Origin of the sequence: Pseudofrankia coriaricola (genome assembly GCF_032027725.1) — a bacterium.
Lineage (GTDB): Bacteria > Actinomycetota > Actinomycetes > Frankiales > Frankiaceae > Pseudofrankia.
On the sequence record NZ_JASNFO010000069.1, the window covers coordinates 1 to 57,281 of the forward strand.

The window sequence follows — 57,281 nt, forward strand, 5'->3', positions numbered from 1 at the left end:
GGTCTGGGGCCACTCCCCCGCGGGGCCCTTCACGTTCTTTTAACCGGCCGACGCGCCAAGGGGCGGTGGTGGGCTCAGGCCCACCACCGCCCCTTCGTCGTTATCGGACAGACCGCCAGCCAGGCTCGCTCAGCTCGACGCCCAGGGCCGGCTCGCCCGTCGGCGCTCTTCTTCGTCTCAGAAGCTTCTTCGTGTCAGAAGCCGGGAATGATCGCGGCATTGCAGTCCGCGGCGGCCTGGCGCAGCGGGATCGCCTTGGCATAGGCCTCGGACGTGTACCAGGCCTTGGCCTCCTCGACCGAGTCGAACTCGAGGATGACCGTCTGGTTGCCATGCCACTCGCCCTCAAGGACCTCGGAGACCGGGCCGAGGGCGAGTGGCCGCCCGGCGACGCCCGCGAACGAAGCCCCGGCGACCTTCGCGTACTCGGCCATCCCGTCCGGGTCCTTGATCGCCTCTGTCAACACGACATACGCCTTCGGCATGGCCCGCTCCTTCATGTCCGCACAAAACGTCCCGCGGCGATGCAACCACAGCCCTCCACCACGCGCAGCCGCCGTCATCGCCGGGCCGGTCCCCGGTCAGGACAGGTATGTCCCGCCGAATGCCTCGATGAAGTCGAAGGTCTGCTCGGGGGAGGTGGAGTGGCAGGAGATCACCAGCCAGGTGACCCCGATCTTCTCCAGCTCCGCCCACTGCTCGCGGTGCCGGTCGGCGTCCGCCGTCGGCGCGTCGGTGAACGTGGCGTCGTTGTAGGACGACGTGAAGTCCAGCGGACCGGGGCGCCCGGCGGCGGCGGCCGCGTCCTTGACTCCCTGGATCAGGGTGGCGAGCTGCTCCCGCGAGGTGATCGCCATCGTCTGGGCGGTGACGGCCACCTGGGGGCTGGCCATCATTGGCAGCCAGCCCTGCCCCTTCTCGGCGGCGCGGCGCCGGGCACGGCCCGAGTTGCCGCCGACCCAGATCGGGATCGGGTCCTGGACGGGCTTCGGCCGGGCGATGACGTTGCGGGCGTCGAAGTGCAGGCCCTTGTAGCTGAACGGCTCGCCGCGCCAGTGCAGCGGCAGCACGTCGAGCGTCTCGTCGAACAGCGCGGCCCGTTCCGCCAGGTCGACGCCGAGGGCGAAGAACTCGGACTTCTGGTAGCCCGTGCCCATGCCCAGGATCAACCTGCCGCCGGAGAGCTTGTCGACGGTCGCGGCGGCCTTCGCCAGCGTGAACGGGTTGTGGTACGGCGCGACGACCAGGTTCGTCATCAGCCGCAGCCGGGTGGTCGCCGCCGCCGCGAAGCCGAGCGCGACGAACGGGTCAAGGCTCTGGTGCCCGCCCGTCTCCAGCCACTTGGCGCCGGGTACCGGGTGCTCGGTGAGCGAGATCGCGTCGAAGCCGGCCTTCTCGGCGGCGACGGCGACCTCGTCCAGCGGCCCGGCGTCGAGCATGTCGCGGCTGGTCCCGTTGGTCTCCGGGTAATGCAGGATGAAGCGCATATAACCCTCCTACACCGTGCGGATCGGCAGACGCATCCAACCGCGTGTCGTGGACGTGTGGTCGAGGACCGCGTTCGGATAGTCCACCTCCCAGTCCGTCCACCGCTTGAGCACTTCCTCCAGCACAACCCTGCCCTCGGTGCGGGCAAGCGAGGAGCCCATGCAGAAGTGGATGCCCCGGCCGAACGCGAGATGGCGCTCGGCGTCCCGGTTGATGTCGAACCTGTCGGCGTCGGGGAAGCGCCGCTCGTCCCGGTTGGCCGAGCCGTTCAGCAACAGCACGATGCTGCCCGCCGCCACGTCCTGGCCGTGCAGCTCGACGTCCCGCGACAGGACCCTGGCCTGCACCGGCGACGGCGACTCGTAGCGCAGGATCTCCTCGATCGCCTGGTTGACCGTGGAGGTGCCGGCGGCGATCGCCCGGCGCTGGTCCGGGTGGTCGGCGAGCAGCTGGCCGGTCCAGCCGATCAGCCGGCGGGTCGTCTCATTGCCGGCGCCGGCCAGCAGAATGACGTAGAGAAGGATCTCGGTACGGTTCAGCCGGCGGGTCGTCCCGGTCTCGTCGCGGAACTCGACGTTCAGCAGCGTGGTCATGAGGTCGTCCGACGGGTGGTCGACCCGCCAGTCGACGTACTCGGCGAACTCCGCCATCGAGGCGGTCATGTCGGAGATCCTCGGGACCTCGCCCTGCCTGAGAGTGTGGCGCGCGTTGCTCCGGTCTCGGATCGCCTCCTGGTCGCTCTCGGGGATGCCGAGCAGCATGCCGATCACCCGCATCGGGATGTAGGCGCCCAGGTCGGCGACGAAGTCGAACCCCGGCTCGCCAACGAACTGGTCCAGCGTGCGAACGGTGAGCTCGCGCACCCGCGGCTCCAGGGCGGCCATCCGCTTTGGGGTAAACACCCGGGACAGCAGCGCGCGGTGCAGGTCGTGCAGCGGCGGGTCCTCGGCCAGGATCATGCCCGGCGGGATCGGCGCGTCAGATTTGATCATCTCCAGGACGGAGCCCTGGCCGGACAGATAGGTCCGGTGATCGACGAGCGCCTCGTCGACGTCGTCCCACCGGCTCAGGGCGTAGAAGCCGTGCTCGGCGTTGTGGTACAGCGGCGTCTCGTCGCGCATCCGCTTCCACACCGGGTACGGGTCGTTGTCGATCTCCACGTCGTAGGGGTCGTAGTAGACCCCCCGGTCCGCCACGGCGGCCGATAAGTCGAGCTCCGTCACGCCTGAACGCCTCCATCCGCCCCAGGGCACCGACCACCGGCCACAGCGGCAGCCAAGCCATATTCGCGGCAGCAGCATGTCACCGATATGAAGGCCGAGGCAACCATGGTGGACGCCTCCGCCGCGCGCCGAGTCATCGCCGACGGCCGCCCACGGCCGCTTCCGGCCGCGGGCGGGCGGGCGAAGGGCAGGCGAAGGGCAGGTCGCCTGTTGCGCGCATCTGCACCGGCCGATGAGTATCTACTCATTAATGATAAATCCGCGGCCAGCCCGGTGCCGGCCGCCGCGAGGCGGAAGGAACGCGGATGACCACCGAGACGATGGGCCAGGGCCCGCTTGCCGGCATACGAGTTGTCGAGGTCGCCTTCGGTACCAGCGTGGTCGGGGCCGGCCTGGCCGGCAGCCTGCCGGGTGCGATGCTGCGCGATTTCGGTGCCCAGGTGACCCGGGTCCGCTCGGCACGGCGACCGGCGCTCGACACCGGGGTGGAGTTCGCCCGCGTCTGGGACCGCGGGAAGGAGATCGTCGAGGCCGACGACGCCGCGGACCCCGACGGCGCGGCGGCGACGGCCGCGGCGCTCGCCAGGTCCGCCGACGTCCTGTTCCTCACCGGCCCGGAGGAGGCGATCGAGCGCCGCGGGCTGGGCTACCCGGACCTCGCCCGCGCCAACCCGGCCCTGGTGGTGGTCCGCACCCGGCCCAGCTACACCGCTCGCGGCGCGCTCGCCGACCTGGAGCTGCTGCTCGCCGCCCGCACCGGGCTGCTCACCCAGATCAGATGCCACCAGCCTGGCCGCCCGGCCTTCGCGGACCTCACGGTCGCGAGCGCGGGCGCGGGGCTCGCGGCGACGGTCGGCGCGCTCGCCGGGCTTTACGAGCGGGCCGCGACCGGGCGCGGCGGCTGGGCGGAGACCTCGCTCGCCGACGGCCTGCGCGCCCTGCTCCCCATGATCATCGGCCGCGTGGAGCACCCCTCCCCCACGACGACGCTGCTCTGGAAGGATCAAGGCCCCAAGGAGAGCCTCGCCTACCGGTGTGCCGACGGCGAGTACATCCAGCTCTGGTTCGGCGCCAAGGGCGCCTACGAGGAGTTCCTCGCGTACCTCGGCGAGCCTCCCAGTGAGCGCGGCTACAACGCCGACCTGATGAGCGGCGCGATGGTCGAGCGCGGCGCCCGCTGGGCCGCGGCGTTCGCGGGCCGACCCCGCGCCGCCTGGCTCGCCGACCTCGCCGGCCACAACTTCCGCTGCGAGCCGGTGCTGCGCCCCGGCGAGGCGCTCCTGGACGACCACGTACGCCGCACCGGGCTGTCCGTCGGCCATGGCGACCCCGACCACGGCCGGATCACCGTCCTAGGCCCGATAGCGCGCGTCACCCCCGCGGCCCCCGCCGCCTCGCCCGTCCCCGCGCCGACGAACGGCCCCACGGCGGGCACCGGGCGGCTGCTGTCGGGTGTGCGGGTGCTCGACCTGTCCGCCTACCTCGCCGGGCCGGTCGCGACGGCGGTGCTGGCGGAACTGGGCGCCGACGTCGTCAAGGTCGAGCCGGTGACCGGCGACATCCACCGGAACATGGAGCCCATGTTCGCCGCCGGCCAGCGCGGCAAGCGGGCCGTCGCGCTCGACCTCAAGGCGCCCGGCGCCGCGGGCGTCCTCGCCGCGCTCTTCCGCGACAGCGACGTCGTCCACCACAACGCGCGGGTGGGGCTCGCCGAACGGCTCGGCTACGACGAGGCCACCGTGCGCGCTGCCAACCCGAACGCCGTCTACTGCCACGCGAGCGGCTTCGGCGCGACCGGCCCGCGCGCGAAGCTGCCGGCCAACGACCACCTCATGCAGGCGCTCTCCGGTGTCGAGGGCTCCCAGGGCGGCGCCGGCCAGGCGCCGACGTTCCTCGTCTGGGGCGCGATCGACTCGGCGAGCGGCTGGGTCGCGGCCTGCGGGATCCTCGCGGGCCTGTACGCGCGCCGCCGCCACGGCGGCGGGCAGTCCGTCAGCACGTCACTGCTCGGGGCCGGCCTGATGCTGAAGTCCGGCGCGTTCGTCGTCAACGCCGGCGACCCAGCCGACGCGAGCGACCCGGCTGACGCGGGCGGCCCGACCCGCCTGGGCGGCCCGGGCTCGGACGGCGCGCCGGCCGGCGGGGCCACGGTGGTCGCCGGGCCGGCGCTCGACGCCGAGCAGACCGGCTACGGCGCGGCCTACCGGATCTACCAGGCTGGTGACGGCGCCTGGCTCGCCCTCGCGGTCCCGGACGCCGAGGCGTGGGGGCGCCTGCGCGACGCGGTCACGGCCGGTCTGCCGGCGGGGCGGGGGACGCTGCTCGCGAACCTGCCCGCGACGCCGCCACCGCTGCGGACCCTGCCGGGCGAGCGCCAGCCCGCCGAGGAGATCCTCGAGGCCGCCTTCCGCGAGGACGGCGCGGCGGCCTGGACAGCCCGGCTGCGCGCGGCCGGCGTGCCGGCGGAGCTGGTCGCCGAGGTGGACCGGTCGGGATTCGTCTCGAACATCGTCGACGACCCGGTGGACCGCGAGCTCGGCCGCACGGTCGCCTTCGACTGGGGAGCGCGTGGCCTGACCGAGCAGCCCGGGTTCGCGCTGCGGCTGGGCCCCGAGGGCCGCCCCGCCGTACGGGTCGCGATCCCCGGCCTCGGTGAGCACACCGCCGAGGTCCTCGACGCCGTCGGCTTCGACGCGGACGCCCGCGCGGCCCTCGCCGCCGGCGGCGCGATCCCCGCCGAGGCACCGCGCGCCGTCGGCACGCCTGGCTGACGCCTCCCGGCCACGAGCCCGCCCGTTCCCAGGCCGGGCTCGTGGCCGGTCGTCGGCTTCGTAGCCAGGCCTTCGTCTCATGGCCAGGCCTTCGCTTGATGGCCAGTGACGGCCAAGCCTTCGTCACACGCTCCAGGTCGCTGGTGAAGTCCGTACGTTCGTTCTCGTTCAATTTGAGATACTGACAGGATCATGGCGAGCGATCCGACCCGCTCAGCGGGCCGGCCCGTGGAGCGGGCACCCATCGTCGACGCAGGGGGTGTACCCGCGCCGGAGTCGATCGCCCGCCGCGTCCCGTTCGCCAACAACCCCACGGTCGGTCAGCGCGGGCGGCTCACCCAGCAGCGCATCGTGGCGGCGGCGCTGCAGGTGTTCGGCGAGGGCGGCTACCACACCGCCAGCGTCGCCGACCTCGCCAAGCGCGCCGGCTGCTCCCGGGTGGCGTTCTACCAGTACTTCTCCAGCAAGGAGGACGTGCTTCGGTATCTGGCCGGGCAGGTGGCCCGCCAGGTCGGCGCCTCGGTCGAGGCGATGGGGCCGCTGACCCCGGACGCGGCGGGCTGGACGACGATCCGCGAGTGGGTGGAACGGTACGCGGACATCTACGAGCACTTCGGCGCCGTGTTCCACGTCTTCGAGAGCGCGGCCAGGGAGACCTTGAGCCTCAAGGCGCTCAATGTGCAGGCCGCGACGACGAACATCGCGCTGATCCGGTCCAGACTCACCTCGACCACGCTGGCCCACCACGAGGCCGACGCGGTGATCGGCCTGCTCCTGGGTGCCACGGCCCGCACCTACTACTCGGCCGAGATCCTGCGCCACGCGGCCCCGCGTGCGTACCCCCGCGCGCGGGTCGAGGACGCGCTCGCGGACGTCATCCACCGGGCCTTCTTCGGCCTCGTTCCCGGCGTGAACGCGCACGGCCACGACGCCGGCGAGGTGCCGTTCATCGACTTCGACCGCCGGGCGGGCGCGGCGCCGGCCCGGCGCTCCGCGCTCACCGACGCCGCGCGGGCCACCTACGACGCGCTGCTCTCGGCCGGGTACGAGGTCTTCAACAAGCGTGGGTACCACGGCGCCCGCGTCGACGACGTGGCCGCGGCCGCCGGCCTGTCGCACGGCATCTTCTACCGCTACTTCGCCAACAAGGCCGACCTCGCGCGCACTCTCGTGCTGACCGCGATGACGCCGCTGTCCAGCACGCTCGCCGCGATCCCCACACCACCCGCGCCCGGGTCAGGAAAGGCCTGGTCGACGGCGGCCCTGCGGGACTGGCTGCGCACGTACAACGAGACGCAGGTCTCCGAGGCCGGGATCATCAGGATCTGGGTCGACGCGACACTGCACGAGGCGGTGCTCGGCACCGACGCGGCCGCGGCCCTCGACTGGGGCCGCCGCCAGCTCGCCCACTTCCTGGCGCCGCGTGGCTTCGGCGACGTCGACGCCGAGGCGATCGTGGCGATGGCGCTGCTGGACGTGTTCGGCGGCGGCCACCGCTCGGCGGAGACATTGGAGGCCGCCGTCCACGTGCTCGAGGGCGGCCTGCTCGGCCAGCAGCGCGCATCCACCTGACGGACGGCCAGACACACGGCCCCGCGGCCGAGTCACGGGCCGTCGTGGCCGGTCTCCCGCCCGCTCTGAAAAAAGCTCCGGACCGGTACCGCGTCATCGGCGCGGCACCGGTCCGGAGCGATGGACTCGAACGTCCGGGACTCGTGCGGCTCCCGTCGCGTCTCAGACGCCGACGGGGCTTTCGAGCTTTGCCGGGTAGCCCAGGAGCTTGGCCATGTTGCCGCCCATGAACTTGGCGACCCGCTCCTCGTCGTCGATGTAGGCCAGCAGGTCCTCGGCGTACTTGGCCGGCTCGGCCAGGCCCTCCGGGTGCGGGTAGTCCGACCCGAACAGGACGTGCTCCTCACCGAGCAGCTCGGCGAGCTCCGCGTAGTTCTCCTCCCAGAAGGGGGAGATGTAGATGCAGCGGCGGATGGCCTCGACCGGGTTCTCCGGGAAGTCCTGCGGCATCTTCTTGTAGAGGTCCTTCAGCGCCTTCATCAGCGGAGCCACCCAGGCGGCGCCGTTCTCGATGACGGCGACCTTCAGGTCCGGGAACCGGGTGAGCGCGCCGTGGCAGGCCAGGGCCGCCACGGAGTCCTCGATCGGGCGCCACGCGGAGAGCATGCGGAACGCCTGCGGCTGGAACGGCAGGAACTCGCTGTTGTTGCCGTACCAGTCGTTGGTGTAGCGCTCGTAACCCGAGTCGGACGAGTGCATGCCGACGACCAGGTTGTTGTCGACGATCTTCTGCCACACCGGGTCGAACTCGGGGAAACCGAAGGACCGCGAGCCACGGAAACCCGGCACCGGCGCGGGCCGGATGAGCACGACCTTGGCGCCGCGCTCGATCACCCAGTCCAGCTCCTCGAGGGCCTTGTCCACGATCGGCAGGGTGATGACCGGCGTGGTGAAGATCCGGTCCTCGTAGTTGAACTGCCACGTCTCGTAGATCCACTCGTTGAGCGAGTGGACCACCGCGTGAATCAGGTCCGGGTCGTCGCGCATGCGCTCCTCGACCAGGCTGGCGAGGGTCGGGAACAGCAGCGTGCGGTTGACGCCCTGCTCGTTCATGAGCTCCAGGCGCGCGGCCGGCTCGCGGAAGGCCGGGAGCGCCTTGATCGGTGCGCCGAAGATCTCCCGGCGGCTCTTACCGTCCGGATTTCCCTTCCGGTAGTACTCCTCCTGGGCACCGGGGCGCGCGACCACATCGAACGTCGGGTTCGGAATGTAGTTCGAGATCTGCCCCCGCACCACGATCTTCGTGCGGCCGTGCACGTCGACGTAGTCGATGGCGCCCTTGTACCTGTCGGGCAGGTACTTCGTGAGTGCATCGCGCGTCTCGTACAGGTGGTTGTCCGCGTCGAACACAGGGAACCTGGCACTGGTCATGTTCCGACCATAGGGCGTTTCTAACACTCGTGTCAACACCCGGGCAGGATGGCGAAGCCTCCTGCCCGGAGGCCGCGCTTCAGGTGTCGGCGCGCAGGCCGCGGAACAGCTCGTAGGACGGGTCGGCGGTGTCGCGGCTGCCACCACCGGGCAGCCGGGCCGTCGCCGGCCGGTCCTGCTCGTCGAAGTCCAGGACCCACACGCGATGGTCGACGGCCCACCGGCCGTCCCGGCGCGACCAGCGGTCCAGGTAGCGGCCGACGTAGAGCTCCTCGGTGAAGCCACCGGCCACGGCGGTGCGAAGGCGCACCGTGACGTACGACTCACTGGCCGCGCGGTCCCCCCGGACCTCGATCCCGATGGTCGCGATCTGGTGGGAGTGCGCCGAGCGCCGGAGATGGTTTCGCGACACCTGATCCACGAAGTCGCGGCCCGCGCCCTGGAAGACCGACGCGCCGTAGTCCGCCGTGCCGTCCTCGTGCCAGACGGCGTATCCGAGCTCGTCGTCGCGGCGGTCCATCGCGCGGCAGTAGTTGTGCAGCTGCTGGCGAATCGCCTCACGCGCCGCGAGCTCCGCCAGCGTCTGGGCCTCCGTGCCGCTCACCGTCGTCTGATCGCTCTCCGCTCGGTGTGGACCATATAGTGCACGGCCACGTGCATCATATGAACCGTCGACCTGGGCCGCCAGGGCTCGGACGCACTGCGCCGCGATCATGAGGGGCCCCGCGCAGGGACTACGGAGGCGATCTGGATGAGGCTGGGCGTCACCTTCCCGCAGAACGAGCTGGCCGGCGATCCCAAGGCGCTCCGCCAGTTCGCGGTGGCCGCCGAGCAGCTCGGGTACGACCATCTGCTGCTGTACGACCACGTCGTCGGCGCCGTCCACGGCGTGGACCGGCAGCCGCCGTTGCCGGAGCGCTCCTATGACGAGAAGGACCCGTTCCACGACCCGCTGGTCGCCTTCGGCTACCTCGCCGCCGTCACCCGGCGGATCGAGCTCGTCACGGGCATCCTGGTGCTCCCCCAGCGCCAGACGGTCCTGGTCGCCCGGCAGGCGGCCGACGTCGCCCTGTTCTCGGATGGACGGCTGCGGCTCGGCGTCGGCATCGGCTACAACGCCGTCGAATATCACGCGCTCGGGCGGGATTGGACCACCCGTGGCCGCCGGCTCGACGAGCAGATCCCCTACCTTCGCCGGCTGTGGTCCGGCGAGCCCCAGCAGTTCAGCGGCCGGTTCGACCAGATCGACCGCGCCGCCCTGTGTCCACCGCCGAACGGGCCGATCCCCATCTGGCTCGGCGGCTCGTCCGAGGCCGCGTTCCGCCGCGCGGCCCGCCTCGCCGACGGGTTCATCTTCGGCTACGGACTTCGCGAGGAGGCCACGCTCGCCTGGCAGCGGGTCCAGGAGCTGCTGCGCGCGGAGGGCCGCGCCCCGGAGGACTTCCGGGCGTTGTTCAACCTGCTGCCGAACGAACCGGGCAGCTGGCTCGGGCAGACGGTGGCGGCCCTCCCGCGGCTGCGCGACGCCGGCGCGACCGACGTCGCCGTGACCAGCGCCCGCAACGGGCTGACCACCCTCGACCAGCACCTCGACTTCATCGCCGAGATGAAGCAGCGAGCCGACGCCGTCCTCGGCTAGCGACGCCGCTACTCGTAGAGGTGGCTACTCGTAGAGGTGGCTCATGAAGTGCGTCGACCAGTCCACGGGGTCGCTCGGCACGTAGTAGCCGGTCTCGTCCTGGATGGCCGCCCAGTTGGCGGCGACGTCGTCGACGTCGACCTTGGCCGGGTCGGGGTTGAGGTAGCCCTCCGTGACACCGACGAAGAGCCGGGCGAACCGGCCCCCACCCGCCAGGTACACCTCGCCGCTGACCCCGCACTCCTCGTGCGCCAGGTAGGCGACCATGGGGGCGACCGCGGCCGGGCTCAGGTCCAAGACGGGGCGGAATCCCTCGCTTATCGGGGCGTCGTTGCGCGGGGCGGCGTCCACCGGCGCATCGCCCGTCGGGGTGCCGTCGGTGGGGGCGCTGGCCGCGGGCTTGTTGGCAAGCCGGGTCATCGCGTTCGGGCCGATGCAGTTGATCCGGATGTTCTGCTTGCCGGCCGCCGCGGTCATGCTCCGGGCCATGCCGATCATCGATGCCTTCGACGTCGCGTAGCCGAGGTTGTCCGAGAGCCCGAACATGCCGATCGACGTCGTCAGCACGATGCGCCCGTAGTCCTGCTCCACCATGTACGGCCACGCCGCGCGCACGGTGTTGAACGAGCCCTTCACGTGTACGTCCAGATGCGCCTCGAGATTGGCGAGGTCGATGTCAGGGAGGCCCGCCCACACCATGTTCCCGGCATTGTTGATCAGGACGTCGATGCGCCCGAACTCGCCGATGGCGGCGTCCACGACCGACTGTCCGCCCTCGACGGTCGACACGTCGCTGAGGTTCGCGATCGCGGTGCCACCGGCGGCACGGATCCGGTCGACGACCTTGTTCGCCGGGGCCGGATCGGCCCCCGCGCCCGTCGAGGAGCCGCCGAGGTCGTTGACGACCACCTTGGCCCCGAGCTGGGCCAGCAAGACCGCGTAGGCCCGTCCGATGCCGCGGCCGGCGCCCGTCACCGCCGCGACCCGTCCGTCGAAGGAGATCCTGCTCATCGGGGTGGCACCCTTCCTCTCCACGGCGGGCGCCCGCACCAGGGCGGACGTGACGCTAGGCTTTCTTGTACCGATCGGTCAACCTACTCCGGAGGAGCCGCATGAGCGCCGACTATGCCGATGCCGTCGCGAGGATCCGCGACACCATCGCCGCGTACGCGCAGGCTGTGGACGACGCCCGCACCGAGGACGTCGTCGCCACGTTCCTGCCCGCCGGGTCGGCGTCCTTCCCCGGCTCGGAGGTGCTGCACGGCCACGACGCGATCCGCGCGACTTACTCCAAGCTGACGCCGGGGGTGCCCCAGCGGCACGTCGTGCTGAACATCCACGTGACCGACTTCGACGGCGAGTCGGCGTCGGCGACGAGCGACCTGCTCTTCCTGGTCAAGGGCGAGAAGGGCTGGTCGGTCAGGCTCGTCGGCCGTTACACCGATCGCCTGCGCGCCAGCGGCGAGCAGTGGCTCTTCGCGAGCCGTGAGCTGGTCTTCGTCTAAGCGGTTCGAGATCCTGGGCCACGCGGCCGCGTGGCCCAGGATTCGGCCCGGTCAGGCAAGGAAGCCCGCGTAGCCGCTCTCGCCGGATTTCGCCATCACCCGCAGCAGGGCCGGCCGGCCGGCCGGGTTCAGCAGGAACCGCCGTGGCTTGCCCGGCACGTTCGTCCCGTAGTACTGGCCGTGTTCGATGAAGGTGGAGTACTGCAGGGCCTTCGTCATCGTGGCGGCCCATCTCTCCTCGGCCTCGAGCGGGACCTCGATGCGGTCGTGGCCGTGTTCGCGCGCGTGGTCGAGCAGATCGGCGACGAAGTCGACCTGGTCGCCGCCGTAGCGCGGGTTGTTGCCCGCCGCCCCATGCGGGCCACCCGGGAAGAAGAAGTTCGGGAAGTGATGGCACATCACGCCCAGGAAGGTATGCGGGCCGTCCGCCCAGTACTCGTTCAGGGTCAGCCCGTCCGCGCCGCGGATGCCCATCCGCAGCATCGCGCCCGTGCCGAAGTCGAAGCCGGTCGCCCAGACGATGATGTCGAACTCACGCAGTCCGTCCGTCGTCTCGATGCCGGCCTCGGTGACGCGGACGAACGGGGTGTGGCGGGTGGAGACCAGCTCGACGACCGGGTTGTTGAACATCTCGTAGTAGCCGGCGACGAACGGCGGCCGCAGGGCGCCGTACCCGAGGTCGGGAACGAGCAGGTCGGCGACCGCCTGGTCCTTGACGAGGCCGCGGATCTTCTCCTCGAGGAAGTCGCACCATTCCTTGTTCGCCTTCGGGTCCAGCAGCATGTCCTCGTAGTTGCCGCTCATCTTGGCGAACCCGGGGCTGTTCCAGACGCGCTCGTAGAACTCCCAGCGCTGTTCCCGCGTGTCGTCGAAGGTCTTGCGGCCCGAGGGCTCGTGCAGGAAGCCCGCGACCGAGACCGCGAGAGCGTCCCGGATCTTCTCGAAGCTGGCCTTGAGCTCGGCCTGCTGTTCGGCGGAGATCGGGTGGTTGTTGAGCGGGGTGCACCACGACGGTGTCCGCTGGTACAGCGTGAGCGACGCCGCCTGCTCGGCGATGAGCGGCGCGACCTGCACGCCGGAGGACCCCGTGCCAATCACCGCCACGCGCTTGCCGGCGAAGTCGACGGGTGTCGCCGGCCAGCGCCCGGTGTGGTATTGCTCGCCGGCGAACTCGGCGCGGCCGGGCACGTCCGGGTAGAACGGCACCGAGAGCACGCCGGTCGCGCCGATCAGGTAGGTCGAGCGGACGACGTGACCGTCAGCGGTCCGCGTCGTCCATGTCCGCGAGGCCTCGTCCCACTCGGCGGCGACGACCTTGCTACCGAACCTGATGGAGCCGCGAAGGTCGAACCGGTCGACCACGTGGTTGATGTAACGCTCGGTCTCCGGCTGGGCGGCGAACTCCTCGCTCCATTCCCACTCGCGCCAGAGCTCCTCCGAGAAGAGGTATCCATAGGTGTAGCTCTCGGAGTCGAAGCGGCACCCGGGGTAGCGGTTCCAGTACCAGGTACCGCCCACGCCGTCACCCTGTTCGAGCAACTGCACGGAGTACCCGTCCCGCCGCGCACGGTAGAGCTGGTTGATCCCCAGGATGCCCGCGCCCACGATGACGATGTCGACGTCTGCTTTTCCCATGTCTCCCACATCGGTCGCGGCGGCACTCATGGAGATCTCTTGCATCGAGATTCTCTGAATCAAGATCTTTTGTACCGACCGGTCCAGAGATTCCATGAAGCTATCCCGACGCGCTCAGGAGCGTCAAGGCGACGAAGTTCCCGGCCGGACGGGCCAGGCGGGCCCCCGCCTGGCCCGAGACATCGCGGGCACCCATTGAACCGGCCGGGAGATCCGGCTACCGTCACGCTGTTTGTACCGGTCGGTCCAGAGGCCAAAGGGTGTGCGAAAATGATCTTCTTTCGCACACCCGGAGGCCGCTGTCTCGAGATCACTAGGTGGAGGCAGGCACGATGAGCGCTCCGGACATGAACTGGGTCGGCGTCCTCGCCCACCACGCGGACCGCGCTCCGGAGAAGTCCTTCGCCGTCTATGAAGGCGCCACCGTCACCTACCGGCAGGCGCTCGAGGACGCGGCGGCCGTGGCCGCCGGCCTGCGGGCGCGCGGGATCGGCGCGGGTGACGTCGTCGCCCTGCTCGCCTACAACAGCGTCGACTTCCTGACGACGATCTTCGCGGCGAACTACCTCGGCGCGGCCGTCATGCCGCTCAACTGGCGGCTCGCCGCGCCGGAGCTGGAGTACATCCTCGACCACGCCCAGGCCCGCGCCCTCGTGGTGGACCACGAGCTGGTCACGCTCGGAACCGACGCGACCAAGCAGCTGCCGGCCCTGTCTCGCATCGCCATCGCGCCGGAGGCCCCCGACGGGTGGGAGCGCTTCGCCGACCTCGGCGACGACTCGGCGCCGCCGGCCGAGCGCGCCCAGACCGCCGGCGACGACCTCCAGCGGCTCATGTACACCTCGGGCACCACCGGCCGCCCCAAAGGCGTGATGATCACGCACGCCAACCTCGCGTGGAAGAACTACGCACACATCACCGAGTTCGGCTTCACCGCCGCGGACATCGGCCTCGCCTGCGGCCCGCTGTACCACGTGGGCGCCCTCGACCTCGTGACCACGTCGATCATCGCGGCGGGCGGGACGACCCACATCCACCAGACCTTCGACGCCGCCCGCGTGGTGGGCGACATCGAACGGTCACGGATCACCGTGGTGTGGATGGCGCCGGCGATGGTCCGCGCGGTCCTCGACCTGCCGGGGGTCGACGAGCGCGACCTGTCCTCGGTCCGCGTACTCATCGGCGGCGGCGAGAAGATGCCGCTGCCCCTCATCGACCGCATCCAGAAGGTCTTCCCGTCGGCCTGGTTCGCCGACGCCTACGGTCTCACCGAGACGGTCTCCGGCGACACCTTCCTCGACGCCGGCAGCATCCGCGCGAAGCGCGGCAGCGTCGGCCGGGAATGCCTGTACCTGGAGCTCGACATCTGGGACGAGGACGGTCGGCCGCTGCCCGCCGGCGAGGCCGGCGAGATCGTGCTGCGCGGGCCGAAGGTCTTCAAGGGCTACTGGCGGGACCCCGAGGCGACCGACCGTGCCTTCGCCGGCGGCTGGTTCCACACCGGCGACATCGGCACGCGCGACTCCGACGGCTACGTCTTCATCGTCGACCGCCTCAAGGACATGATCCTCTCCGGCGGGGAGAACATCGCCGGCTCCGAGGTCGAGCGCGTCCTCTACGAGCACCCGGCGGTGCTCGAGGCCGCCGTCGTCGGCCGTCCCGACGAGAAGTGGGGCGAGGTGCCGGTCGCGTTCGTCGCGCCGCGGCCGGGAGTCTCCGTCACCGCGGACGAGCTCATCGACCACTGCCGCGGCAGCCTCGCGAAGTTCAAGGTGCCGAAGGCGGTCACCTTCATCGACGCCCTCCCCCGCAACCCGTCAGGCAAGATCCTCAAGCGCGAGCTGCGCGGCCAGCCGTAAGAGCGGTCCGAGAAGCCTGGTCACCGCGTCAACGCCTCGGTGCCATGGATCGGCCGCGCTACCCTGACAGGGGAGATCAGAGGATCGCTGTGGAGTCCCGGGAGGCCGTCGTGAGCACGGAGATGGTCGCTCCCGCCTGGATGCACGAACAGATCACGGCGGAGCAGTACGACTCGTGGTCCAAGGAGCAGAGCGCCGGCATCGAGATCGTGGACGGGATGGTCGTCGTGGCCCCCAGCGCCCTGAAGTACCACAACCGGCTGGCCCGGACCGTCGCGAACGCGCTGGACGCCTCCGGTCGGCCGGACTGGATCGCGGATACGGACTTCGATGTCAGATTGCAGGACGTGCCGCTCACGGTCCGGCGCCCGGATGTCGTCGTGTATCGCGCCGACACGCTTCATATCTATCCGACCCGTCCGGAGCACGTGCTGCTCGTCGTCGAAATCGTGTCACCCGGCTCGGAGGCCACCGACCGGTTCTTCAAGCCCACCCAGTACGCCAGGGCCGGCATCCCCTTCTTCTGGCGGATCGAGGTATCTCCATCCGGCGTGCCGCTCGCGCACACCTATGCCCTCGACCAGGCGACTGCGAGCTACCGCGCCGGCGTCAGTCACACGGGCATCGTCGAGGCCACGGCTCCGTTCCCCGTGAAGATCGACCTGATCCACCTGTAGCCGTGCGCGGCCTTCGCCCTCCACGGTCGTGACCGGGGCCGGCTAGATAGCTGCTGGCCCGCTGGCAGCACGCCTGTACACGGACCACGGATCGAATCTCCACCGGTGCCGCGCAGGATGGTGTCGCGGGCTACGGTCCTCGGCATGGAACCATCTCCGCGCCCGCCGGCCCTGCGGGTGATGCAGGCGAACACCGCCGGGGAACGCGAGATCCTGGAGGCGTTCCTGGACTTCTACCGGGACGTCGTCGCGCACAAGGTGCTGGGCGTCGGCGATCAGGAGGCCAGGCGGCGGCTCGTGCCGTCGGCCACCACGCTCGCGGGCCTGGTCCGGCACCTGACCACGGTCGAGCGCAACTGGTTTCACCGGCTGACGGGCGAGAACCCGGATCTGCCCGAGAGCTCCTGGGCGCTCACCGACGCCGACGCGCTGGGCGCGCTGCTCAAGGAGTACGACCAAGCCTGCGCCCAGTCCCGTGCGGCGGCGGCCGGGTTCGCGCTGGACCACGTCGTGCCGCACCCAGACGCGGGCGAGGTGTCGGTGCGCTGGATCTACGTCCACATGATCGAGGAGACCGCCCGCCACGCGGGCCACGCCGACATCCTGCGCGAGCTGACCGACGGCGCCACCGGCGTTCTCGGCTGACCCCTCGCCCGTCTCGCGACTGCGACGGGTCAAGCCGGGGTCAAGCTGGAAATCCGCTACTCATTGCGCCCCGCTCAAACCCGGCCGACGGCGAACCGGGGGCGCCCGTTCCCCTACCCAGCCGGCGATCATCATGCTGGCGCCGACCGGGTCGAGCCCGTGATCTCCCGCTGGGTATGCGGTCGGGCGCGCCATCGCCCGATTTGTCGCATTTCCGCATACACAACCGCTGATCAAGCTCGCGGCGCGCTGATGCCGCCTGGGCCGGTTCGAGTGGCTGAGCGAGACGTCGACGTCGGCGTCTGTCTTCCGCCGGGAGTGTGCGAACCCGCTACCACGCCGTTTCCGGAGGGTCGAAGAACTGGCAGGTGGTGATCGTCTTGGTCTGTTGCGGCCCGGTGAGGTCTATGCCGTGGGCGGTCAGCACGGTCGCGGTACGCGCGGCGTCCGAGAGCACTTCCGGCCGCCGTCGTCACCGACCTCGCGGACGTGGCGGGCCCGGTGGACATCGTGATCGACATCGTCGGTGGCGCCGTCCTCGCGGCCGCCGTGCCGCTGCTGGGCGAGGGCGGGGCGGCGGTCGCGGTCGGCGCGATCTCCGGCGAGCCGACGGTGCTCGCGCCGGATGTCCTGGCGAGCCCGGCGCGCCGGCGGGTGCAGGGCTACTGGGGCCACTGGCCGGTCGGCGACGAGCTACGTGAGCTGACCGGGCTGGTCGCGGGCGCCACCCGGAGGCGTTGGCCGTCTCAGGACCGGGAGCCTCCTGGCCGGATGCCGGGCTGGCCGGACGGCGCGTCGGGCTCCGCCGCCTGGCCGCCGCCGGCCCGCAGGCCGTCGAGAATCACCGTGGTCAGGTAGTCGTCGGCGCGTGCGCCCGGGATTACCACTGCCAGTAGAAGTCCTGGGCATTACTCGGTCCCACGGCACTGATGGAGTTCGTGCCGGGAGCCACGTCGAACAGGACGACTCCGTCGGCACCCGCCGTCGCGGTCGCGCAGTTCTGGTTCGGATCGCTGGCGGATGACGCCGTTGACGGGAACGGGAAGAACATCGACGGAAAACCAGCCGGCACGACGAACGGGTTCTCCATACCGCCGATCGACATCAGGCCTAGGATCCGGCCGGTCGGCGGGCCAGCTGAGAACGCCAGCAGCGAGAAGGAGCTCCGGGTGCACTGCGTGGCCTGGACGCGAACCGACGCGACGATCCACATGCCCTTGCGCGCGGGGGAGACAGCACCGTTCGCGAGCCGGAGCGTCGGGGATGTTCGCACGTCACGGACGGTGAGAACGAGGGTGGTTCCCACCGGCCCGGCGGCGGACGGGCTGACCTCGGAGTAGACGCCAATGGCGTCGGTGCCGAGCGGGAGCGCCGCCGGTTCGGGGCGAGACGACGTGGCGGTGGGAGTAGGCACCGGAGTGCGTGGCGCGGCCGGCGGGCTCGATGTTGGCCGACTGGTCGGCGTCGCGACCCCTGGGAGTGCTGTCGTCGGCTCGCCGCCCTCCGGCGCGGACCTGACGACGGCGAGCCAGGTTGCGGCCACGGCCGTGACCACGGCGACCACAGCCAGAATGATCATGATGACGACGGCCCGGGAGCGCGGTTTCCGGGCCGTCGTGTCTCCGGTCCGGTGGCTCCTCGCCTCCGGGGTGCCCAACGACCGCCACCAGCCCTCGGACGTGGGCGCCTCAGGCCCTGGGCCGGCGGAGTCCAGGACCTCTGAGGCGAGGGCAGCCGCCAGGTCGGCGGCCGGCATCCGCACGGCCGCCCGCTCGATGTCGTCGACGACTGCCGCCGGCAGCCATTCGATGTCATCGGAGGCGTCGGCCTGCGTCCCGTCGGCCGACGACCCCGACTCCGGCGTCAGGAGTCCGTCACCCGGATCCAGCCAGTCGAGTACCTCGGCTGGTGTCGGCCGGCGAGTGGGATCCTTGTGGAGACACGCGGCGGCCAGCCTACGAATGTCCGCGTCGGCGATTCCGTCCAGGGCCGGCGGCGAGTGGACGATGCGGTACAGCAGTTCGTGGCTCGCCCCGCGACCGAACGGGTTGGCGCCGGTCGCGGCGTAGGTCAACACCGCGCCCAGGGAGAAGACGTCCGCCGCGAAGGTGACGCGTGTGCCCAGTGCCTGCTCCGGTGCGAGATAGCCGGGGGAGCCGATGGCCACACCGGACTGGGTGAGCCTGCTCTCGTCGACGGCGTGGGCTATGCCGAAGTCGATGACCCTCAGCCCGTTGATCGCAAGCATGATGTTGGACGGTTTGAAGTCGCGGTGGACGACTCCGGCGGCGTGGATGGCACCAAGCGCCTCGGCGAGGCCCCCGGCGAGTACCCGCACGGATGACGATGGCAGTGGTCCCCGCTTGGCCACGGCCACCGAGAGCGGGATCCCGACGAGGAAGGCGGTTGCCAGCCATGGAATCGGCGCATCCGGGTCGGCGTCGATCACCGGCGCCGTGAACGCGCCGCTTACGGCGCGAGCCGCGGACACCTCCCGCGCGAATCGGGACCGAAACTCGGAATCATTCGCAAACTCTTCGTGCACCATCTTGACCGCCGCCAGGCGTCCGCCGGGCGAGCGACCCAGATACACCTGCCCCATGGCGCCCGAGCCCAGGCGGGCTTCCAATCGGTAGGGGCCCACCTGTGTCGGATCCTCGGGGAGGAGTAGTTCCACGGCTCTCCCGTCCAGCGCGTGACCCTGCAACTGATCATAGTGGTCCGAGGTGAAGACTGATCCGTAACCCGCCTCTTGGCGGAGGACGACTGTGGCAGACTCGGCGACATCGGTCTCGGCCGGCTGGCGGAGGTTTCCGCCAGCCGGTTACGCGCCGACCAAGGCCGCGAACCTTCCCGCCGAGGCCGGCGGCATCCGGGGAGGGCATGTGCAGCCGCTGCTGCCCGTCGATCCACCGCGCATCGGCAGGTACCGGCTTGCCGGGCGCATCGGCGCCGGCGGAATGGGACGGGTCTACCTCGCGTACTCGGCCGGTGGCCTCGCGGTCGCCCTCAAGGTGATTCACCCACACCTCGCCGGCAACCGCGAGTTCCGCTCCCGTTTCCGCCGCGAGGTCGCCGCGGCCCGGGCGGTCAGCGGCGCGTTCACCGCCGCGCTCGTCGACGCCGACCCGGACGGCCCGGTCCCGTGGCTGGCCACGGAGTTCATCCCAGGTGTCTCCCTGCACGAAGCCGTCACCACGCACGGTTCGCTGCCCGGACCGGCGGTGCGGAGCCTCGGAGCCGCGCTCGCCGAGGCACTCGCCGCCATCCATGCGGCCGGAGTCATTCACCGAGATCTGAAGCCGACAAACATCATGCTCGGCGTGGACGGGCCGCGGGTCATCGACTTCGGCATCGCCCACCCTTCTGAGTCCACGGTTCTCACCCGGAAAGGAGCGACGATCGGCTCGCCGGGCTTCATGGCTCCCGAGCAGGTGAGCGTGGGGAATCCGCCGGTCGGCCCCGCGGCGGACGTTTTCGCATTGGGTGCGGTGCTCATCTATGCGGCGACCGGCGAGAGCCCGTTTGGACGAGGATCGGCCGCCGTACTGCTCTATCGGGTGATCCACGAGGAACCCCGCCTGAACCGGCTGACCGACCCGGCTCTCACCGCTCTCATCGCCACCTGCCTGAACCGCGCCCCCGCCAGTCGGCCCACACCGGAACAGTTGCTCGAGGCGCTGTCAGCCACCGGCAGTCTTTCCGCGAACGAGTCCGGGCGCGGGGCAGAGGAAGGCTCCGAGCCGACCGGCGCCGCCGCCGCCGATGAAGGCGAGGATGAAGGCGAGGGCGCGGACGGCACCACCTGGCTGCCCGCGCCGGTCACCGCCGAGATCACCCGGCGGCTCGCATCCGTTCCCGAGCCGCCGCCGCCCCTCCGCAGGTCGTTCACTCTTCCCCTGCTTCCCGCGCTCAGTGACCTGCCCTATTTCTTGGGCGCCGCACGGAACCTGCTTGTGTGGCTGGTATTCGTGGCGGCGACGGGCGGCTTCCTCGCACTGGTAGCGGCATTAGTCTATTTTGGCTTTGGATGGGACAAGCGTGATACACCGCCGTCGCTCTGTGGACTCGTGACGGCGACGGACCTGGGGCAGGCCGGGAGCGCCGGCGCCGGATACCTGGAGAGCTGGGATGTGTCGCCCGACGCGGAGCCGCAGATTGACGGCGGCTGCGGCTACCGGGTCACATTCAGTGTCCGGCCGCAACCCAATGACCCGTTCGGCGCGACCAAGGTACTTCCAGGAGTATTGATCGCGCGGTACGCGGAGGACGACAGGCTCACCGGCGACCCCAACCTGTACCCGGTGAGTGGGGCACCGGCCCGGCGTGACGGCAGCGTCGTCGAGGTACTCACCTCGGCCGGCCGGATCGACGTGCAGATTGTGGCGTCGGAGGAGTTATTCGCCGTGGATGATTTCGAATCCATCGCGACAAGGATAGCCCAGGTATTCGCCCCGACGTCGCCCTAGTAGGACGACCGCCGTATTATGGTCATTCTTCTTCGTTGGGGAGAATCTCACACGCACCAACGGCAGTGGCGTGCCATTCAGCACGAGGCCGGAATCAGGCCGGAATGGGCTGTCGAGGCAATCACCGATCTGGACGAAGGCGTCCGGCAGTCCATCGCCCGTGTCACGGCGTTCGACGTGCTGGACACGCTCGTTCTCGGCGCCCGGCACTACCGCCCGGAGCGCCGGGAGACCGCGGAGGGGTTCGAGGCTGGCCCGGTCGGCAGCTCGAAGATCGCCAGTTGGGTACCCGCATCCGAACTCCGAGCCCTCGCCGGTTCGGATCCCAGTACCCGGTCCGCGATCAACGGATGGCACACCCCCGGAAGACGTCGACGATCGCCGGACGGGTGCGCATCCCGGCCTTCACCACACCCGCAAAGATCGACAGACATGAAGATCGGCTTGAAGGGGCCCGGCCTGAACGCACCGCTCCCGTCTCACCAGCACCGCGCCCACCGCTCGTCCCAAGAGATCGCCGCATACGTGTTGCCGACGTCGCGAATCCGCCGGAATCACGACGCTGGCAACACGTCGGCGGTGATCAAGAGGTCGGGAGCGAGGGGCGAACGTCAGCGGGACGGTGGCTAGACGGTGGCTACTGGGGTGAGCGGGCCGCCGGCGGTGCCGGGGAGGCGCAGCGGCGGGGCGGTGAGCAGGAAGCTGGTGCGGTTGTTCTCGCGGAGCCAGGTGGCCAGGTCGTGCAGGTACCAGAGCTCGCCGAGCGGGACTCCGAGCTTGAACAGGCACAGGTGGTGGATCGGCAGCAGCGTGTGCGGCTCGGGGCTCGCGGGCGCCCAGCCTTCGACGGCGTAGTTGTCCGCGATGAGCGCCGACAGCCCGGAGTCGAGGATCCACTGCAGGATCCCGTCGTCCTGCGCGTCGAGGTAGGGGTACATCGCCTGGATACGCGACGCGTCGGGGTTGCCGTTCCACTCCAGGATCTTGGTGGCGAACCCGGTGTGGAGAAGCACCATGTCGCCGGGGCGGATCTCCACCTGGTCGGCGTCGATGATGTCGCGCAGCGTCTTCCAGCCGACCGCGGTCCACTCCTCGGTGTTCCCGAGGTGGTGGGCGAGGTCGATCAGGACGGCGCGGCCCTGCACGCCGTGCGCGGCCATGTGCTCGAGGCCGAGGTGCCGGGCGAAGCTGAGGCTGCCGCTGCCGTCGCCCTTGGCATCCTCCCGCGGCCCTATCACGTCCTCGCCGGGCCGGAAACCGTTGTAGTACACCGGCTCCTCGACCCCGTCGCCGTCCGCGTCGAAGAGCGCGCCCTGGTGCACCAGCGCGTCCCACTGCGTGGAGTACTGCAGCCAGAGCGTCACCAGGTCGTCGGACCAGAGGTCGGTGAACGAGTGGTGGAGCTGGTCGCGGGCGACGACGTTGTAGAAAACGTCGGGCTTGTACTTCAGGTCCTCGGTGGGCCGCAGGATCGGCGGGTAGCGGCGCTGGTTGAGCGAGCTGCCGCCAGGCAGGTCGAGCGGGAGGCTCAGCGAGAAGGACCGACCGGCGGAGATCTCGCGGACGCCCTCCAGCACCTTCTCCGGCGTGATCAGGTTGATGCGGCCGAGCTCGTCATCATCACCCCAGTCGCCCCAGGTCGAGTCCTGCGGACGCTGCTTCCAGCGTTTTGCCACTGTTCCCTCCTCAGACCGGGGACGGCCACCGCCTCAGGGAACCTAGTCAGCCTTGTACCGATCGGTCAACAATTGACGGCCGCGTATCCTGACCGGCGGGGAGACGCACGCGGCGACACCGGACTCGACCTCGAACGGCACAGGCCCGCACCTGGCCTCGGACGACGCAGGCCCGCACCTGGCCACCAACGACACAGCTGAACGGAGCGACGGCGAAGGCCATGACGGAGGTCAATGTTCGGCGTAGCGCCAAGTGGGAGCTGCGCCGCCAGGCGATCATCGACACGTCCGCGCACGTCTTCGCCCAGCGGGGATTCCACGGCACCAGCACGGCCGAGCTCTGCGAGGCCAACCAGGTCGGCAAGGGCGCGCTCTACTACTACATCGGCTCCAAGGAGCAGCTGCTCGTCGCGATTCACGACCGGGTGATGGACGAGGTGATGGTCGGCGCCGACCGGGTGGCGAACTCCGAGGGCACCCCGCCCGAGCAGCTCGCGCAGCTCGGCACCGAACTCCTCGACGTCATCCACCGCTACCCCGACCACGTCTGGGTCTTCCTGCACGAGTTCCCGGCGCTCACCGGCGAGAACGCCGAGACGTTCCGGCGGCGGCGCCGGGACTACGAGATCCGCGTCGAGGACATCTTCGAGGCGGGCCAACGCTCCGGCGACTTCCGCGACATCGACCCGCCGATGGCGGCGAAGGCGTGGCTGGGGATGCACAACTACACGTACCTGTGGCTGCGCCCCGGCGGACGTGTCGGCGTGCCCGACCTCGCGGCGCAGTACGCCGACATCTTCGTCCGCGGCATCTCGGCCGCGCCGTCCACCGGTGCCGTCGCCATGCCGTCGCCGGGCACGGCCAGCGCGCCGCCGGTCCCCCCGGCGCGGACCGGCGCGAAGAAGCGGCGCCAGGGCGCGGCGTAGCCGAGGGGCGTCTCGGCGGACGCGCACACCCGGCGCGCACCGAGGACGCCGCCTGCCCGGGGCGGCTACGGCATGGAGGCGGCTACGGCGCGGCGTAGCCGCCGTCGACGACGATCGCCGACCCCGTCGTCCACCGCGAGGCATCGCTGGCCAGGTAGGAGTAGGCGCCGACCAGGTCGTCGGCCGCGCCGAGGCCGAGCGGGTGCTTCGCCGCGATCGCGTCGATCGCGTTCTGCGGGAGCTCCGTGTGCATTCCCGAGAGGAAGGTGCCGGGGCAGACAGCGTTCACCCGGATGCCGTCGCGGGCGTACTCGACGGCGGCGACCTTGGCGAGGTGGATAACGCCGGCCTTGGTGACACAGTACGGCGCCGAGTGCGACCACGCGGTCATTCCCGCCACGGAGGCCGTCAGGATGATCGACCCGCTGCCCTGCTTGCGCATCGGGCCCACGGCGGCATGGATGGCGTTGACGGCGCCCAGCACGTTGACCCGGAACGACCGGTCCCAGTCCGCGGTCGTCAGGTTGTGGATGCGCCCGTTCTGCGCGAGCACGCCGGCGTTGCTGATGAGGACGTCGAGCCGGCCGAAACGCTCCACCGCCAGGCGCACGACGGCCTCGACCTGGGCCAGGTCGCTGACGTCGGCGACGGCGGTCTCCGGCTTCGCGTCGCCACCCTCGATGCCCTCCACCGTCGCTGCCAGCGCCGCCTCGCTGACATCGGCCAGGACGAGGTCGGTGCCGGGCTCGGCCGCGAACGTGCGCGCCAGGGCTGAACCGAGGGTGCCGCCCGCGCCGAGAAGCACCACCACCCGCCGCCCGGCGGCGCCCTGCCGAGAGACAACCTGTTCGGTGACCTGCTCGATGACGCCGTGCTGATCGGACATCTGACCTCTTACCTTTTACTTGAGTAGGTAGCCGCCATCGACGGTGAGGACGGCTCCGGTGACGAAGTCGGCGGCGTCGGAGGCCAGGAACAGGTAGGCCCCGGCGAGGTCGCCGGGCCGGCCCCAGCGCTGCTGCGCCGTGTGGTCGAGGATGGACCGCTCGAGGCGGTCGTTGCTCTTCCAGCCGGCGGCGAGCGGTGAGTCGAACCAGCCCGGAGCGACCACGTTCACGGTGATCCCCGCCGAGGCGAGGTCCAACGCCAGCGCCTTCGCCATCGCCACCAGGCCGGCCTTGGACGCGCTGTAGGCCGCCAGGCCGCGCGCCGGCCGCTCCCCCAGCACGGACCCGGTGAAGATCAGGCGTCCACCCGCGGTCATCACCCGCGCGGCGGCACGGGCGCCCAGGAACGCCCCCGTGAGATTGACGTCGATGACGTCACGCCAGACGTCCGGATCGGTCTTCAACGGACCGGCGACGACCGGGGAGATGCCGGCATTGCAGATCCAGGCGTCGACCCCGCCCCACGCCTCCACCGTGCCGTCGGCCACCGCGTCGTTGAACGCGGCGTCGCGCACGTCGCCGCCGAACAGCAGGACCGGGCCGGGCAGGGTGTCGGCGACCGTCTTCAGATCGCGTTCGGTGCGCGCGACCAGGGCGACGCTCGCGCCGGCCCGGGAGAACGCGTGCGCGAGCAGCTCCCCAAGGCCCCGCCCGGCACCGGTCAGCACCACGCGTGTACCACGGACGTCGCCGACGGTCGGAAACGTCGGCGGGATCTCGATCCGGTCACTCATCGCCCACTCCACCGCGGCGAGCGCTTCTCGATGAACGCCGCCAACCCTTCCTTCGCGTCATCGGAGTCGAGCAGCTGCCTGAACTCCTGGTCGGACATCGCCCGCAGCGTGTCGTCGTCGGTGGTCGCGGCGGCGCGCACGATCCGGCGGCTGGCCCGCACCGCCAGCGGGGCGGCCGCAGCGACCTGTTCGGCCAGCCGCAGCGCCTGGGCGAACGCCTCACCGGGTTCGACGAGCCGGCTGACCAGGCCGAGCGCGAACGCGCGCGCGGCGTCGATCGGCTCGCCGGTGAGGATCGCGTCCAGGGCGACCGCCCGGCCGACCGCCCGCGGCAGCCGGAACAGGCCGCCGGAGGAGGCGATGAGGTTGCGCTTCACCTCGGCGAGCCCGAAGGCCGCGCGAGTGCTGGCCACGACCAGGTCGGCGGCCAGGACGATTTCCAGCCCCCCGGCGGTGGCCAGGCCGTCCACGGCTACGACCATCGGTTTGGTGCGCTCGCGGAACACGAAACCCGCGAACCCGCCCCGGGCCGTCATGAGCGAGTCGAGCTGCCCGGCCTCGATCGCCTTGAGGTCCGCGCCGGCGCAGAACACCGGGCGCGCCTGCCCGGCGGAGTTGGCGCACAGCACGCCCACCCAGACGTCCGGGTCGTTCTCCAGGGCGTCGATCGCCGATTCCAGTCCGAGGGCGACCTCGTGGTTGACGGCGTTGCGCGCCGCGGGCCGGTTCAGCGTGATCACCGCGACGTGGCCGGACGCCTCGTAGCGGACGACGTCGGACCCGGTCTGGGTCACGGCGTCGGACACGGCGCCCGACGTGGCGTCAGACATCGACGACCGAGATGGCCTGCGTCGGGCAGCCACTGACGGCGCTCATGAGCTCCGCCTCCGTGTTGCCGTCGGGATCGGCGACAACCGCGATCGCCTCGTCGTCCTGGTCGAAGGTGCCCGACGCGTAGATCGTGCACTGCCCGGAGCCCATGCACAGGTCACGGTCGATCCGGATCTCACGAGGCACTCCGACTCCTCCCATCACACGGGTTCCTCCATGCGCACGCTGGCGCTCGGCATGGCTGATGTCAGGCAACGGGAGTCAGCTCCACATGCAGCTTCATCAGGCCGTGGAACAGGTAGGTGGGCATGTACGCGTAGCGCCGCGCGCCGGCCGGCCCGTGGAACTCCTCGGAGATCGTGATCGCGGACGTGCGGTCGAAGAGCCGCTCGAGGACGATGCGCACCTCGGACCGGGCCAGCGGCGCGCCGGGGCAGGTGTGCACCCCGTGCCCGAACGCCAGGTGCCGGCGCGAGTTGGGGCGCTCGAGCCACAGCGCGTCCGGGTTCTCGAACTGGCGCGGGTCCCGCCCGGACGCGGTGTTCATCAGCAGGACGACGGTGCCCGCGGGCAGGTCGACGCCACCGACGCTGGTCGATCGGCGCACCAGGCGGAACGCGCTCTTGATCGGCCCCTGCAGCCGTAGCGCCTCCTCGATGAAGCGCGGGATGAGCGTCCGGTCATCTCGCAGCTGCTGCTGCAGTTCCGGGTTGTCCCCGAGAATCTGCAGGCACGCGCCGAGAAGACGCACCGTGGTCTCCTGCCCGGCGGCGAACATGTTGGCGCCGATCCGGGCGACGTCGATCAAATCCGGGGTGCTGCCGTCGGGGAAGGTCGCCTCCGCCATGCCGGTGAGGACGTCGCCCTGGGGGTTGGCACGCCGCTGCTCGATGCGCTCGATGAAGTAGTCGTAGAGCGGGTCCAAGGTGTGGTGGCCGAGGTCCTTACCGTCGACGTCGCCGGGCAGGACCCCGATCCCGGTCGACTGCAGCAGCATCGGGTGGTCCTCCTCGGGAACCCCGAGGAGGTCCGCGATGACCAGCAGCGTGTAGGGCTGCGCGAAGTCGTTGATGAACTCGCACGTGCCCTTCGCGAGGATCGCGTCGAGCTGGCGGTCGGTCAGCCGCCACATGAACTCCTCGTTCTCCTTGAGCCGCTTGGGCGTGATCAGCCCCATCAGCAGAGAACGGTGCGCGGTGTGCTTCGGCGGGTCGAAGGTGACGAGCTGGTCGCTCTGCGGCAGCACGTCGCGGTGCGCCTCGATCAGCTCGCTGATGTCGTCGCCCTGCCCCTTGATCTCGACGGGGAAGGCCGGCCTCGGCCCCGCGATGAGGTTGCACGAGGAGAAGGTGTCGGGGTCACGGAAGACCGTGAGCGCCTCTTCCCAGCCGGAGACCATCGCGACGCCGTACTTCGGCTCGATCCAGATCGGACGGTCGGCCAGGAGGAAGTTGAAGTACGCCCAGGGGTCGACCGCGACCTCCTGGTCGCGGAAGAAGTTCACCGTGCTGAGGTCCGTCAGGTCCGTCATCTGGCTGCTCCGGTTCGGTCGCGCTCGGCGTACGGTCGCGCTTGGCGTTCGGGTGCGTTGGGGTCTCGATGCGCTCGGGTTTGGGTGCGTGGTGCGCTGGCGCGCGGGTTACGCGCTGGCCGACTCGCGCACCGCGGCGGCGATCCGCTCGACGTCCGGCAGCCAGGCGCGTTCGAGCGACGGCGCGTACGGCGCCGGGGTCGGCTGGGCGCCCACCCGGATCACCGGGGCGTCCAGCGTCCAGAAGCCCTCGCGCACCGCCGCCGCGGCCAGCTCCGCGCCCACGCCGAACGGCGTCACCGCCTCGTGCGCGATGACGAGCCGGTTGGTCTTCGCCAGCGACCCGAGGACCGTCTCGTAGTCCAGCGGCGCGATCGTGCGCAGGTCGATGACCTCGACGCTGATCCCCTCGCCGGCCAGCTGCTCGGCGGCGGTGAGGCAGTTGTGCACCATCTTCGAGTAGGACACGAGCGTGACGTCCGTGCCCTGCCGGCGGACCGCCGCCTTGCCGAGCGGTATCAGCGCGTCGGGCGCCGGGCGCGGCCCCTTGCGCCCGTAGAGCAGCCGGTTCTCGATGAAGACCACGGGGTTCGGGTCCCGGATGGCGCTGCGCAGCAGGCCGTAGGTGTCCGCCGGGGTGGACGGCATGACGACCGTGAGCCCCGGGATGTGCGCGAGCAGTGCCTCCAGGCTCTGCGAGTGCTGGCTGCCCGACGAGCGCCCCGCCCCGAACTGGGTGCGGATGACCAGCGGCATGCTCACCGCGCCGCCGCTCATGAAGCGCATCTTGGCTGCCTGGTTCATGATCTGATCTAGGCAGACGCCGATGAAGTCGAGGTACATGACCTCGACCACCGGCCGCAGGCCCGCCATCGCTGCACCGACGGCCGTGCCGATGACCGCGCTCTCCGAGATCGGCGTGTCGCGCACGCGGCCGGGGTACTTCGCCGCCAGTCCCCGGGTGAGGCCGAAGACGTTGCCGCCGGCGCCGACGTCGATGCCGGCGACGAACACGTCCGGGTCGTGCCCGAGCTCGTGGTCCAGCGCCTCGTGCACCGCGTCCATCGTCCGGAAGATCTCGCCGGCCGGCTCGGGCGGCTCGGCGACGGCCTCGCGCGGGCTGGTGACGTAGTGATACAGCGTCTCCGGGTCGGGCTCGGGCGCGGCGGACGCCGTCGCCACCGCCTTCTCGATCTGCTCGTCGATGTCCCGGTCGATCGTCGCGACCTGCTCCGGTTCCATCCGGCGCGCGAGCACGAGCAGGGGATCGCCGGTCTTGGCGGTGTCGACCTCGGCCGTGTCCCGGTATCGCTCGGGGTCGCCCTCGTAGTGGCCGTGCCAGCGGTAGGTCTCGGCCTCCAGGAGCACCGGCCCGGCGCCGGTCCGAAGGTCGCGGACCAGCCGCGACGCCGCCTGCGCCACCGCGAGGACGTCGTTGCCGTCGACGTGCGCGTAGCCGATGCCGTAGCCGCGGGCCCGGTCGGCCAGCGACGCGCGGTGCTGGTCGGACTCGGGCGAGAACTCGGCGTAGTGGTTGTTCTCGCAGAAGAAGATCACCGGCAGGTCCCAGACGGCGGCCAGGTTGACGGCCTCGTGGAACATGCCCTGCCCCACCGCGCCGTCCCCGAAGAAGGCGACGACGACGCCGCCGGTCCCCCGCAGGCGCGCGGCGGTGGCGGCGCCGGCGGCGATCGGCAGCCCCGCCGCGACAATGCCGTTCGCGCCGAAGATGCCCTTGCGCGGGTCGGCGATGTGCATCGAGCCGCCGCGGCCGCGGTTCGTTCCCGTCTCGCGCCCCATCAGCTCGGCGAACATCTCGGTGACGTCGAGGCCCTTGGCGATGCAGTGCCCGTGGCCGCGGTGCGTGGACGTGATCACGTCCCGGTCGTCGAGCGGCCAGCAGGCCCCTACCGCGGTCGCCTCCTGGCCGATGGACAGGTGCAGGAAACCGGGGATCTGGCTGTCGCGGTACAGCACCGACGCCCGTTCCTCGAAGCGCCGGATCAGGCGCATCCGCCGGTAGAGCTCACCCAGCGTCGCCGGATCGGTGCCGATCTCTTCCACGTCGGTGGACGTCAACGCCTGCTGCCTTCCTTCCGGCCCGTGCGCCACCGGCTCGTGCCCAGCCTCGGGCGACCTGGCCCGAGCCCAGGCCTCCGGTGGCGCCGCCGACCGCTTGACATCGGGCGACAACGCGACATTCTTGTACCGCTCGTTCCAAAAATGCAACCCTTCGTCGACGGGAAGCGGTCATGGACTTCGATCTCCCCGAGGAGACGCTCGCCCTCCAGCGCGTGTGTCGCGAGTTCGCTGCCAAGGAGATCGAGCCGCACGCCGCCGACTGGAGCGAGCGTGAGTACTTCCCGGCCGAGATCTTCCCCAGGTTCGCCGAGCTGGGGATCATGGGCATGCTCATCGACGAGGAGTACGGCGGCGCGGACGCCGGCTATGTCTCCTACGTCGCCGTGATGGAGGCCATCGGCGCCGCGGACCAGTCGGTCGCCGCCGCGTGGAACGCCCACTCGACGATCGCCTCGCTGCCGCTCGCCGCCTTCGGCACGGACGAACAGAAGAAGCGCTGGCTCGTCCCGCTGGCCACCGGCACGCACCTGGGCGCGTTCGGTCTCACCGAGCCGACCGCCGGCTCGGACGCCGCGTCCGTGCGCACGAGCGCCGTCCGCGACGGGAACGGCTGGCGGATCAACGGCACCAAGATGTTCATCACCAACGCCGGCACGCCGATCAGCCTCGGCGTCACGATCCTGGCGACGACCGGCACGTCGGCCGACGGCAGGAAGCGCTTCGGCACGTTCTTCATCCCGGACGGCACCCCGGGGTACTCCAAGGGAAACGCGCTGCGCAAGCTGGGCTGGCACGCGATGGACACCCGCGAGCTCATCTTCACCGACTGCTGGATCCCCGACGACCACCTGATCGGCGAGGAGGGAAACGGCCTGCGTCAGTTCCTGGAGGTCCTCGACGCCGGACGCATCAGCGTGGCGGCGCTCGGGCTCTCCCTCGCGCAGGCCGCCCTCGACCTGGCGCTGCGGCACGCGAACGAGCGGGAGCAGTTCGGCAGCAAGCTCTCCCGGTTCCAGGCGATCGGCCACAAGCTCGCCGACATGGCCACCGAGGTCGAGGCCGCTCGCGCGCTGGTGTACCGCGCCGCGTGGCTCGGCGACCGGGGCCGGCCGTTCGCCAAGGAGGCAGCGATGGCCAAGCTCTACACCTCCGAGGTCGCCAACCGCGCGGCCAGCGCGAGCGTGCAGATCCACGGCGGCTACGGCTACGTGCGCGAGTCCGCGATCTCCCGGTTCTATGCGGACGCGAAGGTCCTGGAGATCGGCGAGGGCACCAGCGAGATCCAGCGCAACGTCATCGCGCGGCACCTCACGAAACGCACGCCGTGACGGCCGAGACGTACGCCATGACGGTCCGGCCCGCACGATGATCAAGATCGTCGCGCTGATCAAGCGCCGGCCGGACCTGACACTCGGCGAGTTCCGGGAGTACTACGAGCACCGGCACGCGCCGCTCTTCCAGCGCGTGATCCCGGCCGAGGTGGCGGACGCGATCATCCACTACGTGCAGAACCACACGGTCGCGCTCGGCCGCGGCACCACCGAGACGGCATACGACTGCGTGACCGAGATCGGGTTCCGCGACCGCGCCGGGCTCGCGACCTGGAACCGCTGGTACCTCGGCGACGAGGGCGGGGTGCTGCGCGACGACGAGGAGAACTTCATGGACAAGAGCAGGCGGTACGTGCTCGTCACCGAGGAGTCCAACCTCGGGGTCGGCCGCTGATGCTGGCCGCGACGATCACCGCGGCCGACCAGGCCGACCCGCTGTCGGGATTGCGCGTCGGTGACCACCCGGAGCCGGCCGTTCCCGAGGGCTGGACCCTCGTCGAGGTCAGGGCCGCGTCGCTGAACTACCACGACATCCTGTCGCTGCGCGGGCACGGGCCCAGGAACGCGCCATTCCCGCGCGTGCTCGGCTCGGACGTGGCCGGCGTCGACGAGGCCGGCAACGAGGTTCTGGTGCACGCACTGGTGGGCGACCCCGCCTGGACGGGCGACGAGGTGCTCGACCCGAGGATCTCGATGCTGTCGGACTTCCACGACGGCGGCCTGGCCGAGCGCATCGCCGTGCCGTCCCGCAACCTGGTGGCCAAGCCGGCCGAGCTGTCGTTCGAGGAGGCGGCCTGCCTGCCCACGGCCTGGCTGACGGCCTACCGGATGCTGTTCGTCCAGGCAGGCGCCACCGCGGGCACGACGGTCCTCATGCAGGGGGCCGGCGGCGGCGTGGCGACCGCGGTGATCTTGCTGGGCCGCGCCGCCGGCGTACGCGTCTGGGTCACGGGGCGGTCCGAGGCGAAGCGCTCGCGCGCCGTCGCGCTCGGCGCGGCCGCGGCGTTCGAGCCGGGGGCGCGGCTCCCGGAGCGGGTCGACGCGGTCATCGAGACCGTGGGGGCGGCGACCTGGGCGCATTCGATGAAGGCCGTGCGTCCGGGCGGCACGATCGTCGTCGCCGGCATGACGTCCGGAACGAACCCGCCCCTGGACATCGAGCGGCTGTATCTGGCCAACCTGCGGATCGTGGGCACGACGATGGGATCCCGCGACGACCTCGAACAGGTCGTGAAGATGGTCGCGGACCACGGTCTGCGACCGCCGATCCACGAGGTCATCCCGCTCGCCGAAACGCGGGCCGGCTTCCGGGCCATGGTGGACGGCGACGTCTTCGGCAAGGTCGTCGCCCGCCCCGAGTAGCTGCTCCCGGATAACGGCGACGGGTCCGCGCCGGCCGGACCGGGCCGTCCGCCGCGGCGGAGGCGGGTGCCCCACAGATACTTTGCCTTCAAACGGTATTGACTCCAACTATCCGGACGGGCTAGACCTTGATGGACCGGTCGGTACAGCCGACCCCGAACGGATGGTGTGGCATGTCCAAGGACTTCGTTGTCTCCGCCGATGGGCACATCCTCGAGCCGATCGACCTCTTCAAGACCCGCATGCCCGTCCACCTGCGCGACCGCGCGGTCTGGGAGGAGGACATCGAGCTCGAGGAGCCGCTCGTCGAGGGCGGAGCGAAGGTCTTCCGCAAGCTGCACACGCCCGGCTTCGAGGGCTGGACGGTCTCCCGCTACCGGCAGACCACGGGCCGCACGCCCGACGGCGCCCCGGAGACGATCGTCGAGGACCTGGAAGCCGACGGCGTCGACGCCTGCGTGATGCACCCGAACCTTTCGATCTTCGGGCTGTACTCCGACGACCACGAGCTGTCGATCGAGCACGCCCGGGTCTACAACGGCTATCTCATCGAGCGCTTCCTGCCGTACCGGGACCGCATCGCCCCGACCTGCCCGATCCCGCTCACGGACATCGACGACGCCGTCGCCGAGATCGAGCGGGTGACGGGCGCCGGCTTCAAGGCCCTGTTGCTGCCCGGCATCCCGCCGACGACCTACTGGGACCCGGCGCTCGACCGGGTCTGGGACGCGGCCCGCGCCGCCGGCGCGCAGATCTTCTTCCACACCCAGACCGGTGGCGTGAAGATGAAGAACCCGTCGTCCTCGACGATGCGGGTCGTCAAGGAGAACGCCCGGCAGGTGAACCAGCCGGTGACCGCGAAGTCCGCCGCCGAGCGGCTCTACACCCAGTCGGTCCTGTCGACGCTCACGCCGCAGAAAGTGATCTGCGACCTGATCGGCGCCGGCGTGGCCGAGCGGTACCCCGAGCTGCACTTCAACCTGATCGAGTTCAACGCGCACTGGCTGTCCTCGCTCGTCGGCGCCATGGACAAGGCGTGGACGACCGGCATCGGCCAGGACACCGACTGGTGGATCGGCTCGTGGAACGACGAGGCCCCGCCGACCCTCGAGGGCCAGGACACGATGGCGCGGATCTTCCTGCTCAACGAGAAGTGGCCCTACCCGCTCATGCCGAGCGAGTACGTGCAGCGCCAGTTCCACGTCTCGTTCTCCGACGACCTGGCCGCGGTCGCCGCCCGGCACATCACCGGCGTGAGCTCGATCATCTGGGGCAACGACTACCCGCACGCGGAGGGTACGTTCCGGGGCAGCAAGGAGCTGCTCGCCCAGCAGTTCGCCGGCGTCCCGGACGCGGAGCGCAAGGCGATCGTCGGCGGCACGATCGCCGAGGTGATGGGCTTCAAGCAGCCCGCGACAGTCTGAGCCGAGACGAGACGAGCCGAACCGACGTGCCCAAGCAGTGGAACCGCGATCCGATCCAGGCCGCGTACGACCTGTGGGTCGACAAGGGCTGGGACGACACCGCCGACGGCATGATCGCGGTTACCTCACTGCTGCGGGTACACCAGCTCCTCATGGCGCGCGCCGACGAGATCCTCGCTCCCGTCGAGCTGTCGTTCGCGCGCTATGAGGTGCTCGTCGTCCTGTACTTCAACGAGGACGCGGTGCCGCTGTCATACCTGGCGAAGGCACTGCAGCTGCACCAGGCGAGCATCACGAACCTCGTCAACAAGTTGGAGAAGCAGGGCTACCTGGAGCGGCGGGCGCACCCCACGGACCGTCGGGTCACCCTCGCCCAGACCACCCGCACCGGCCGGGCCCGCACCCGCACCGCCATCCGGCGGCTGAACTCCGAGCTGTTCTCCCAGCTCGGGCTTACCACCGAGGAGACGCGGGCGCTGGTCTCGGTCTTCGCGAAGATGCGCCACGCCTGGGGAGACGCCCAGGAGGACGGAGGAACCGATGCCGCTGGCGCTCTGCTGCATGTCGCACAGTCCCCTGCTTGACATCACCACGCAGCGCCCGGAGCTGGAGGCGGACGTCACGGGGGCGCTCGACACGGCCCGCGACTTCGTCGCCGCCGTTGACCCCGACGTCGTCGTCATCTTCGTCCCGGACCACTTCAACGGCTTCTTCTACCGCCAGATGCCGCCGTTCTGCCTGGGCGTCGCGGCCCGGGCGATCGGCGACTACTCCAGCCTCGCCGGGGACCTGGCGGTGCCGAGCGCGCTCGCGCGCGAGCTCGCCGGCGCCGTCCTCGACGCGGGCGTCGACCTGCCGGTCTCGCATCAGATGGAGGTCGACCATTCCACCGCGCAGCCGCTGCGTGAGCTGTTCGGCTCCCTGGACGCGCGGCCGGTCATCCCGGTCTTCATCAACGCGGCGGCGCCGCCACTCGGGCCGTTGTCGCGGTCCCGGGCGCTGGGCACGGCGATCGGGCAGTTCTTCGCGGCCCGCGACGAGCGGGTGCTCTTCGTCGGCTCGGGTGGCATCTCGCATGATCCGCCGGTGCCGGCGCTCGACACCGCTCCCGCGCCGGTGGCCGAACGGCTCGTCTCCGGCCGGCCGCTCACGGCCGAGGAGGCGGAGCGGAAGCACACCGGCGCCGTCACCGAGGGTGAGCGGCTGGCCGCCGGGACGAGCGACCGGCTACCGCTGACCCCGGAGTGGGACGAGGCGTTCCTCGACCTGCTCGGGGCGGGCAAGCTCGCCGAGCTCGACGGCTGGAGCAACGACGAGATCGGCGCCCACGGCGGTGGCGCGCACGAGATCCGCACCTGGATCGCCGCCTACGCGGCGCTGGCGGCGGCGGGGCCGTACGAGGTCGGCTACCGCTACTACCGCGCGATCCCCGAGTACATCGCCGGCTTCGCCGTGACCACCGCGCTGCCCACCGGCTGAGCTGCCGCCCGAGCCGACGAGGTCTTGCCTCGGTCCGACCACCAAAGGTAATCTCCGTCTGCTGCACTATTAGAACGGGATTGTGCATTATCTGCACATGATCTCCTATGGGAGATCTCGTGCGCGAGATTTGTGGACGCGGTCCGCGGCGGTAGGGGCGTGCGATGCACAACAGATCTGACGTCGTGAGATACGACGTCGTGGTTCTCGGCTCGGGTGCGGCGGGGCTGACCGCCGCGCTCGCCGCGGCGGTCGAGGGAGCTGCGCGGGTCGCCGTCTTCGAGAAGGCCGAGCTGGTCGGCGGCACGACCGCGCTGTCCGGCGGGACGGTCTGGATCCCCGGCAACCAGCCCGCCCGCGAGCTGGGCGTCGACGACTCGCGTGCGCGTGGCCTCGAGTACCTGGCCAGCCTGTCCAACGGGATGATCCTGCCCGAGCTCGCCGAGGCGCTCGTCGACGGCGGTCCCGAGTACGTCGACTTCATCCACCAGCACACCGAGTTACGTTTTCAGCTCGTCGAGGGCTACCCCGACTACCACCCCGAGCGGCCGGGCGGCCTGCCCGGCGGCGGGCGGTCGATCGAGGTCAGCCTCGTCAGCCTGGCCGAGCTCGGCGAGTGGGCCGACCGCATCGCCGGCACCCCGAGCCGGCTGCTCATCCGGGAGACGCCGCTGGGCGGCGGCACCGGCGTGCTCCCACCGGCGGAGCTCGCCAGACGCGACCAGACGGGCGCCGAAGGCCTCGGCCGCGGCCTCGTCGCCGGCCTGTTGGGAGCCTGTCTACGCCGCGGCGTCGAGGTGTTCACCGACTCCCGAGGGCTGCGACTGCTGACGACGGACGGAGCCGTCACCGGCGTCGAGATCCAGAGTTCCACGGGTGTCCGAGCGGTGTCGGCCGGCGCGGTCGTGCTCGCCACCGGCGGCTTCGAGTACGACCCGGAGCTCGTCCGCGACTTCCTGCGCGGGCCGCTCACCCGGGCGATCGGGGCACCGACGAACACCGGCGACGGGCTGCGGATGGCGATGCGCCTCGGTGCCCAGCTCGGCAACATGCGCGAGGCCTGGTGGGCCCCGGCGGTGAGCTTCCCGGGCGTGCGCCGCGACGGCGGCGCGAACGGGCTGCTGGCCTCGCGGGAGCGGGCGCTGCCCGGGTCGGTGATGGTGAACGGGTACGGCCGTCGGTTCGCGAACGAGGCCGCCAACTACAACGCCTTCGGCGGCGCGTTCCACGAGCTGGACGCGTCCCGCTTCGAGTACCCGAACCTGCCCAGCTACCTGATCTTCGACCAGTCGACCGTCGACCGCTTCGGCGTCCTGGGCGGCGGCCCCGGCGCCACGGTGCCGGAGTGGGTGACCCGCGCGGACAGCCTCGGCGAGCTGGCGGGAAAGCTCGGCCTTCCGGCCGAACAGGTCGAGGCGGCCGTCGCGGCGTTCAACGAGCACGCCCGCGCCGGCGTCGATCCCGACTTCGGCCGCGGCGAGAGTGCGTTCGACCGGTTTCCCGGCGGCAGGACGACGCTGGACCCCGACTCGCCCCATTCGACGCTGGGGCCGGTCGAGACCGCGCCCTTCTACGGCGTCCGCGTCGAGTCGTCGCTGCTCGGCACGAAGGGCGGCCCGCGCACCGACGGCGAGGGGCGCGTGCTGGACGTCGACGGCGACGTGATCGGCGGGCTTTACGCCGCCGGCAACGTCATGGCAAGCCCCACCGGCATGGTCTACGGCGGCGCCGGCGCGACCCTCGCGGTCGCCGGGGTGTGGGGCCGAAACGCCGGCCGCGCCGCCGTGCGCGACCGCGCCGTTGTCCCAAGTGGCGCGACCGACTCCGTCGGCAATGGCTGAGATCGGCAATGGCTGAGGTAGGAGAGACGATGACGCAGACGGTTGACCGCACCTTCGGGGAGGTCACGGCGCAGGAGGCCGCGCAGATCTTCGCCGGATGGGTCTCCGACCTGGCGGCGGCCGTCCACGACGGTTCCGAGTCCGCGCTGGCGAACCTGTTCACCGAGGACGCGACCTGGCGCGACTTCATGGCCTTCCCCTGGGACTTCCACCACACCGTCGGGCGGGACGAGACCGTGCCGCGGTTCCTGGAGCTCGCCAAGGAATGGCGCGCCGCCGACTTCGCGCCCAACAAAGAGCAGGCGCCCGTCGCCACCGAGGCGGGCATCAACGCCTTCTTCGACTTCACCACCTCCGACCGCGTCGACCGCGCGTACGTCCTGCTCGTCCCCGGCGAGGACGGATTCCGCGCGGTGACGCTGCAGACGCAGGTCATCAGCCTGGCCGAGCACCCGGAGCAGATCCGCCACCACCGCCGGGAGGGGAAGGTCTACGGCATCGTCGAGGGCCGCACCCGCTGGTCGAGTGACCGGGCCAAGGAGACCTCCTTCGCCGACGAGGACCCGGCGGTGCTGGTTCTCGGCGCGGGCCACAACGGCCTGGCGATCGCGGCCCGGCTCGGCGCCCTCGACGTCCCGACGCTCGTCATCGACAAGGACGCGCGCATCGGCGACCAGTGGCGCCGGCGCTACGCCTCGCTCGCGCTGCACAGCACCGTCTACGGCGACCACCTGCCGTACATGCCGCTGCCGCCGAACTGGCCCGCGCACACCCCGAAGGACAAGTTCGCGGACTTCATCGAGTCCTACGCGACGCTGATGGACGTCAACGTCTGGACCTCCACCACCTTCCTGCGCGGCCGGTACGACGACGAGACGCAGCGCTGGTCCATCCACGTGCGGCGCGGCGACGGGTCGATCCAGGAGCTGCGCCCGCGGCACTTCGTGGTCGCGGGCGGGATGTTCGGCGCACCGAGGGTTCCCCAGATCAAGGGGCTGGAGACCTACCAGGGCATCTGGACGCACTCCGACGAGTTCCAGAACGGCGCCGACTTCCCCGGCAAGAAGGTCCTGGTGGTCGGCGCCGCGGTGAGCGGCCACGAGCTCGCCCACGACCTCTACGAGCACGACGCCGACGTCACCATGGTGCAGCGCGGCGCGACCTACGTCGTCACCTACGAGTCCTACCACCGCTACTGGTCGACGCTGTTCACCGAGGACATGCCCTACACCCCGGACTTCGCCGACCAGATGACCTACTCGCTGCCCAACGTGCGGGTGGACGAGCTGAACAAACGACTCGTGAAGGAAGCCGCCGCCGCGGACCGCCCGCTGCTCGACCGGCTCGAGGCCCAGGGCTTCAAGCTCGAGTGGGGACCGGACGGCACCGGCATCATCGGCGCGCACATGTCCGGCCGCGACGCCTACCAGATCGACATCGGCGCCTCGGAACTGATCGCCGACGGCCGGGTGAAACTCAAGCAGGGCGTCGAACTCGCCGAGATCAACGGCAAGACCGTCACCTTCACCGACGGCACGACCATGGACGACGTCGAGCTCATCGTCTTCGCGACCGGCTACCACCAGTTCTGGGGCCACCTCCAGCCCGTGCTCGGCGCGGCCGCCGAGAAGATCGACAAGGCCTACGGCCGCGCCGCCGACGGCGAGTACGCGAACACCTGGCGCCGCTCCGCCCAGCCCGGCCTCTGGTTCGGCACCGGCTTCATCCGCATGGCCCGCTTCTACACCCGCTTCATGGCCCTGCTCATCAAGGCCATCGAGGAGGGCATCGAGCCGGTCGACCCGGAGAGCCGACCCGGGCCTGACGGGTCGACCGCGTCCTGACGGCCGAAACGTCAGGCCCCGCGCCGCGGAAGCCGCGGTGATCACCAGGCACGTGTCGTCCGGGGTTCCTGCCAGATCGGCGACAGGGTCCCTGCTCGATCGGCGGAGCCGATCGGGGAGGTAAGCGATCTGGGAGGTCTGGGTCGCGTTCCAGCCCCGAACGCGACCGCGACCGCGACGACACGTAAGTCGCGATCACCCACCGACGGGAGGACGCAGTGCCCCAGGACGACGCAGTGCCCCAGGACGACGCAGTGCCCGAGGCCACGGTGCCCGAGGACGACGCCCCGGTAGGTCCGCCGGGTCCCGCCATCAAGGTGACCGCGCGCGTGGAGCCCGGGACGGTGGCGGTCCTCGACCGGCTGGCCCGCTGGGACCTGACCTCCGTCGAGACGATCCGCGCCTCCTACGGGGCGATCGCCGCTCCCCCGGCGCCGCCGAAACCACAGGTCACCCGTCTCGACGAGAAGATCCCCGGCGTCGACGGCCGTCCCGACGTCACGGTGCGCTGGTACCGCCCGGCCGGATCCGACGCCGACCCGCACCCAGCCGACGGCGACCCGGCCGCGCCGCTGCCGTGCCTGGTCTGGCTGCACGGCGGCGCCTACATCATGGGCAACCTGGACGAGAACGACGACCGCCTCGACCGCATGGTGATCGAGCTCGGCTGCGCGGTCGTCTCCGTCGACTGGCGGCTGGCCCCGGAACACCCGTACCCTGCCGGCCTCGACGACGCCGACACGGTCTGGCGCCGCCTCGTCGAGGACCCGGCGGCATACGGCGTCGACCCGGAACGCCTCGTCCTCGGCGGCGCGAGCGCCGGCGCGGGCCTCGCCGCCGCCCTCTGCCTCCGGCTACGCGAGACCGGCCGCGCCCAGCCGACGCTGCAAATGCTCATCTACCCCATGCTCGACGACCGCGAGCTCACCCCGTCGATCCGCGCGATCCAGGACCCGGGCCACTGGGGCCTCTGGCACCTGCGCGCCAACCGGCTCAGCTGGGAGGCCTACCTGGGCGGCCTCGCGGGCGACGACGTCCCGCCGACCGCCGCGCCGGCCCGCGCGACCGACCTCACCGGCCTCGCGCCCGCCTACCTCTGCGTCGGCGACGTCGACGCCTTCATCGACGAGAACCTCGACTACGCCGCCCGCCTGTCCCGCGCCGGCGTCCCGACCGAGCTACACGTCTACCCAGGCGTCATCCACGGCGGCTTCGGCGCTGTCCCGAAGACGCCTCGCACCGCCCAGCTCCTCCGCGACGTCTACACCGCCCTCGCCACCGCCTTCACCCCTGCCGGGTAGTCGCGCGCTCGTCGGGAGTTGCGCCGCGCGGAGACGTTCGCGGCGATGCCCTGCACGCTCCTACGTCTCGCGCACGACGCAGGCCAGGTCGGACGTCGCCTCCGCAGTCGGGCCCGCGCGCGGCGAGGCCGCCAGTGCCAGAGCACCCGCCACCGAGGTCCGCCGGGCGTGCGGGCGTGGGCGATCGAGACTGATCCTCGGATCTCGTACCTCGCCACCGCCCTCACGCCCGCCGCTTAGTGATCCTGGGGACAACGGCCGCCGGGCGTGCGAAGGAAGATCATTTTCGCACGCCCTTTGGCCCTCTAGGCTGCCGGTCGAGGTACCGGCGCCGGCCGCGCCGCGGCCCCTGGTCGAGTCGGACGCGCCGTTGAACCGAATGCCCCTGGCTTACGTGTGAAGGGGAATGGGCGGCAGGGTTCTTCAGGACGGGGCCGGCTGGTGAGTCGCGCGCTCGCGCGGGACGGCGGGCGGTCGGGTCCGGAGGAGGGCGTGAGCGACGAGAACCTGCTGCGCGCGTTGCACGACCAGCACGCTGGCGCGCTGTGGACCTACGTCCTGGGGCTGACCGGCGGCGACCGGACCCGGGCTCAGGACATCGTGCAGGAGACCCTGCTGCGCGCCTGGCGCAACCCGCGGGTGCTCGACCCTGCTCGCGGCTCGCCGCGGCCGTGGCTGTTCACCGTGGCCAGACGCATCACCATCGACGAGTGGCGCGCAGCCCGCAGCCGCCACGAGACCGTGACCGACCGCGTTCCCGAGCAGCCGGTCAACGACCCCGCCGAGCACGTCGTCGACCGCCAACTGGTGGCGGCCGCGCTGCGCCGACTGTCCAAGGAGCATCGGGACGTGCTGAGGGAGTGTTACTTCCGCGGCAGCTCGGTCGGCCAGGCGGCGCAGGCCCTGGGGATCGCGCCGGGCACGGTGAAGTCGCGCACCCATTTCGCGCTGCGGGCGCTGCGGCTGGCCATCGACGAACTGGGAGGTGTCGCATGAGCGCCGATCCGTACGCTCACCTCGACGCCGCCTACGTGCTCGGGGGGCTCGATCGGGCGGAGCGGGCCGGCTTCGAGGCCCATCTCGCGACCTGCCCGCGGTGCCAGGCCGATGTGGCCGAGATCGTCGGGGTTCCGCCGTTGCTGGCCGGCCTCGACGAAAGCGCCTTCGCCGAGCCGGCAGGCGCCTCGGTCGAACCGGTTCCCGACACCCTGCTGCCCGGGCTGCTGCGCGTCGCCGGCAGGGAACGGACCCGTCGGCGCTGGCTCACCGCCGGCCTGGGCTTGGTCGCGGCGGCGAGCCTGACCGCCGTCGTCGTCACCGCCGTGCCGCCGAACGGCCAGGCGACGCCGGCGCCACGGGCCATGACCGCGCTGGTCGCGAGCCCGATCAGCGCCACCGTCGCGTTGCGGGCCACCCAGTGGGGCACCGAGATTGACCTGACCTGCTGGTATCGGCCCGACGTCTCCGTTGCCCCGGGCTACGAGTACAAGCTGGTCGCGTACGACGCCGACGGCGACGCGTACGACGCGGGCAGCTGGCGGCTCGATCCCGGGCGGAAGGTCTCCCTCACCGGCGGCACAGCCCTGACGCCCGAGCAGATCTCGAGTGTGAACATCACCAAGCCGGACGGGACGGCGATCCTCACCCTGGCTGTCTAGAGCCGCATCCGCCGAGGCCTCCCCCGTCGCACCGCTGGCGGTCGTGGAAAGGACGCGTCCACGACCACCAGAGTGCGTAGGCAGCGTCAGCGCGTGCAGGGCGAGGGGGCTACCGAAGGACACGGCCGCGACTCCGGTGAGCGCTCACTCGCCGATCGGCCGCCCGCGCGGCCGATCGGCGAGTGAGCCCCGGCCCCCCCGGGGGGTGCGCGGCGGCGGGGCAGCCACGTCGAATCAGTACCCACCGCCGCCGGCGCCCGCGCCGGTGCTGCCCGACCCGCCGGTGGTGATCGCCGAGCCGGACGGCGCGACCAGCCACCACTTGGCGCCGAACTCGGTACTGCCCTGGCCCTCCGTCTGCCCGGCGCTCTTGTCGTCCTCGTAGTAGTACAACGGGTGGCCGTGGTAGGTCACCTGCGTCGTGCCGTCCGAGCGCATGGTCGTGCCAAGGTCGCTGGCGATCGCGGCCCCGGACGCGGTCGGCGCGGCCGTCGTCGTGAGGGGAGGCCAGGCCCTGGCACACGCACCCGTGCAGGTCGACGCGCCGGCCTTGTCGGCCATGAACAGGTAGAGGGTCTTGCCGCTGCCGTCGGTCAGGAAGGTGCCCGTCGGACCGGACCCCGTGGCGACCATCGTGCCACCCGCCACCGATCCGGTTGCCGGCGCCGATGCGCTCCCCGCCGTGGACGGGTTCGCCACCGCGGTCGCCGGGCTGGTCGACGTTGACGACTTCCCGCCGCCGCACGCCGCGAGCAGCAACGCCGTAGCGGCTACCGGCAGGGTCAGCGTCACCGGGACCGGCAGCCGACGCATCCTTGACTCTTTCATGATCGTCTCCTCGTCGGCCGCTCGCCCCGGCGGCCAGGCCTCGTCGCGTCCACCGGTTCCGCGGTCACCCCAAGGCACGGCGCCGGGACGAAATCGGTTCAACGAGTCGGGAGAGCGACAGTGCGCCGCCGGACGCCACCGGTCACCCAGTGGAGCCAGTCGTCGGCGATGTCGCTTCAGCGCAGCCGTGAAGCGGGTAGGCGACCCCGAACGCGCCCTGCGCCGCCTCACCCAGCAGGCCAACGCCCTCGGCTACACCGTCCGCTTCGATCCCCTCTTCGAAGCCGCCTGAACCGAGCACCGCTGTCCCCTCACGTATTTTTCGGGTCAGTCCCACGGCGACGGGCGTCCCGACGTGACGGCGCGCACCGCCCAGCTCCTGCGCGACGTCTACACCGCCCTCGCCACCGCCTTCACCCCTGCCGACAGCTAAAGCCAAAGCTCGCTGTCGCATCGCCGCCGTCAGCGCTGTCCAGCACCTACCTGTTGGTGTTCAGCGACCTGACGACCGCCCGCGGCACTTCACGCTCCGACGGCGGATCGTTCGGCGGGCCGGTATCTCCCTGGCAAGCACCCGGGTTAGATAGCCCGCCGGAAAGCCAAGCACCGACGGCCTTCCCGACGCCAGCGAAGGCGAGGTCGGGGTACTCCGCCCGCTGCGCCAGGTGTTACAGCCGAGTGCTATAAGTGTCATCTCCGCGGCGTACCGGAATTATCGGACGCCCACTTCTTGAGTGGGACGGTCAGCGACCAATGGTCGAGTTCGAGAGGGCATCAGGACCAGACAGGGACGACGCGACGCGTCTTGCCTCGTTATCTGGTCGACACGGGCCCGGGCAGCATCTTCCCGCCGAGCACACCGGCCCTCGGCCACACGATCCGGGCTCGAGCGTCGGCCTCGGCGGCGGCCCGCGACCGTCCAGGCGCAGGCGGCTCGCCCTGTCGACCGCGGGGACCGTGACGTCGCTGGTCCTGCTGGCCGGCGTCGGCATGACCCTGACCTCCTGCAACCAGGACGCCGACCTGACCTCGTCAGAAGCCCCGGCGACGGCGCCTGCCACGACCCCTGCTTCCACCGCGGCGACGGACCCCAGTACTGCCCCGGCCCCGAGCACGGCCCCGTCGTCGAGCGAGGCCTCGGCCCCAGGTACCGTCCCGACCCGACGTGTTACCCCCACCCCGCGCGGGACCCGGCCGGCCGTCGTTGCCACCTCCAGCAAGCCCAAGCCGGCCACGGCCGCCGCTGCCGCCCCCAGCCAGGCGAAGCCGTCCACGGCCGCCGCCGCGGCTGCCGCGCCCAACCAGGCACCGCGGCCGCAGCCGACCACAGCCGCCGCTGCCGCCCCCAGCCAGGCGCCGCCGCCACCACCGACCACCGCCGCCGCTCCCAGCCAGGCGCCTCCGCCACCGCCACCGACCACGGCCGCCCCAGCTGGCGGATCGCAGCCATCCCTCGGAGGCTTCGTGTCAAGTTGCACCAACGTCGGCGGCAACAGCCTGGACTGGTGCAACTGCGTCCTGGCGGGTCTCCAGCAGCGCTACTCCGCCGCGGCGTGGGCGGCGCTGTCAACCAGAGAGGCGCAGGAGGCAATCGTGGGCATCGGCCTGGGAAGCTGCTCGCAGTACGAGTAGCCGGCTCACCCCTGGGTGCGCAGAGCGCGGGCGACCTTGTCGGCCGCGCGGCGCATCTCGGGGCCGGCGGCCTCCGCGACGTCCTCGCGGTAGGTGATGAGGTTCAGGCAGGCGCGGGTCGCGGTGCCCGTCATCGGGATCCAGGCCGCGACCGCGTACTGGCCGGCCTCGACCTCCGCGTGGCTGCGGGCGTAGCCGCGGTCACGCGCGACCGCGACTTCCTCGGGCTCGCCGCCGGTGGGCGGGTCGGAGGCCAGGATCGCGTACCCCGCCGCACCCCGGGTCAGCGGTGTGCGCATGCCCGGCCGGAACGCCAGGTGGTGCGGCGCCGTCGTGGGCTCCGTCATCGCGATCGCGACCGCGTCGTCGCCCTGGGCGACGAAGAGCATGACCGTCGACTGCAGCCGGTCGGCGAGCGAGCGCATGATCGGGGCCGTCGCGTCGCGCAGCGTGGGCAGGAACGCCTCGGCGAGGGTCGCGAGGCGGGCGCCCGGGATGTAGGTCCCCTCGCTGCTGCGCGCGGCGAGGTCGAAGTCGACCAGCGTCTGCAGCACCCGGTAGGCGATCGAGCGGTGCACGCCGAGCATGTCGCCGACCTGCTGCACGGTCATCCCCTGTTTGGAGTCGGCGATCGCGAGCAGCACCCGCAGCCCCCTGGCGAGGGTCTGGTTCCCGTCGCGCACCTTGCTCGGCGTGCTCGCCGCCAACTCCGGCACGCTGTTCAGCATAGTTTCGGCCCCGCCGCGGCCCGGTCGGCGCGCGCTGTGATGATGCTGATGATGCTCAGGACGCCCCGGCCTGCAGGGTGAGCGCGATGTCGGTGAGCATGTCCTCCTGGCCGCCGACGAGCTTGCGCCGGCCGGCCTCGAGGAGGATCTCGCGGGCGTCCACGCCGTAGGTCGCCGCGGCGATCTCGGCGTGCCGGAGGAAGCTGCCGTAGACCCCGGCGTAGCCGATGGTCAGCGTCTCGCGGTCGACGCGCACCGGCCGGTCCTGCAGCGGGCGGACGATGTCCTCCGCGGCGTCCTGCAGCGCGAACAGGTCGCAGCCGGTCTCCCATCCCAGGATGTTCGCCACCGCGATCAACGCCTCGATCGGGGCGTTGCCGGCCCCGGCGCCGAGGCCGGTGAGCGAGGCGTCGACCCGGAACGCGCCCTCCTCGACGGCGGCCACCGAGTTGGCGACCGCGAGCGAGAGGTTCTCGTGCGCGTGGATGCCGATCTGCGTCTCGGGCCGCAGCGCCTCGCGGTAGGCACGGACCCGCTCGCGGATGTCGGCGACCGTGAGCCGCCCGCTGGAGTCCGTGATGTAGACGCAGTGCGCGCCGTAGGACTCCATCAGCAGCGCCTGCTCGGCCAGCTCCTTCGAGCCGATCATGTGCGCCATCATGAGGAAGCCCGAGACGTCCATGCCGAGGTTGCGGGCCTCGGCGATGTGTTGCGCGGCGACGTCGGCCTCGGTGCAGTGCGTGGCGATCCGGACGGAGCGGACACCCATGTCGTGGGCACGGCGCAGGTCGTGGATCGTGCCGACGCCGGGGAGCAGCAGCGTGGTGAGGACGGCGTCCTTCACGTGCGCGGCGGCCGCCTCGATCCACTCCCAGTCGGTGTTGCTGCCCGGGCCGTAGTTCAGGCTCGCGCCGCCGAGGCCGTCGCCGTGCGCGATCTCGATCGCGCCGACGCCGGCGGCCTCGAGGTTGTCGACAATGCGGCCAACCAGCTCCGGCGTGATCCTGTGCCGGAGCGCGTGCATGCCGTCCCGCAGCGTCACGTCCTGGACGTAGGGCTTCGCGGTGGGGGCCGGCGTCGTGACGCCGGTCGTCGCGGTGTCAGTCATCACGCCGCCGCCTTCGCACGCTGGGCAATCCGTTCCGCCACGCGCATCGCGGCGGAGGTCATGATGTCGAGATTGCCCGCGTAGGCGGGCAGGTAATGGGCCGCGCCCTCGACCTCGAGGAACACGGAGACCTTGGTGTCGACGGGACCAGCACCCGCGGGCAGCAGGGTCGCCACCTCGGCCGGGTCGACGGGCGTGAACTGGACCTTCTGCACCAGCCGGTAGCCCGGGACGTAGGTCGCCACCGCGGCGACCATCTCCTCGATCGAGGCCCGCACCTGCTCGTGGTCGACGCCGCCGATGAGACACAGGACGGTGTCGCGCATGATGAGCGGCGGCTCGGCCGGGTTGAGGATGATGATCGCCTTGCCGCGGCGCGCCTTGCCGACCTGCTCGATGCCGTGCGCGGTGGTCTCGGTGAACTCGTCGATGTTGGCCCGCGTCCCCGGGCCGGCCGACTTCGACGCGACCGAGGCGACGATCTCGGCGTAGGGCACCTCGGTCACCCGGGACACCGCCGCCACGATCGGGATCGTGGCCTGGCCGCCGCAGGTGACCATGTTGATGTTCGGCGCGTCGAGGTGGTCCTCGAAGTTCACCGCGGGGATCACGAAGGGGCCGATCGCGGCCGGGGTGAGGTCGACGAGGCGCAGGCTGTAGGGCTCCAGCAGCTTCGCGTTCGCGATGTGCGCGCCGGCGCTGGTGGCGTCCAGGACGATCTCCACCTCGCCGAACTGGGGCATCTTGATCAGCCCGGCCACACCCTCGGCCGTCGTGGCGACGCCAAGGCGGGCCGCGCGGGCGAGGCCGTCCGAGTTCGGGTCGATGCCGACCATCGCGACCACGCGCAGGTCCGACGACCCGCGCAGAATCTTGATCATCAGGTCCGTGCCGATGTTGCCGGAGCCGACGATCGCGACCCCCGTCTTCTCCGTCATCCCTCGTCCTTTCCTGAGAACCGTGCCGTCACCGCGCCGAGCGGCGCGATGTCGGCGACGAAGACGTCCCCGGCCGAGACGGAGACCATCGGACCCAGCGCGCCCGACAGGACCAGGTCGCCCGCGCGCAGCGGCGTCCCGACCTCGATGAGAGTCGCGGCGAGCCAGGCCAGGGCGTTCAGCGGGTCGCCCAGGCAGTCACGGCCGGTCCCGGTCGAGACGACCTCGTCGCCGCGGCGCATCGTCATGGTGACGTCGACGGGTGCCACCGCGTCGAGCGGAGTTCCCGACGTACCGATCACGAAGACACCCGACGACGCGTTGTCGGCGACCGTGTCGGTGATGCCGATGCGCCAGTCGGCGATCCGGCTGTCGACGATCTCCAGCGCGGGGAACGCCAGCTCGACCGCGTCTCGGACCGCCGCCGGGTCGGAGGCGTCCTCGATGTCGCGGGAGAGCAGGAAGGCGACCTCCGCCTCGGCCTTCGGCTGCAGCAGCCGGCCCACGGGGATCAGCTCGCCGTCGGCGTAGCTCATGTCGTCGAACAGGACACCGAAGTCGGGCCGGTCGACACCGATCTGGCTCTGCACCGCGGCCGACGTGAGACCGATCTTGCGCCCGACGATCCGCGCACCGGCCGCGAGCCGGCGCTCGGTGAGCCGGCGCTGCACCTGGTACGCGACGTCGATGTCGCCGGCGGGGACCAGGTCCGTGATCGGGGCGCAGGCGTTGCCGCTGGTGGAAGCCAGCTCCAGCCGGTCGGCGGCGGCCTCGATGGAGGCGGGGGTGGCGATCATCGGGCCCGCCCGAGGAACTCAAGCGCGATCGTGTCGAACTCCTCCTGCTGCTCCCACTGGGGCCAGTGGCCGGCGTTCTTGATGAGGCGGAACTCCCCGCCCGGGATGCGCTCGGCCATGTCGAGGCCGGCCTTCGCCGGGCCGGAGGGGTCGTCGCTGGTCCAGACGACCAGCGTCGGCGCCGTGATCGCGGCCAGCTCCTCGTCGGTGACCAGGTTGCGGCGGCGGACCTCCGGGTCCTGCAGGCAGAGGATGTGCCGCATCGACTCGGCGAAGCCGGGCCGGCTGTATACGCCACGGCGGATCGCGACCAGCTCGTCGGTGACCGAGGCAGCGGGATCGGCCATCAGCCACGACAGCCGGGCGCGGATGCGTTCCTCGCTCGGGTCATCGGCCGCGGCCTGGGACAGCGACCGGATGCGCTCCATCACCTCGGGGGTGGCCATCGTCCCGCCCGGGGTGTTGAGGACGAGCCGGCCGACGCGCTCCGGGTAGCGGGCGGCGAACTTGACCGCGACCCAGCCTCCGAGCGACTCACCCGACAGATGGACGCGCTCGAGGCCGAGGACGTCCAGGAGCCCGACGAGGTGATCGATGTAGTCGTCGATCTCCAGGTCCTTCGTGGTCGTCGTCGTCCACCCATGCCCTGGGTAGTCGTAGGCGATGACCCGGTACTTGGCGCTGAGCGCGCGCAGGTTGCGGGTGAACGCCTCCAGATGCCCGCCGGTGCCGTGCATGAAGACGAACGGCTCCCCGGCGCCGCACTCCAGCACCCGGGTCGACCAGTGCCCCACGTCGACATGGCGGACCGTGTAGTCCAGGCCGGCCAGGTCCGTCCACAGCGTCATGCGTTCTCCTTCAGCGCGGGCTCCGCCGCCGTCAAGGCGGACGCCGCCTCGGGCGGCGCGGCCACCGCGTCGCTCAGCGCGGCCACCGCGGGCGCCGCGTCGGGCAGCGCGGGCACCGCGTCGGGGATGCCGACGGTGGCCCCGAACGCCCGGACCATGTCAGAGGCGGCGTGCGCGGGGCTCGCGCCCGCCACGATGCGGTCCGGACGCAACAACAGCACGGACTCCGGGTGCGCGTCGAACCAGCGCTTGAGCGCGCCGTCCAGGTCGCCGACCACCAGCACCGAGTCGTCGGGCTGCTCGCCACCCTCCGGCGTGGGCGCGTTCCAGCGCAGCTGCACCGCGGGGCGGGCCTCGACGAGGCGGGCACCGAGCTGGGCGAGCCGCCGCTGCGCGTCGTCGTCCAGGATCTGGCGGGGGTCGTTGTTCCAGGCGACGAGCGCGAACCACGGGCCGAGCGCGTCGTCCAGCTTCACGGACGGGAGCGCGCGGGTGGCCACCGTCGGCTGGATGAACAGCCGTCCCACCGGGCTCGGCTCGCTCTCCGAACCGAGCCGGGTCAGCGCGCCCTCCCGCATCGTCGGCATCGGCTTGAACTTCATCGTCACGATGTAGGTCTTCGCCTTGGGGATCGCGGACAGGCCCCGGAAGAAGAGGTCACGGGCCAGCGCGCCGAACCGGTTGGTGACGGAGACCGCCTGGCCCACCCGCCGGGACAGGTCGATCATCGCGCGGGCATGGTCGCGCCGCTCCGACTCGTAGGTGTCGAGCAGCTCGTCGCCGGCGAGCCCCTGGCACACGCTCGCGAGCTTCCAGGAGAGGTTGAGCGCGTCCCGGATGCCGCTGTTGTAGCCCTGGCCCTGCCACACCGGCATGATGTGCGCCGCGTCGCCGACGAGGAAGATCCGCCCGACGCGGAAGTGCTCCGCGAGCCGGGCGTGGTGGTTGTAGACCCGGCGGCGGATGACGTCGACCTTCGCGGTCGGCGGGACGATCGGCGCGAGCAGCCGGGTGAGGAACTCGTCGGTCATCGCGTCCGCCTCGGTCTCGCCGGGCTTGAGCATGAACTCGAACCGGCGGATGCCGTGCGGGATGCTGATCGAGACGTAGGGGCGGCGCGGGTCGCAGCAGACGTACGCGCCGGGGCGGCCGAGCGGGTCGTTGCGGATGTCGATGACGAACCACTGCGCGGCGGCGGTGCTGCCGTCGAAGCGCAGCCCGAGCAGCGTCTCGCGGGTCACGCTGGCGCCGCCGTCCGCGCCGACGGCGTAGGCCGCCCGCAGGGTCCGCTCACCTTCCGGCGTCTCGACGGTCAGCGTCACGCCGTCGGCGTCCTGCGCGTAGCCCGTGACCCGGGACGAGAAGCGCACGTCGACGTTGTCGAAGCGGGTCAGGCCCTCGAACAGCACCCGGTCGGCCAGCGGCTGGACGAAGCCGTTGCGCCGCGGCCAGCCGAACTCCGCGGTCGGCGGCGCGAGCCGGGCCAGGTCGCGCTGCTTCGCGTCGACGAAGGCGAGCACCTGGTGCGGGATCGTGTGCGGCAGGACGTCGTCGGCCAGGCCCACCGCCTGGAAGGTCCGCAGCGTCTCGTCGTCCATCCCGACGCCGCGGGGGAAGTCGATGAGTGCCTGGCCGGCCTCGAGGACCACGACGCGCAGTCCGTAGCGGCCGAGCAGGTTGGCGGTCATCAGCCCGCTTGGGCCCGCGCCGACGACGGCGACGTCGACGTCCGCCGAGCCCGCGGGCGGCGGCGAGCCAGGCTGTGCCGTGCCGACCTGAGTGGACACCTCGACTCCTCGGGTGGCGGGTGCCGGATGCGGCGGGTGCCGCGCCCAGCGCGCTCATCGCCGCGGTGATCGGCACCGCGGCGATCAGTGCTGTGGCGATGGATACCGGTTGCGATCAATGCGGCAACGATCAAGTTGCGTGCAGTATATGCAACCAGATATTCAATAACTGCGAAAAATCTAGTAACGTGCGCCCGACGCGTCAACCCTGCCCGGGCGTCCCAGCCCGTCCATCCTCGACGGCCGCGCGGGGCCGGACGCACGGACGGGGCTCCCCCTCACCGAGGACGTGATCAATGTCGACCGGTCCCCTGCCTCCGTGGCTGGCCCTGTACCCGGCGCGGGTCGACCCCGCGCCGGAGATCACCCATGGGTCGGTCGTCGAGGCGTGGCGGGCCCGCGTCGCCGCGAACCCCGAGCGGGCGGCGGTGCGCTACTTCGACGGGTCGCTGTCCGCGGCCGAGCTCGACGCGCACGCCGACGCGCTGGCCACCGAGCTCCAGGACCGGGGCGTCCGGTGGGGCGACCGCGTCGGCATCTACCTGCAGAACGTGCCCTACTACCCGATCAGCCTGCTCGCGATCTGGAAGGCCGGCGCCACCGCCGTCCCGCTCAACCCGATGTACCGCGGCCAGGAGCTGCAGCGTCTGATCGACGACTCGGGAACCTCCGGGGTCATCGCGGCCCGGGGCACGGACGGCGAGGTTCGCGAGACGCTCGCCGGCGGCACGGTGGGCTGGGTGCTGTCCGCCTCGTCGCGCGACTTCCAGACCCGCGACGACCCGCGCGTCTTCCCGGAGCCGGTGGAGCCCGCGCCGTCGCCGGAGGGCGACCTCGGCGCCGTCCTCGCCGCGCGGCGCGGGCAGCGCCCGCGGCCGGTCGCCGTCGGGCTCGACGACACCGCGTTCATCACGTACACGTCGGGGACCACTGGCCCGCCGAAGGGCGCGCTGAACACTCACCGCAACTACCTGCACGCGGTGCTGAACTACGGCGACTGGCTGGGCCTCGAACCCGGTGACGTCTCCTTCGCCATCGCGCCGCTGTTCCACATCACCGGCCTCTCGCTCAACGCCGGCATCGCGCTGCTGAACGACGCCACACTCAGCATGAGCGGGCGCTTCGAGCCCGCGGTCGTCCTCGACGCCTTCCGCGAGCACGGGGTGACCACGACGATCGGCTCGATCACCGCCTTCAACGCCTTCTTCCGGGTGGCGGACGCGGGACCTGAGCACTTCAAGACGATCAGACTGCTCTTCTCCGGCGGAGCACCGATCCCGCCGGCAACCATCGAGGCGTTCCGCGCCCGTTTCGGCCCCTACCTGCACAACATCTGGGGCATGACGGAGACGACGGGCGGCGGTATCGCCGTGCCGCCCGGCGCCACCGCTCCCGTCCACCAGCCGAGCGGCACGCTCTCCATCGGCGTACCGGCGCCGAACGTCGACGTGGAGATCATCGACGCGCAGGGCGTGCCTCAACCGCCCGGCGCCGAGGGAGAGCTGGTCTTCACCGCGCCGCAGGTGGTTCCCGGGTACTGGCACAACCCCGAGGCGACCGCGCACGCGTTACCGGGCGGCAGGTTGCACACCGGCGACGTCGCCGTGATGGACGCCGAGGGCTGGATCTACCTCGTAGACCGGATCAAGGACCAGATCAACACCTCCGGGTTCAAGGTCTGGCCGCGCGAGGTGGAGGACGTCCTCTACGAGCACCCGGCGGTCTTCGAGGCGGCGGTGGTCGGCGTGCCGGACGAGTACCGCGGTGAGCAGGTGACCGCCTACGTCTCGCTCCGCGACGGCGCGACGGCCAGCGAGGAGGAGCTCATCGCCTTCACGAAGGAGCGCCTCGCGGCGTACAAGCGCCCTCGCCGCGTGGTCGTCATCCCGGCGCTGCCGAAGACCGCGACCGGGAAGATCCAGCGGGCGGTGCTGCGTGAGCGGCACGGCTCGCCGCGCAGCGAGCGGCGCTGACCGCCGCCGCTCCCCCATGTGTTGAAAGTCCTGTTCTCGCGCGCCTCGAGAGCGCGGTGCGGTAGGAGGGTGACTCGTGGCGACGTATGTCCCAGCAGGCCAAAGGAGGTGCGAAAATGCTCCTCCTTCGCACCTCCGGCGGCCCCCGCTTTCGGGAGAACTGAGCAGCTCGGCGTCCGACATCGGAGGTCGGGATGCTGTCTGAGTTCGACGAGGACCAACGGCTGTGGCGGAGCACCGTCCGCGACGTGCTCGCCAAGGAGTGCACGCCGGCGCTGGTCCGCGGTGCCGCCGACGCGGCGGCCGACACCGGCGGGCCTGGGGGCCAAAGGGGGTGCGAAAATGATCTTTATTCGCACCCCCGGCGGCACATGCCCCTGGAAGCGCTGTGGCAGACCTACACCAACCTGGGCTGGACCCAGCTCGTCGATCCCAGTGAGATGGTCGAGCTCGCGATCCTGGTGGAGGAGCTGGGCCGGGCCACCGACCCGACCCCGTTCCTCGCGACGATGACCCAGTTCGTCCCGCTGGCGCCGGGCGTCGCCGGGGCCAAGCAGTCCGGTGCCGCCCTCCCCGAGGGCATCACCGCCCGCCGCGACGGCGACGGCTGGCTGTTGGACGGCACCGCGCGCCACGTGCTGGATGGCGACCGGGCCGACTGGCTGGCCGTCGTCACCACCGAGGGCGTCTTCGCCATCCCCGCGGCGCAGGCATCGGTGACCCGGGTTCCCGTCTTCGACCCCGTGCTGCACGTCGCCGAGGTGGCCCTGGCCGACGTTCGCGTCGGCGGTGACAACCTGACCGGCGCCGACCCGGAGAAAGCACGCCACCAAGCGCTCACGGGCATGGCGACGACCATGGTCGGTGCCTGCCAGCGCGTCCTGGACCTGGTGATCGAGCACGTCAGGACCCGCCAGCAGTTCGGCGCGCCGATCGGCTCGTTCCAGGCCGTCAAGCACAAGGCGGCCGACATGCACGTGGCCATCGAGCGAGCCCGGGCCCTGGCCTATTTCGCCGCGCTGACCATCGCCGCGGACGACCCCCGCCGCCGCCTCGCGGCCTCGATGGCCAAGGCGTCGGCCGGCGAATGCCAGTCGCTCGTGTTCCGGCACGGCCTGCAGCTGTTCGGCGGCATGGGCTACACCTGGGAGAACGACCTGCAGTTCGCGCTGAAGCGGGCCAAGGCCGGCGAGGTGCTCCTCGGCACGGCGGACGAGCACCGGGCCCTGATCGCGAAGGAAAACCTGACTTTGGCGGGGGTGGACAGCCGTGCAGCTCACGTTTGACGACGACGTCGAGGCGTTCCGCGCCGAGTTCGTGGCGTTCCTCGACGCGAACCTGCCGAGCGCCGAGGAGGCCGACCGGCCGTCGCGCTCTAGCGCCGACGTGCCCGAGTGGGCCCGGCGCTGGCAGCGCCTGCAGTTCGACGCGGGCTGGCTGCTGCCCGGCAACCCGCCCGAGTTCGGCGGCCGCAACGCCAGCATCCTGCAGCAGTACGTCCATCTGGAGGAGCTGTCGAAGCGGCGGATCCTGCACAGCTTCAACCCCCAGGGCGTCGGCATCATCGCGGCATCACTGCTGTCCTTCGGCACCCCGGAGCAGAAGAGGCGCTGGGCGGTGCCGATCCTGCGCGCCGAGATCACCGCCGCTCTCGGGATGAGCGAGCCGGGCGCCGGCTCCGACCTCGCCGGCCTGCGCACCCGGGCCACGCTCGACGGCGACCACTTCGTCGTGAACGGCCAGAAGGTGTGGACGTCGGGTGCCCACGACGCGGACGTCATCCTGACGTTCGTGCGGACCGACCCCGACGCGTCCAAACACAAGGGCATCAGCGTGTTGCTGATCCCGACCGACACCCCAGGGGTGACCCGCCGGCCGTTCGGCTCCATCGCGAGCCCGGACGACCTGGACTTCAACGAGGTCTTCTTCGACAACGCCCGTGTCCCGGCCGAGAACCTGGTCGGCAAGCTGGGCGGCGGCTGGGCCGTCGCCCACGGATCCCTGGGGCATGAGCGCACCCTGCTGTGGCTGATCTTCGCCGAGCGGCTGGCGGACCTGCTGGTCGACTTCCGCCCGGTCACGACGCTCGACGAGGACCGGTACGCGACCCTCGTGATGGATGCCCACGCCCTGCGGTGGATGGGCTCCGCGGCGCTGGCCAGGGAGGCCCGCGGCGAGCAGGACGTGCCCGCCCTGTCGGTGCTGAAGCTGTTCGGGTCCGAGGCGGCGCAGGCGGCCACGGAGGCGGCGTTCGAGTCGGCGGGCGCGGAGGCGCTCGACCACCCCGCGCTCACGGGCCCGCTGTCCCACCTGAGCCTGGAGGCCTACGTCAGCGGGTGGTTCGAGCGCTACGCGCGCACGTTCTCCGGCACGATCGCGGGCGGCACCTCCGAGATCCAGCGCACCGTCATCGCCGAGCGGGTGCTCGGACTGCCCCGCGGCTAGAGGGCCAAAGGAGGTGCGAAAATGCTCCTGCTTCGCACCTCCGGCAGCCCCCGTCCTCGGAAGCACCAGAGGGCCAAAGGAGGTGCGAAAATGCTCCTGCTTCGCACCTCCGGCAGCCCCCGTCCTCGGAAGCACCAGAGGGCCAAAGGAGGTGCGAAAATCTCCTCCTTCGAACCTCCGGCGGCCCCCGTTTCTCGGAAGCACTGAGGAGCCTCCATGACCATCGACCTGTCACCCGAGCCGGCCGTCGCCGACCTGGCCGAGCGGACCGCGCGGTTCGTCCGCGAGGTGGTGCTCCCGGTCGAGAAACGGCACGCGGCCGCGACACCGTCGGAGGCGGTGCGCCGCGAGCTGCAGGACGCGGCCCGCGACGCGGGCCTGTTCGCGCCGCACGTCGCCGCCGAGTACGGCGGTCACGGGCTGGACATGCGCGGCCGGGCCGCCGTGTTCGAGGCTGCCGGGTACGCCCTGCTCGGCCCGCTGGCCCTCAACATCGCCGCTCCCGACGAGGGCAACATGCACATGCTGGAGCTGATCGCGACGGCGGAGCAGAAGGAGCGGTACCTCCGCCCGCTGGCGACCGGCGAGATCAGGTCCTGCTTCGCGATGACGGAGCCGGCGCCGGGAGCCGGCTCGGATCCCCGGGCGCTCGCCACGCGCGCCGAGCGCGTCGACGGCGGGTGGCGCATCAACGGGCGTAAGTGGTTCATCACCGGGGCCGACGGCGCGGGGTTCGCGATCTGCATGGCCCGCACCTCGGGCACGCCGGGAGACGAGGGCGGCGCGACGATGTTCCTGGTCGACGCGGACAACCCTGGAATGAAGATCGTGCGGCACATCGAGACCCTCGACGAGACCCTGTACGGCGGTCACGCCGAGGTGCTCTTCGACAACTGCGACGTGCCCGGCGACGCGGTGCTCGGCGAGGTCGACGAGGGATTCCGCTACGCGCAGGTCCGCCTCGGCCCGGCCCGGATGACGCACTGCATGCGCTGGCTGGGAATCGCCAACCACGCTCGTGACATCGCGGTCCGCCGGGCCGGTGAGCGGGAGCTGTTCGGCTCCCGGCTGGGCGAGCTGGGCATGGTGCAGCAGATGATCGCCGACAGCGAGATCGACATCGCCGCCTCCCGAGGCCTCATCCTCCAGGCGTGCTGGGAGCTGGACCAGGGCCGCTCGGGCGCCCAGTCCACGGCGATCGCCAAGACGTTCTGCGCCGAGGCGATCTGGCGGGTGGTGGACCGCTCGCTGCAGATCTGTGGGTCGCTCGGGGTGTCCGGTGACATCCCGCTCAGCCGGTTCCTGCGCGAGGTACGCCCGTTCCGGATCTACGACGGCCCGTCCGAGACCCACCGGTGGGCGATCGCGCGCCGCGCCCTCCGGCGCCACGCCCCGGCGGCGGCCCGATGAGCCCCACCGCGGTCGAAGGGCTCGACCTGCCCGCGCTGGAACGGTTCTTCGGCCAGCGGGTGCCCGAGTTCTCCGGCCGGCTGGACGCCACGCTCCTGGCCGGGGGCCGGTCGAACCTCACGTATCTGCTCACCGACGGGACGGGGCGCTGGGTGCTGCGCCGCCCGCCGCTGGGCGGGCTCACCCCGTCGGCGCACGACGTGCTGCGCGAGTACCGCGTGACGGCGGCCCTGTCCGGGACCGACGTCCCCGTGCCCCGCGCCGTCGCCCATGACGAGGGCGACACGCTGGGCGTGCCGTTCGCCCTCGTCGACTACGTCCCCGGCACGGTCATCCGAGGCGAGGACGACCTGCACGCCCTCCCCCAGGCCGACATCGACCGCTGCGCGTACGCGCTGATCGACGTGCTCGCCCGGCTGCACACCCTCGACCCCGAGGCCATCGGCCTGGGTGCCTTCGGCCGCCCGCAGGGCTACCTGGGCCGCCAGATCCGGCGGTGGAACGACCAGTGGCAGCGGGTCGGCACCCGGCCGCTGCCCGACATCGGCACCCTGTACGCCCGGCTCGCCGCGATCCAGCCGACGGAGTCCGGGGCGTCGGTCCTGCACGGTGACTTCCGCATCGACAACGTCATCCTTTCCCCCGACGACCCCGCGGACGTCCGGGCGGTGGTGGACTGGGAGATGGCCGCGCTCGGCGACCCGCTCGCCGACCTGGGCCTGCACATCGCCTATTCGGACCCGGCGTTCGCCCCGGTGCTCACCGGCTCGGCGGCGTCGACCAGCCCGCGCCTGCCGAAGGCCGACGCCCTGCTCGACCGCTACGCGACGCTCACCGGCCGGGACCTGAGCGCCTTCTCCTTCTATCTCGCCCTCGGCTACTTCAAGGTGGCGGTCATCGCGGAGGGCATCCACGCCCGGTACCTGCAGGGAGTGACCCGCGGCGACGGGTTCGAGATCGTCGGTG

The 57,281-nt window shown here is 71.2% G+C and carries 50 protein-coding genes (1 of these 50 running past the window's edge); 27 read left to right on the forward strand and 23 right to left on the reverse strand.

The window, feature by feature from the left end; genetic code table 11:
• Positions 1-194 precede the first annotated feature (194 nt).
• The 3 genes from QOZ89_RS31165 to QOZ89_RS31175 form a co-directional block, all read right to left on the reverse strand.
• A complete protein-coding gene (locus tag QOZ89_RS31165) occupies positions 195-485 on the reverse strand; it encodes a DUF1330 domain-containing protein (RefSeq protein ID WP_312627219.1) in 291 nt (96 codons plus the stop codon).
• Positions 486-581: 96 nt separating this feature from the next.
• Positions 582-1,487: an LLM class F420-dependent oxidoreductase gene (locus tag QOZ89_RS31170; protein WP_071047440.1), complete on the reverse strand. Its 906-nt coding sequence runs from the start codon at positions 1,485-1,487 to the stop codon at positions 582-584.
• A 9-nt stretch (positions 1,488-1,496) separates the two neighbouring features.
• Positions 1,497-2,711 carry a cytochrome P450 gene (locus tag QOZ89_RS31175; RefSeq protein WP_312627221.1) on the reverse strand — a complete coding sequence of 405 codons (1,215 nt, stop codon included), beginning with the start codon at positions 2,709-2,711 and terminating at the stop codon, positions 1,497-1,499.
• Positions 2,712-3,016: 305 nt separating this feature from the next.
• On the opposite strand from QOZ89_RS31175, the gene QOZ89_RS31180 reads away from it, so the two are divergent.
• Together QOZ89_RS31180 and QOZ89_RS31185 are read left to right on the forward strand one after the other, a co-directional pair.
• Positions 3,017-5,482, forward strand: a complete 2,466-nt coding sequence (locus QOZ89_RS31180; RefSeq protein WP_312627223.1) for a CoA transferase — start codon at positions 3,017-3,019, stop codon at positions 5,480-5,482.
• Positions 5,483-5,674: 192 nt separating this feature from the next.
• The gene (locus tag QOZ89_RS31185) at positions 5,675-7,054 is read left to right on the forward strand and encodes a TetR/AcrR family transcriptional regulator (RefSeq protein WP_083418268.1); all 1,380 of its coding nucleotides are present in this window, start codon (positions 5,675-5,677) and stop codon (positions 7,052-7,054) included.
• Positions 7,055-7,216: 162 nt separating this feature from the next.
• Here the strand turns inward: QOZ89_RS31185 and QOZ89_RS31190 are convergent, their stop codons facing one another.
• Together QOZ89_RS31190 and QOZ89_RS31195 are read right to left on the reverse strand one after the other, a co-directional pair.
• Positions 7,217-8,425: an amidohydrolase family protein gene (locus QOZ89_RS31190; RefSeq protein ID WP_071047442.1), complete on the reverse strand. Its 1,209-nt coding sequence runs from the start codon at positions 8,423-8,425 to the stop codon at positions 7,217-7,219.
• Between the two features lie 79 nt (positions 8,426-8,504).
• On the reverse strand, positions 8,505-9,029 hold the full coding sequence (locus tag QOZ89_RS31195) for a nuclear transport factor 2 family protein (RefSeq protein ID WP_312627226.1): 525 nt from the start codon (positions 9,027-9,029) through the stop codon (positions 8,505-8,507).
• Between the two features lie 147 nt (positions 9,030-9,176).
• Here QOZ89_RS31195 and QOZ89_RS31200 point away from each other — a divergent pair, with 147 nt between their 5' ends.
• Positions 9,177-10,064, forward strand: coding sequence for an LLM class F420-dependent oxidoreductase (locus QOZ89_RS31200; protein ID WP_312627227.1), 888 nt, complete (start codon positions 9,177-9,179; stop codon positions 10,062-10,064).
• Positions 10,065-10,088: 24 nt separating this feature from the next.
• Here QOZ89_RS31200 and QOZ89_RS31205 read toward each other — a convergent pair whose 3' ends face one another.
• Positions 10,089-11,075: an SDR family NAD(P)-dependent oxidoreductase gene (locus QOZ89_RS31205; RefSeq protein WP_071047445.1), complete on the reverse strand. Its 987-nt coding sequence runs from the start codon at positions 11,073-11,075 to the stop codon at positions 10,089-10,091.
• Positions 11,076-11,176: 101 nt separating this feature from the next.
• On the opposite strand from QOZ89_RS31205, the gene QOZ89_RS31210 reads away from it, so the two are divergent.
• On the forward strand, positions 11,177-11,569 hold the full coding sequence (locus QOZ89_RS31210) for a nuclear transport factor 2 family protein (protein WP_312627229.1): 393 nt from the start codon (positions 11,177-11,179) through the stop codon (positions 11,567-11,569).
• Between the two features lie 51 nt (positions 11,570-11,620).
• On the opposite strand, the gene QOZ89_RS31215 is transcribed toward QOZ89_RS31210, so the two are convergent.
• Positions 11,621-13,204, reverse strand: a complete 1,584-nt coding sequence (locus QOZ89_RS31215; RefSeq protein ID WP_071047604.1) for a flavin-containing monooxygenase — start codon at positions 13,202-13,204, stop codon at positions 11,621-11,623.
• Positions 13,205-13,536: 332 nt separating this feature from the next.
• Here QOZ89_RS31215 and QOZ89_RS31220 point away from each other — a divergent pair, with 332 nt between their 5' ends.
• From QOZ89_RS31220 to QOZ89_RS31230, 3 genes are all read left to right on the forward strand, one after another.
• Positions 13,537-15,063 carry an acyl-CoA synthetase gene (locus tag QOZ89_RS31220; RefSeq protein WP_083418269.1) on the forward strand — a complete coding sequence of 509 codons (1,527 nt, stop codon included), beginning with the start codon at positions 13,537-13,539 and terminating at the stop codon, positions 15,061-15,063.
• A 122-nt stretch (positions 15,064-15,185) separates the two neighbouring features.
• On the forward strand, positions 15,186-15,740 hold the full coding sequence (locus QOZ89_RS31225) for a Uma2 family endonuclease (protein ID WP_198543134.1): 555 nt from the start codon (positions 15,186-15,188) through the stop codon (positions 15,738-15,740).
• Positions 15,741-15,884: 144 nt separating this feature from the next.
• Positions 15,885-16,385, forward strand: a complete 501-nt coding sequence (locus QOZ89_RS31230; protein ID WP_198543127.1) for a DinB family protein — start codon at positions 15,885-15,887, stop codon at positions 16,383-16,385.
• Between the two features lie 331 nt (positions 16,386-16,716).
• On the opposite strand, the gene QOZ89_RS31235 is transcribed toward QOZ89_RS31230, so the two are convergent.
• Positions 16,717-16,842: a hypothetical protein gene (locus QOZ89_RS31235; protein ID WP_274536498.1), complete on the reverse strand. Its 126-nt coding sequence runs from the start codon at positions 16,840-16,842 to the stop codon at positions 16,717-16,719.
• A gap of 44 nt (positions 16,843-16,886) precedes the next feature.
• Between QOZ89_RS31235 and QOZ89_RS31240 the strand changes: the two genes are divergently transcribed.
• The gene (locus QOZ89_RS31240) at positions 16,887-17,243 is read left to right on the forward strand and encodes an MDR/zinc-dependent alcohol dehydrogenase-like family protein (protein WP_071047448.1); all 357 of its coding nucleotides are present in this window, start codon (positions 16,887-16,889) and stop codon (positions 17,241-17,243) included.
• 22 nt (positions 17,244-17,265) lie between these two features.
• Here the strand turns inward: QOZ89_RS31240 and QOZ89_RS31245 are convergent, their stop codons facing one another.
• Entirely contained in the window at positions 17,266-19,062 is a 1,797-nt protein-coding gene (locus QOZ89_RS31245) for a serine/threonine protein kinase (protein WP_312627236.1), read from the reverse strand.
• A 91-nt stretch (positions 19,063-19,153) separates the two neighbouring features.
• On the opposite strand from QOZ89_RS31245, the gene QOZ89_RS31250 reads away from it, so the two are divergent.
• Positions 19,154-20,854 (forward strand): serine/threonine-protein kinase, encoded by a 1,701-nt coding sequence (locus QOZ89_RS31250; protein WP_312627238.1) that lies wholly within the window; start codon positions 19,154-19,156, stop codon positions 20,852-20,854.
• A gap of 626 nt (positions 20,855-21,480) precedes the next feature.
• On the opposite strand, the gene QOZ89_RS31255 is transcribed toward QOZ89_RS31250, so the two are convergent.
• Positions 21,481-22,530, reverse strand: coding sequence for a cyclase family protein (locus tag QOZ89_RS31255; RefSeq protein WP_071047451.1), 1,050 nt, complete (start codon positions 22,528-22,530; stop codon positions 21,481-21,483).
• A 221-nt stretch (positions 22,531-22,751) separates the two neighbouring features.
• On the opposite strand from QOZ89_RS31255, the gene QOZ89_RS31260 reads away from it, so the two are divergent.
• Positions 22,752-23,456, forward strand: coding sequence for a TetR/AcrR family transcriptional regulator (locus QOZ89_RS31260; RefSeq protein ID WP_071047452.1), 705 nt, complete (start codon positions 22,752-22,754; stop codon positions 23,454-23,456).
• Between the two features lie 82 nt (positions 23,457-23,538).
• Here the strand turns inward: QOZ89_RS31260 and QOZ89_RS31265 are convergent, their stop codons facing one another.
• From QOZ89_RS31265 to QOZ89_RS31290, 6 genes are all read right to left on the reverse strand, one after another.
• On the reverse strand, positions 23,539-24,342 hold the full coding sequence (locus tag QOZ89_RS31265; RefSeq protein WP_083418271.1) for an SDR family NAD(P)-dependent oxidoreductase: 804 nt from the start codon (positions 24,340-24,342) through the stop codon (positions 23,539-23,541).
• A 15-nt stretch (positions 24,343-24,357) separates the two neighbouring features.
• Positions 24,358-25,137, reverse strand: coding sequence for an SDR family NAD(P)-dependent oxidoreductase (locus QOZ89_RS31270; RefSeq protein WP_083418272.1), 780 nt, complete (start codon positions 25,135-25,137; stop codon positions 24,358-24,360).
• Positions 25,134-25,967 (reverse strand): enoyl-CoA hydratase-related protein, encoded by an 834-nt coding sequence (locus QOZ89_RS31275; RefSeq protein ID WP_071047453.1) that lies wholly within the window; start codon positions 25,965-25,967, stop codon positions 25,134-25,136. Before QOZ89_RS31275 ends, QOZ89_RS31270 begins: the two co-directional genes overlap by 4 nt.
• Positions 25,960-26,154, reverse strand: coding sequence for a ferredoxin (locus QOZ89_RS31280; protein ID WP_116271445.1), 195 nt, complete (start codon positions 26,152-26,154; stop codon positions 25,960-25,962). Before QOZ89_RS31280 ends, QOZ89_RS31275 begins: the two co-directional genes overlap by 8 nt.
• A gap of 61 nt (positions 26,155-26,215) precedes the next feature.
• Entirely contained in the window at positions 26,216-27,499 is a 1,284-nt protein-coding gene (locus tag QOZ89_RS31285; RefSeq protein WP_071047455.1) for a cytochrome P450, read from the reverse strand.
• Between the two features lie 108 nt (positions 27,500-27,607).
• On the reverse strand, positions 27,608-29,578 hold the full coding sequence (locus QOZ89_RS31290) for an alpha-ketoacid dehydrogenase subunit alpha/beta (protein ID WP_071047456.1): 1,971 nt from the start codon (positions 29,576-29,578) through the stop codon (positions 27,608-27,610).
• A gap of 173 nt (positions 29,579-29,751) precedes the next feature.
• Here QOZ89_RS31290 and QOZ89_RS31295 point away from each other — a divergent pair, with 173 nt between their 5' ends.
• From QOZ89_RS31295 to QOZ89_RS31345, 11 genes are all read left to right on the forward strand, one after another.
• Positions 29,752-30,909, forward strand: a complete 1,158-nt coding sequence (locus tag QOZ89_RS31295; RefSeq protein ID WP_071047457.1) for an acyl-CoA dehydrogenase family protein — start codon at positions 29,752-29,754, stop codon at positions 30,907-30,909.
• 37 nt (positions 30,910-30,946) lie between these two features.
• Complete coding sequence (locus QOZ89_RS31300) at positions 30,947-31,306, forward strand: EthD domain-containing protein (RefSeq protein WP_312627250.1); 360 nt, start codon at positions 30,947-30,949, stop codon at positions 31,304-31,306.
• Positions 31,306-32,274 carry a quinone oxidoreductase family protein gene (locus QOZ89_RS31305; RefSeq protein ID WP_071047459.1) on the forward strand — a complete coding sequence of 323 codons (969 nt, stop codon included), beginning with the start codon at positions 31,306-31,308 and terminating at the stop codon, positions 32,272-32,274. The genes QOZ89_RS31300 and QOZ89_RS31305 overlap by 1 nt, the downstream gene beginning before the upstream one ends.
• 173 nt (positions 32,275-32,447) lie before the next feature.
• Entirely contained in the window at positions 32,448-33,698 is a 1,251-nt protein-coding gene (locus tag QOZ89_RS31310; protein ID WP_071047460.1) for an amidohydrolase family protein, read from the forward strand.
• A gap of 26 nt (positions 33,699-33,724) precedes the next feature.
• Positions 33,725-34,282, forward strand: coding sequence for a MarR family winged helix-turn-helix transcriptional regulator (locus QOZ89_RS31315; protein ID WP_312627253.1), 558 nt, complete (start codon positions 33,725-33,727; stop codon positions 34,280-34,282).
• Complete coding sequence (locus QOZ89_RS31320) at positions 34,239-35,177, forward strand: 3-carboxyethylcatechol 2,3-dioxygenase (protein WP_071047462.1); 939 nt, start codon at positions 34,239-34,241, stop codon at positions 35,175-35,177. The genes QOZ89_RS31315 and QOZ89_RS31320 overlap by 44 nt, the downstream gene beginning before the upstream one ends.
• A 164-nt stretch (positions 35,178-35,341) precedes the next feature.
• Entirely contained in the window at positions 35,342-37,018 is a 1,677-nt protein-coding gene (locus QOZ89_RS31325; RefSeq protein WP_312627256.1) for an FAD-dependent oxidoreductase, read from the forward strand.
• 29 nt (positions 37,019-37,047) lie between these two features.
• Positions 37,048-38,862 carry a flavin-containing monooxygenase gene (locus tag QOZ89_RS31330; RefSeq protein WP_071047464.1) on the forward strand — a complete coding sequence of 605 codons (1,815 nt, stop codon included), beginning with the start codon at positions 37,048-37,050 and terminating at the stop codon, positions 38,860-38,862.
• A 236-nt stretch (positions 38,863-39,098) separates the two neighbouring features.
• Positions 39,099-40,163 (forward strand): alpha/beta hydrolase, encoded by a 1,065-nt coding sequence (locus QOZ89_RS31335; RefSeq protein WP_241841565.1) that lies wholly within the window; start codon positions 39,099-39,101, stop codon positions 40,161-40,163.
• Positions 40,164-40,655: 492 nt separating this feature from the next.
• The gene (locus QOZ89_RS31340; RefSeq protein WP_198543128.1) at positions 40,656-41,159 is read left to right on the forward strand and encodes a sigma-70 family RNA polymerase sigma factor; all 504 of its coding nucleotides are present in this window, start codon (positions 40,656-40,658) and stop codon (positions 41,157-41,159) included.
• Entirely contained in the window at positions 41,156-41,821 is a 666-nt protein-coding gene (locus tag QOZ89_RS31345) for a zf-HC2 domain-containing protein (RefSeq protein WP_071047465.1), read from the forward strand. The genes QOZ89_RS31340 and QOZ89_RS31345 overlap by 4 nt, the downstream gene beginning before the upstream one ends.
• Before the next feature lie 234 nt (positions 41,822-42,055).
• Here the strand turns inward: QOZ89_RS31345 and QOZ89_RS31350 are convergent, their stop codons facing one another.
• A complete protein-coding gene (locus QOZ89_RS31350; protein ID WP_083418274.1) occupies positions 42,056-42,649 on the reverse strand; it encodes a COG4315 family predicted lipoprotein in 594 nt (197 codons plus the stop codon).
• 1,464 nt (positions 42,650-44,113) lie between these two features.
• Between QOZ89_RS31350 and QOZ89_RS31355 the strand changes: the two genes are divergently transcribed.
• On the forward strand, positions 44,114-44,281 hold the full coding sequence (locus tag QOZ89_RS31355) for a hypothetical protein (RefSeq protein ID WP_157910444.1): 168 nt from the start codon (positions 44,114-44,116) through the stop codon (positions 44,279-44,281).
• Between the two features lie 5 nt (positions 44,282-44,286).
• Here the strand turns inward: QOZ89_RS31355 and QOZ89_RS31360 are convergent, their stop codons facing one another.
• The 6 genes from QOZ89_RS31360 to QOZ89_RS31385 all read right to left on the reverse strand — a co-directional run bounded on the left by QOZ89_RS31360 (position 44,287) and on the right by QOZ89_RS31385 (position 50,487).
• Positions 44,287-44,997, reverse strand: a complete 711-nt coding sequence (locus QOZ89_RS31360; protein WP_241841566.1) for an IclR family transcriptional regulator — start codon at positions 44,995-44,997, stop codon at positions 44,287-44,289.
• A gap of 67 nt (positions 44,998-45,064) precedes the next feature.
• Positions 45,065-46,117 carry a 4-hydroxy-2-oxovalerate aldolase gene (gene dmpG / locus QOZ89_RS31365; protein ID WP_071047469.1) on the reverse strand — a complete coding sequence of 351 codons (1,053 nt, stop codon included), beginning with the start codon at positions 46,115-46,117 and terminating at the stop codon, positions 45,065-45,067.
• Entirely contained in the window at positions 46,117-47,055 is a 939-nt protein-coding gene (locus QOZ89_RS31370; protein ID WP_071047470.1) for an acetaldehyde dehydrogenase (acetylating), read from the reverse strand. The genes dmpG and QOZ89_RS31370 overlap by 1 nt, the downstream gene beginning before the upstream one ends.
• On the reverse strand, positions 47,052-47,852 hold the full coding sequence (locus QOZ89_RS31375; RefSeq protein ID WP_071047471.1) for a 2-keto-4-pentenoate hydratase: 801 nt from the start codon (positions 47,850-47,852) through the stop codon (positions 47,052-47,054). The genes QOZ89_RS31370 and QOZ89_RS31375 overlap by 4 nt, the downstream gene beginning before the upstream one ends.
• Complete coding sequence (locus tag QOZ89_RS31380; protein ID WP_071047472.1) at positions 47,849-48,700, reverse strand: alpha/beta fold hydrolase; 852 nt, start codon at positions 48,698-48,700, stop codon at positions 47,849-47,851. Before QOZ89_RS31380 ends, QOZ89_RS31375 begins: the two co-directional genes overlap by 4 nt.
• A complete protein-coding gene (locus tag QOZ89_RS31385; protein WP_312627268.1) occupies positions 48,697-50,487 on the reverse strand; it encodes a bifunctional 3-(3-hydroxy-phenyl)propionate/3-hydroxycinnamic acid hydroxylase in 1,791 nt (596 codons plus the stop codon). The genes QOZ89_RS31380 and QOZ89_RS31385 overlap by 4 nt, the downstream gene beginning before the upstream one ends.
• Positions 50,488-50,783: 296 nt before the next feature.
• Here QOZ89_RS31385 and QOZ89_RS31390 point away from each other — a divergent pair, with 296 nt between their 5' ends.
• The 5 genes from QOZ89_RS31390 to QOZ89_RS31410 form a co-directional block, all read left to right on the forward strand.
• Positions 50,784-52,460, forward strand: a complete 1,677-nt coding sequence (locus tag QOZ89_RS31390; protein WP_312627270.1) for a class I adenylate-forming enzyme family protein — start codon at positions 50,784-50,786, stop codon at positions 52,458-52,460.
• A 194-nt stretch (positions 52,461-52,654) separates the two neighbouring features.
• Positions 52,655-53,746: an acyl-CoA dehydrogenase family protein gene (locus tag QOZ89_RS31395; protein WP_071047474.1), complete on the forward strand. Its 1,092-nt coding sequence runs from the start codon at positions 52,655-52,657 to the stop codon at positions 53,744-53,746.
• The gene (locus QOZ89_RS31400) at positions 53,730-54,905 is read left to right on the forward strand and encodes an acyl-CoA dehydrogenase family protein (protein WP_312627272.1); all 1,176 of its coding nucleotides are present in this window, start codon (positions 53,730-53,732) and stop codon (positions 54,903-54,905) included. Before QOZ89_RS31395 ends, QOZ89_RS31400 begins: the two co-directional genes overlap by 17 nt.
• A gap of 216 nt (positions 54,906-55,121) precedes the next feature.
• Positions 55,122-56,315: an acyl-CoA dehydrogenase family protein gene (locus QOZ89_RS31405; protein ID WP_071047476.1), complete on the forward strand. Its 1,194-nt coding sequence runs from the start codon at positions 55,122-55,124 to the stop codon at positions 56,313-56,315.
• A protein-coding gene (locus tag QOZ89_RS31410; RefSeq protein WP_312627274.1) for a phosphotransferase family protein crosses the window boundary here: on the forward strand, positions 56,312-57,281 show its 5' portion. It continues 68 nt past the right edge of the window; 970 of the gene's 1,038 nt are visible here — the first part of the coding sequence; its start codon is at positions 56,312-56,314; the stop codon falls past the right edge of the window. Before QOZ89_RS31405 ends, QOZ89_RS31410 begins: the two co-directional genes overlap by 4 nt.

Coding starts and splice junctions, on each gene's coding strand:
- QOZ89_RS31165 (WP_312627219.1), bottom strand. CDS start 485: ATGCCGAAGGCGTATGTCGTGTTGACAGAGGCGATCAAGGACCCGGAC.
- QOZ89_RS31170 (WP_071047440.1), bottom strand. CDS start 1,487: ATGCGCTTCATCCTGCATTACCCGGAGACCAACGGGACCAGCCGCGAC.
- QOZ89_RS31180 (WP_312627223.1), top strand. CDS start 3,017: ATGACCACCGAGACGATGGGCCAGGGCCCGCTTGCCGGCATACGAGTT.
- QOZ89_RS31185 (WP_083418268.1), top strand. CDS start 5,675: ATGGCGAGCGATCCGACCCGCTCAGCGGGCCGGCCCGTGGAGCGGGCA.
- QOZ89_RS31190 (WP_071047442.1), bottom strand. CDS start 8,425: ATGACCAGTGCCAGGTTCCCTGTGTTCGACGCGGACAACCACCTGTAC.
- QOZ89_RS31200 (WP_312627227.1), top strand. CDS start 9,177: ATGAGGCTGGGCGTCACCTTCCCGCAGAACGAGCTGGCCGGCGATCCC.
- QOZ89_RS31205 (WP_071047445.1), bottom strand. CDS start 11,075: ATGAGCAGGATCTCCTTCGACGGACGGGTCGCGGCGGTGACGGGCGCC.
- QOZ89_RS31210 (WP_312627229.1), top strand. CDS start 11,177: ATGAGCGCCGACTATGCCGATGCCGTCGCGAGGATCCGCGACACCATC.
- QOZ89_RS31215 (WP_071047604.1), bottom strand. CDS start 13,204: ATGGGAAAAGCAGACGTCGACATCGTCATCGTGGGCGCGGGCATCCTG.
- QOZ89_RS31220 (WP_083418269.1), top strand. CDS start 13,537: ATGAGCGCTCCGGACATGAACTGGGTCGGCGTCCTCGCCCACCACGCG.
- QOZ89_RS31225 (WP_198543134.1), top strand. CDS start 15,186: ATGGTCGCTCCCGCCTGGATGCACGAACAGATCACGGCGGAGCAGTAC.
- QOZ89_RS31230 (WP_198543127.1), top strand. CDS start 15,885: ATGGAACCATCTCCGCGCCCGCCGGCCCTGCGGGTGATGCAGGCGAAC.
- QOZ89_RS31260 (WP_071047452.1), top strand. CDS start 22,752: ATGACGGAGGTCAATGTTCGGCGTAGCGCCAAGTGGGAGCTGCGCCGC.
- QOZ89_RS31265 (WP_083418271.1), bottom strand. CDS start 24,342: ATGTCCGATCAGCACGGCGTCATCGAGCAGGTCACCGAACAGGTTGTC.
- QOZ89_RS31270 (WP_083418272.1), bottom strand. CDS start 25,137: ATGAGTGACCGGATCGAGATCCCGCCGACGTTTCCGACCGTCGGCGAC.
- QOZ89_RS31275 (WP_071047453.1), bottom strand. CDS start 25,967: ATGTCTGACGCCACGTCGGGCGCCGTGTCCGACGCCGTGACCCAGACC.
- QOZ89_RS31285 (WP_071047455.1), bottom strand. CDS start 27,499: ATGACGGACCTGACGGACCTCAGCACGGTGAACTTCTTCCGCGACCAG.
- QOZ89_RS31295 (WP_071047457.1), top strand. CDS start 29,752: ATGGACTTCGATCTCCCCGAGGAGACGCTCGCCCTCCAGCGCGTGTGT.
- QOZ89_RS31300 (WP_312627250.1), top strand. CDS start 30,947: ATGATCAAGATCGTCGCGCTGATCAAGCGCCGGCCGGACCTGACACTC.
- QOZ89_RS31305 (WP_071047459.1), top strand. CDS start 31,306: ATGCTGGCCGCGACGATCACCGCGGCCGACCAGGCCGACCCGCTGTCG.
- QOZ89_RS31310 (WP_071047460.1), top strand. CDS start 32,448: ATGTCCAAGGACTTCGTTGTCTCCGCCGATGGGCACATCCTCGAGCCG.
- QOZ89_RS31320 (WP_071047462.1), top strand. CDS start 34,239: ATGCCGCTGGCGCTCTGCTGCATGTCGCACAGTCCCCTGCTTGACATC.
- QOZ89_RS31325 (WP_312627256.1), top strand. CDS start 35,342: ATGCACAACAGATCTGACGTCGTGAGATACGACGTCGTGGTTCTCGGC.
- QOZ89_RS31330 (WP_071047464.1), top strand. CDS start 37,048: ATGACGCAGACGGTTGACCGCACCTTCGGGGAGGTCACGGCGCAGGAG.
- QOZ89_RS31345 (WP_071047465.1), top strand. CDS start 41,156: ATGAGCGCCGATCCGTACGCTCACCTCGACGCCGCCTACGTGCTCGGG.
- QOZ89_RS31350 (WP_083418274.1), bottom strand. CDS start 42,649: ATGAAAGAGTCAAGGATGCGTCGGCTGCCGGTCCCGGTGACGCTGACC.
- dmpG (WP_071047469.1), bottom strand. CDS start 46,117: ATGACTGACACCGCGACGACCGGCGTCACGACGCCGGCCCCCACCGCG.
- QOZ89_RS31370 (WP_071047470.1), bottom strand. CDS start 47,055: ATGACGGAGAAGACGGGGGTCGCGATCGTCGGCTCCGGCAACATCGGC.
- QOZ89_RS31375 (WP_071047471.1), bottom strand. CDS start 47,852: ATGATCGCCACCCCCGCCTCCATCGAGGCCGCCGCCGACCGGCTGGAG.
- QOZ89_RS31380 (WP_071047472.1), bottom strand. CDS start 48,700: ATGACGCTGTGGACGGACCTGGCCGGCCTGGACTACACGGTCCGCCAT.
- QOZ89_RS31390 (WP_312627270.1), top strand. CDS start 50,784: ATGTCGACCGGTCCCCTGCCTCCGTGGCTGGCCCTGTACCCGGCGCGG.
- QOZ89_RS31395 (WP_071047474.1), top strand. CDS start 52,655: ATGCTGTCTGAGTTCGACGAGGACCAACGGCTGTGGCGGAGCACCGTC.
- QOZ89_RS31405 (WP_071047476.1), top strand. CDS start 55,122: ATGACCATCGACCTGTCACCCGAGCCGGCCGTCGCCGACCTGGCCGAG.